The 57,671-nt window shown below is 63.6% G+C and carries 46 protein-coding genes (1 of these 46 running past the window's edge); 32 read left to right on the top strand and 14 right to left on the bottom strand.

Translation table 11 applies throughout. The features are described 5' to 3' along the window. The 3 genes in view from fabG to A0O30_RS00320 are tightly spaced (at most 40 nt apart) and all read left to right on the top strand, a layout consistent with a single transcriptional unit that may run on beyond the window. Window positions 1-240 carry the final stretch of a 3-oxoacyl-ACP reductase FabG gene (gene fabG, locus A0O30_RS00330; protein WP_105945183.1) on the top strand. Its footprint begins 534 nt before the window's first position, so only the last 240 of its 774 coding nucleotides appear in the window; the start codon falls outside the window, past its left edge; its stop codon occupies window positions 238-240. Window positions 241-280: 40 nt separating this feature from the next. Next, window positions 281-1,831 carry an APC family permease gene (locus A0O30_RS00325; protein ID WP_218274912.1) on the top strand — a complete coding sequence of 517 codons (1,551 nt, stop codon included), beginning with the start codon at window positions 281-283 and terminating at the stop codon, window positions 1,829-1,831. A gap of 11 nt (window positions 1,832-1,842) precedes the next feature. After that, entirely contained in the window at window positions 1,843-3,153 is a 1,311-nt protein-coding gene (locus A0O30_RS00320; protein ID WP_105945182.1) for an aspartate aminotransferase family protein, read from the top strand. 70 nt (window positions 3,154-3,223) lie between these two features. Here A0O30_RS00320 and A0O30_RS00315 read toward each other — a convergent pair whose 3' ends face one another. Next, window positions 3,224-5,149, bottom strand: a complete 1,926-nt coding sequence (locus tag A0O30_RS00315) for an AMP-binding protein (RefSeq protein WP_105945181.1) — start codon at window positions 5,147-5,149, stop codon at window positions 3,224-3,226. Between the two features lie 294 nt (window positions 5,150-5,443). On the opposite strand from A0O30_RS00315, the gene sfnG reads away from it, so the two are divergent. Then, the gene (gene sfnG / locus A0O30_RS00310; RefSeq protein ID WP_060500467.1) at window positions 5,444-6,538 is read left to right on the top strand and encodes a dimethylsulfone monooxygenase SfnG; all 1,095 of its coding nucleotides are present in this window, start codon (window positions 5,444-5,446) and stop codon (window positions 6,536-6,538) included. Between the two features lie 94 nt (window positions 6,539-6,632). Further along, the gene (locus A0O30_RS00305; RefSeq protein WP_105945180.1) at window positions 6,633-7,214 is read left to right on the top strand and encodes a hypothetical protein; all 582 of its coding nucleotides are present in this window, start codon (window positions 6,633-6,635) and stop codon (window positions 7,212-7,214) included. 58 nt (window positions 7,215-7,272) lie between these two features. Here A0O30_RS00305 and A0O30_RS00300 read toward each other — a convergent pair whose 3' ends face one another. Both A0O30_RS00300 and A0O30_RS00295 read right to left on the bottom strand, forming a co-directional pair. Further along, window positions 7,273-8,580, bottom strand: coding sequence for an NtaA/DmoA family FMN-dependent monooxygenase (locus A0O30_RS00300; protein WP_105945179.1), 1,308 nt, complete (start codon window positions 8,578-8,580; stop codon window positions 7,273-7,275). Beyond that, on the bottom strand, window positions 8,580-10,664 hold the full coding sequence (locus A0O30_RS00295; RefSeq protein WP_105945178.1) for a TonB-dependent receptor: 2,085 nt from the start codon (window positions 10,662-10,664) through the stop codon (window positions 8,580-8,582). Before A0O30_RS00295 ends, A0O30_RS00300 begins: the two co-directional genes overlap by 1 nt. A 220-nt stretch (window positions 10,665-10,884) precedes the next feature. Here A0O30_RS00295 and A0O30_RS00290 point away from each other — a divergent pair, with 220 nt between their 5' ends. Beyond that, window positions 10,885-11,703 carry an IclR family transcriptional regulator gene (locus A0O30_RS00290; RefSeq protein ID WP_105945177.1) on the top strand — a complete coding sequence of 273 codons (819 nt, stop codon included), beginning with the start codon at window positions 10,885-10,887 and terminating at the stop codon, window positions 11,701-11,703. Window positions 11,704-11,741: 38 nt separating this feature from the next. Here A0O30_RS00290 and A0O30_RS00285 read toward each other — a convergent pair whose 3' ends face one another. After that, the gene (locus A0O30_RS00285) at window positions 11,742-12,533 is read right to left on the bottom strand and encodes an ABC transporter ATP-binding protein (protein ID WP_105945176.1); all 792 of its coding nucleotides are present in this window, start codon (window positions 12,531-12,533) and stop codon (window positions 11,742-11,744) included. Window positions 12,534-12,642: 109 nt separating this feature from the next. Between A0O30_RS00285 and fepB the strand changes: the two genes are divergently transcribed. The 7 genes from fepB to A0O30_RS00250 all read left to right on the top strand — a co-directional run bounded on the left by fepB (window position 12,643) and on the right by A0O30_RS00250 (window position 20,952). Continuing rightward, complete coding sequence (gene fepB, locus A0O30_RS00280; protein ID WP_105945175.1) at window positions 12,643-13,542, top strand: Fe2+-enterobactin ABC transporter substrate-binding protein; 900 nt, start codon at window positions 12,643-12,645, stop codon at window positions 13,540-13,542. Between the two features lie 2 nt (window positions 13,543-13,544). Beyond that, on the top strand, window positions 13,545-14,549 hold the full coding sequence (locus A0O30_RS00275; protein ID WP_105945174.1) for an iron ABC transporter permease: 1,005 nt from the start codon (window positions 13,545-13,547) through the stop codon (window positions 14,547-14,549). After that, window positions 14,546-15,574, top strand: a complete 1,029-nt coding sequence (locus tag A0O30_RS00270; RefSeq protein ID WP_105945345.1) for an iron chelate uptake ABC transporter family permease subunit — start codon at window positions 14,546-14,548, stop codon at window positions 15,572-15,574. The genes A0O30_RS00275 and A0O30_RS00270 overlap by 4 nt, the downstream gene beginning before the upstream one ends. A gap of 263 nt (window positions 15,575-15,837) precedes the next feature. Beyond that, on the top strand, window positions 15,838-16,320 hold the full coding sequence (locus A0O30_RS00265) for a formate dehydrogenase subunit gamma (protein ID WP_105945173.1): 483 nt from the start codon (window positions 15,838-15,840) through the stop codon (window positions 16,318-16,320). Then, window positions 16,314-17,873 (top strand): NADH-quinone oxidoreductase subunit NuoF, encoded by a 1,560-nt coding sequence (locus tag A0O30_RS00260; RefSeq protein WP_105945172.1) that lies wholly within the window; start codon window positions 16,314-16,316, stop codon window positions 17,871-17,873. Before A0O30_RS00265 ends, A0O30_RS00260 begins: the two co-directional genes overlap by 7 nt. Beyond that, complete coding sequence (gene fdhF / locus A0O30_RS00255) at window positions 17,870-20,752, top strand: formate dehydrogenase subunit alpha (protein ID WP_105945171.1); 2,883 nt, start codon at window positions 17,870-17,872, stop codon at window positions 20,750-20,752. The genes A0O30_RS00260 and fdhF overlap by 4 nt, the downstream gene beginning before the upstream one ends. Next, complete coding sequence (locus tag A0O30_RS00250) at window positions 20,749-20,952, top strand: formate dehydrogenase subunit delta (RefSeq protein WP_105945170.1); 204 nt, start codon at window positions 20,749-20,751, stop codon at window positions 20,950-20,952. The genes fdhF and A0O30_RS00250 overlap by 4 nt, the downstream gene beginning before the upstream one ends. Window positions 20,953-21,087: 135 nt before the next feature. Here the strand turns inward: A0O30_RS00250 and A0O30_RS00245 are convergent, their stop codons facing one another. Further along, on the bottom strand, window positions 21,088-21,951 hold the full coding sequence (locus tag A0O30_RS00245; RefSeq protein WP_019098742.1) for a universal stress protein: 864 nt from the start codon (window positions 21,949-21,951) through the stop codon (window positions 21,088-21,090). 157 nt (window positions 21,952-22,108) lie between these two features. Between A0O30_RS00245 and A0O30_RS00240 the strand changes: the two genes are divergently transcribed. Further along, the gene (locus A0O30_RS00240) at window positions 22,109-22,726 is read left to right on the top strand and encodes a tRNA-(ms[2]io[6]A)-hydroxylase (protein ID WP_016714954.1); all 618 of its coding nucleotides are present in this window, start codon (window positions 22,109-22,111) and stop codon (window positions 22,724-22,726) included. Between the two features lie 22 nt (window positions 22,727-22,748). Here A0O30_RS00240 and A0O30_RS00235 read toward each other — a convergent pair whose 3' ends face one another. After that, on the bottom strand, window positions 22,749-23,069 hold the full coding sequence (locus A0O30_RS00235) for a YqjD family protein (RefSeq protein ID WP_060500479.1): 321 nt from the start codon (window positions 23,067-23,069) through the stop codon (window positions 22,749-22,751). Between the two features lie 129 nt (window positions 23,070-23,198). Between A0O30_RS00235 and A0O30_RS00230 the strand changes: the two genes are divergently transcribed. Then, window positions 23,199-23,462, top strand: a complete 264-nt coding sequence (locus tag A0O30_RS00230; protein ID WP_060500481.1) for a hypothetical protein — start codon at window positions 23,199-23,201, stop codon at window positions 23,460-23,462. Between the two features lie 17 nt (window positions 23,463-23,479). Here the strand turns inward: A0O30_RS00230 and A0O30_RS00225 are convergent, their stop codons facing one another. Continuing rightward, a complete protein-coding gene (locus A0O30_RS00225) occupies window positions 23,480-23,962 on the bottom strand; it encodes an LEA type 2 family protein (RefSeq protein ID WP_105945169.1) in 483 nt (160 codons plus the stop codon). A 134-nt stretch (window positions 23,963-24,096) separates the two neighbouring features. Here A0O30_RS00225 and A0O30_RS00220 point away from each other — a divergent pair, with 134 nt between their 5' ends. Next, window positions 24,097-25,221: a sigma-70 family RNA polymerase sigma factor gene (locus A0O30_RS00220; protein ID WP_105945168.1), complete on the top strand. Its 1,125-nt coding sequence runs from the start codon at window positions 24,097-24,099 to the stop codon at window positions 25,219-25,221. 165 nt (window positions 25,222-25,386) lie between these two features. Beyond that, on the top strand, window positions 25,387-27,813 hold the full coding sequence (locus tag A0O30_RS00215; RefSeq protein WP_105945167.1) for a TonB-dependent receptor: 2,427 nt from the start codon (window positions 25,387-25,389) through the stop codon (window positions 27,811-27,813). 40 nt (window positions 27,814-27,853) lie between these two features. Here the strand turns inward: A0O30_RS00215 and A0O30_RS00210 are convergent, their stop codons facing one another. Beyond that, entirely contained in the window at window positions 27,854-28,744 is an 891-nt protein-coding gene (locus A0O30_RS00210; RefSeq protein WP_105945166.1) for a LysR family transcriptional regulator, read from the bottom strand. Between the two features lie 102 nt (window positions 28,745-28,846). On the opposite strand from A0O30_RS00210, the gene A0O30_RS00205 reads away from it, so the two are divergent. The 5 genes from A0O30_RS00205 (at window position 28,847) to zapE (ending at window position 33,886) form a co-directional block, all read left to right on the top strand. Beyond that, complete coding sequence (locus tag A0O30_RS00205; RefSeq protein WP_105945165.1) at window positions 28,847-29,926, top strand: extracellular solute-binding protein; 1,080 nt, start codon at window positions 28,847-28,849, stop codon at window positions 29,924-29,926. Between the two features lie 25 nt (window positions 29,927-29,951). Further along, window positions 29,952-30,917 carry an agmatinase gene (speB, locus tag A0O30_RS00200; RefSeq protein ID WP_105945164.1) on the top strand — a complete coding sequence of 322 codons (966 nt, stop codon included), beginning with the start codon at window positions 29,952-29,954 and terminating at the stop codon, window positions 30,915-30,917. Window positions 30,918-31,140: 223 nt separating this feature from the next. After that, entirely contained in the window at window positions 31,141-31,458 is a 318-nt protein-coding gene (locus tag A0O30_RS00195; RefSeq protein WP_105945163.1) for a hypothetical protein, read from the top strand. Between the two features lie 22 nt (window positions 31,459-31,480). Continuing rightward, a complete protein-coding gene (locus tag A0O30_RS00190) occupies window positions 31,481-32,632 on the top strand; it encodes a PQQ-dependent sugar dehydrogenase (RefSeq protein WP_105945162.1) in 1,152 nt (383 codons plus the stop codon). Between the two features lie 147 nt (window positions 32,633-32,779). Beyond that, window positions 32,780-33,886: a cell division protein ZapE gene (gene zapE, locus A0O30_RS00185; RefSeq protein ID WP_105945161.1), complete on the top strand. Its 1,107-nt coding sequence runs from the start codon at window positions 32,780-32,782 to the stop codon at window positions 33,884-33,886. A gap of 29 nt (window positions 33,887-33,915) precedes the next feature. Here zapE and A0O30_RS00180 read toward each other — a convergent pair whose 3' ends face one another. The 4 genes from A0O30_RS00180 to yegQ all read right to left on the bottom strand — a co-directional run bounded on the left by A0O30_RS00180 (window position 33,916) and on the right by yegQ (window position 37,267). Further along, on the bottom strand, window positions 33,916-34,914 hold the full coding sequence (locus A0O30_RS00180; RefSeq protein ID WP_105945160.1) for an alpha/beta fold hydrolase: 999 nt from the start codon (window positions 34,912-34,914) through the stop codon (window positions 33,916-33,918). A gap of 75 nt (window positions 34,915-34,989) precedes the next feature. Then, a complete protein-coding gene (locus tag A0O30_RS00175) occupies window positions 34,990-35,427 on the bottom strand; it encodes a YqaA family protein (RefSeq protein ID WP_105945159.1) in 438 nt (145 codons plus the stop codon). Further along, on the bottom strand, window positions 35,427-35,855 hold the full coding sequence (locus A0O30_RS00170; RefSeq protein WP_105945158.1) for a DUF411 domain-containing protein: 429 nt from the start codon (window positions 35,853-35,855) through the stop codon (window positions 35,427-35,429). The genes A0O30_RS00175 and A0O30_RS00170 overlap by 1 nt, the downstream gene beginning before the upstream one ends. A 77-nt stretch (window positions 35,856-35,932) precedes the next feature. Next, on the bottom strand, window positions 35,933-37,267 hold the full coding sequence (gene yegQ / locus A0O30_RS00165; RefSeq protein ID WP_060500503.1) for a tRNA 5-hydroxyuridine modification protein YegQ: 1,335 nt from the start codon (window positions 37,265-37,267) through the stop codon (window positions 35,933-35,935). Window positions 37,268-37,400: 133 nt separating this feature from the next. On the opposite strand from yegQ, the gene A0O30_RS00160 reads away from it, so the two are divergent. Beyond that, window positions 37,401-38,465: an AI-2E family transporter gene (locus tag A0O30_RS00160; protein WP_105945157.1), complete on the top strand. Its 1,065-nt coding sequence runs from the start codon at window positions 37,401-37,403 to the stop codon at window positions 38,463-38,465. Window positions 38,466-38,603: 138 nt separating this feature from the next. Here the strand turns inward: A0O30_RS00160 and phnX are convergent, their stop codons facing one another. Both phnX and A0O30_RS00150 read right to left on the bottom strand, forming a co-directional pair. Next, a complete protein-coding gene (gene phnX / locus A0O30_RS00155) occupies window positions 38,604-39,431 on the bottom strand; it encodes a phosphonoacetaldehyde hydrolase (RefSeq protein WP_105945156.1) in 828 nt (275 codons plus the stop codon). A gap of 35 nt (window positions 39,432-39,466) precedes the next feature. After that, window positions 39,467-40,573: a 2-aminoethylphosphonate--pyruvate transaminase gene (locus A0O30_RS00150; RefSeq protein ID WP_105945155.1), complete on the bottom strand. Its 1,107-nt coding sequence runs from the start codon at window positions 40,571-40,573 to the stop codon at window positions 39,467-39,469. A 112-nt stretch (window positions 40,574-40,685) separates the two neighbouring features. Here A0O30_RS00150 and A0O30_RS00145 point away from each other — a divergent pair, with 112 nt between their 5' ends. The 9 genes from A0O30_RS00145 (at window position 40,686) to A0O30_RS00105 (ending at window position 57,556) form a co-directional block, all read left to right on the top strand. Beyond that, the gene (locus A0O30_RS00145; protein WP_105945154.1) at window positions 40,686-41,549 is read left to right on the top strand and encodes a LysR substrate-binding domain-containing protein; all 864 of its coding nucleotides are present in this window, start codon (window positions 40,686-40,688) and stop codon (window positions 41,547-41,549) included. A gap of 57 nt (window positions 41,550-41,606) precedes the next feature. Next, entirely contained in the window at window positions 41,607-42,629 is a 1,023-nt protein-coding gene (locus A0O30_RS00140; RefSeq protein ID WP_105945153.1) for an AraC family transcriptional regulator, read from the top strand. A gap of 77 nt (window positions 42,630-42,706) precedes the next feature. Next, entirely contained in the window at window positions 42,707-47,227 is a 4,521-nt protein-coding gene (locus A0O30_RS00135) for an NEL-type E3 ubiquitin ligase domain-containing protein (protein ID WP_105945152.1), read from the top strand. A gap of 114 nt (window positions 47,228-47,341) precedes the next feature. Continuing rightward, a complete protein-coding gene (locus A0O30_RS00130; RefSeq protein ID WP_105945151.1) occupies window positions 47,342-51,910 on the top strand; it encodes an NEL-type E3 ubiquitin ligase domain-containing protein in 4,569 nt (1,522 codons plus the stop codon). Window positions 51,911-52,000: 90 nt separating this feature from the next. After that, on the top strand, window positions 52,001-53,647 hold the full coding sequence (locus A0O30_RS00125) for an AMP-binding protein (RefSeq protein WP_105945150.1): 1,647 nt from the start codon (window positions 52,001-52,003) through the stop codon (window positions 53,645-53,647). A gap of 13 nt (window positions 53,648-53,660) precedes the next feature. Then, window positions 53,661-54,428: an SDR family NAD(P)-dependent oxidoreductase gene (locus A0O30_RS00120; protein WP_105945149.1), complete on the top strand. Its 768-nt coding sequence runs from the start codon at window positions 53,661-53,663 to the stop codon at window positions 54,426-54,428. An 11-nt stretch (window positions 54,429-54,439) separates the two neighbouring features. Continuing rightward, window positions 54,440-55,633, top strand: coding sequence for an acetyl-CoA C-acyltransferase (locus A0O30_RS00115; RefSeq protein WP_105945148.1), 1,194 nt, complete (start codon window positions 54,440-54,442; stop codon window positions 55,631-55,633). An 8-nt stretch (window positions 55,634-55,641) separates the two neighbouring features. After that, window positions 55,642-56,769: an acyl-CoA dehydrogenase gene (locus A0O30_RS00110; RefSeq protein WP_105945147.1), complete on the top strand. Its 1,128-nt coding sequence runs from the start codon at window positions 55,642-55,644 to the stop codon at window positions 56,767-56,769. Window positions 56,770-56,782: 13 nt separating this feature from the next. Continuing rightward, window positions 56,783-57,556 (top strand): enoyl-CoA hydratase, encoded by a 774-nt coding sequence (locus A0O30_RS00105; RefSeq protein ID WP_105945146.1) that lies wholly within the window; start codon window positions 56,783-56,785, stop codon window positions 57,554-57,556. Window positions 57,557-57,671: the final 115 nt, after the last annotated feature.

Here is a 57,671-nt window from a genome sequence, read left to right as displayed (position 1 = left end):
GGCATCACCATCAATGCCGTGCTGCCGGGCAACATCGTGACGGAAGGCTTGCAGGGCATGGGCGAGGACTACCAGGCCAGCATGGCCGCGTCCATTCCGCTCAAGCGCCTCGGCCAGGTCGAGGACATCGCCAATGCCGCACTGTTCTTCGCCTCCAGGGAAGCCGGCTACATCACCGGGCAGAGCCTGATCATCGATGGCGGGCAGATCCTGCCCGAGTCCCTGCAGGCACTGGCCTGACCCCTTCCACCAAAACCATAAGAGCACGGAGTGGATCCTGATGAGCGAGACCTACAGTGGTGAGCTGGAACTGCGGCGCGACAGCCAGGCACAGCCCCAGGAGGTACAGCGCCTGCGCAAGAACGCGGTGGGCTTGATGGGTGTGCTGTTCATGACGGTGGCCACGGCGGCGCCGATCACCGCCATGCTCGGCAACGTGCCGATTGCCATTGGCAGCGGCAATGGCCAGTACGCACCGGCGGGCTACCTGGTGGCGACCATCATCCTGGCGCTGTTCGCCATCGGATACGCGCAGATGGCCAAATACATCACCGCCACCGGGGCTTTCTATGGCTTCATCTCCCATGGCCTGGGGCGGGTTGTGGGCATGGCCTCGGGGCTTGCCGTGACGCTGACCTACATCGTTTTCGAAGCCGCCTTGGTCGGCATTTTCGCCTTCTTCTGTGAAGACCTGCTGGCCAGTGTCGCCGGCCTGCATGTGCCATGGATCGTGTTCGCCCTGGCCATGCTGGTGGCCAACGGTGTGCTCAGCTATTTCGATATTTCCCTCACCGCCAAGGTGCTCGGGCTGTGCCTGGTGCTGGAAATCCTGATGCTGGCACTGATGGCCTTTGCCGTGCTGTTTCATGGCGGTGGGCCGCAGGGCATGGCGGTGGAGTCTATCAACCCGCTGAACGCCTTTAGGCCGGCCGAAGGGGTGATTGGCGCAAATGCCGGCATCGGCCTGTTCTTCGCCTTCTGGTCCTGGGTCGGTTTCGAGTCGTCGGCCATGTACGGCGAAGAGTCGCGCAACCCGAAAAAGATCATCCCCCTGGCAACGTTGCTGGCGGTAATCGGCATTGGCGTGTTCTATGTGTTCGTTTCGTGGATGGCCATCGCCGGCTCCGGCCCTGCCGAAGCCATTCGCCTGGCACAGGACCCGGCCAGTGCTGCCGAAGTGTTCTACGGGCCCACCCGCCTGTACCTGGGCGAATGGGCCGTGAGCCTGTTCAAGCTGCTGGTGGTGACTGGCTCGTTCGCCTGCGGCATGGCCTTCCACAACTGTGCGGCGCGCTACATCTATGCCTTGGGCCGGGAAAACCTGTTCGTATGCCTGGGCCGCACCGTTGGCCGCACTCATCCACGCCATGGCTCGCCACATGTGGCCTCGACCGTGCAAAGCGTGATCGCCACGCTGATCGTGCTGGCGTTCCTGTTCACGGGCAAAGACCCGTATGCCGACCTGTATGCCTTGCTGGCGATCCTCGGCACCATGGGCATCCTCATCGTCCAGGCGCTGTGCGCCTTTGCCGTGATCTGCTACTTCCATGTCGGCACCCAGCGCCGTGCCCAGGCGCACTGGTTCAAGACCTTCCTGGCGCCTCTGCTGGGCGGCATCGGCATGCTGTACGTGGTTTACCTGCTGTTCGCCAACCTCAGTTTCGCCGCTGGCAGTGCGGCCGAGTCGCTGCTGTTCCGGCTGATCCCGTGGATCGTCGCCGCCAGCTTCGCGCTGGGTGGCTCGATCGCCTTGTACTTCCGTTACTTCGACCGCCGCAAGTACCACATCATCGGCAGCATCGTCATGGACGACGCGCGCCAGGACACCTGAGGAGACCGACCATGTTGAAAGTGAATGCCTTCCAGCCCGAGCAGGCTGCGGCCCTGGACGCTGCCGAGCGCCGTCTGATCGAGCGCCGCCAGCGCCTGCTGGGGCCGGCCTATCAGCTGTTCTATGACAACCCGTTGCACCTGGTGCGCGGTTCCGGTACCTGGCTGTATGACACGGCAGGCCGGGCCTATCTCGACCTGTACAACAACGTCGCCTCGGTCGGCCACAGCCATCCGCGCGTGGTGGAAGCCCTGGCCGGGCAGGCGGCTGCACTCAATACCCATACCCGTTACCTGCACGAGGGCGTGCTCGACTATGCCGAGAAGCTGCTGGCGACCATGCCGGCGCAACTGGGCAATGTCATGTTCACCTGCACCGGCAGCGAGGCCAACGACCTGGCACTGCGCATTGCCCGGGACTATACCGGGGGCACTGGCGTGATCGTGACCCGCTATGCCTATCACGGCATGACGGCGGCCATTGCCGAGCTGTCGCCGTCGGTGGGTGAGTATGTACCGCTGGGCCGTGACATCCGCGTGGTCGATGCACCTGAGCACCTGCCGCAGGCACCGCATCAGGTCGGCCAACGGTTCGCTGCCCAGGTGCGCGCTGCCTTGGCCGACATGCAGCGCCATGGCATTCGCCCGGCGGCGCTGCTGGTCGACACCCTGTTTACCAGTGATGGCGTGTTCGCCGACCCTGCCGGCTTCCTTGCTGAAGCGGTGCAGGCCGTTCGCGCTGCCGGTGGCCTGTTCATTGCCGACGAAGTGCAGCCCGGCTTCGGCCGCACCGGTACGCACATGTGGGGCTTCCAGCGCCATGGTCTGGTGCCCGACCTGGTGACCATGGGCAAGCCGATGGGCAACGGCCACCCGTTGGCAGGCTTGACGGTGCGCCCGGAAATCCTTGAGCGTTTTGGGCGTAACGCCAGTTACTTCAACACCTTTGGCGGTAACCCGGTGTCTGCTGCCGTCGGGCTGGCCGTGCTGCAAGTGATCGAGGAAGAGGGCCTGCAGGAGAACGCCCGGCAGGTGGGCGCCCAGCTCAAGGAGGGCCTGGAGGGCCTGGCACGCGAGCATGCCTGCCTTGGCCAGGTACGTGGCGCGGGATTGTTCATTGGCGTGGACGTGGTAACGCCGTCGGGCGCTGCCGATGGCACTACGGCGCGGCGTATCGTCAACCTGCTGCGCGAAGAAGGCATGCTGATTGGTGTGTCGGGGGCCGCTAACAATGCCCTGAAGATTCGCCCGCAGTTGTGCTTCTCGGCGCAGAATGTCGAGCAGTTCCTGGGTGCCTTGCAGCGCGTATTGCGTCAGCTGTAGCGGCTTGATTCTGGCTGTTCGAACAAACCCCGCCACGGCCTGCCTTGGCGGGGTTTGTTGTTGTACGTGGTCAGTGCCCGGTGGCCGCCTTGCGCCCTTGGGCCACGTCATAGCAGCCGGCCCGCTCGAACACCGCGCGCACTTCATCCAGCACGGCCGGGTCTTCGATGGTCGGTGGTAGTGCGACCTCGGGGCTTGCCGCCAGGCTACGCAGGGTCTTGCGCAGAATCTTGCCAGAGCGGGTCTTGGGCAGGCGCTTGAGGATGAACACCCGCCGTAGTGAAGCGACAGCGCCGACCGCATCGCGCACCCTGGCGACCAGTTCGCCTTCCAGCTGCGCCGGGTCGGGTTGCACGCCGTGCTTGAGCACCACGAACCCCACCGGCACTTCGCCCTTGAGTTCTTCAGCCAGGGCCACTACCGCGCATTCGGCAACCGCCGGGTGGTCGCCCAGGGCTTCTTCCAAGCTGCCGCTGGACAGCCGGTGCCCGGCCACGTTGATCACATCGTCCACCCGGCCCATGACGAACAGGTAACCCGCTTCATCCAGGTAGCCACCGTCGCCGCTGCAGTAGTAACCGGGGAAGCTGCTCAGGTAGCTGTCGGCAAAGCGCTGCGGGTCGCCCCACAGTGTGCTCAAGGTGCCGGGTGGCAATGGCAGGCGCAAGGCGATGTTACCTGGCCGGTTGCACCCAACGGGCTGGCCTTCGTCATCCAGGATTTCCAGCCGGTAGCCCGGCATCGGTACGCTGGCCGAGCCGGTTTTCATCGGCAGGTCATCGAGCCCGCGCGGGTTGCCGGCAATCGCCCAGCCGGTTTCGGTCTGCCACCAATGGTCCACAACCGGGCAGGGCAGAAAGCCCTGCAGCCATTCGCTGGTGGGCGGGTCCAGGCGCTCGCCGGCCACGAACACGGCCTTCAGGCAGGACAGGTCGCGCCCGGCGGCCAGCTGTACCTGCGGGTCTTCACGCTTGATGGCGCGGAAGGCGGTGGGGGCGGTGAAGAACACATTCACCCGGTGTTCGGCGATCACGCGCCAGAAGGCCCCGGCGTCGGGCGTGCGTACCGGCTTGCCCTCGTACAGCAAGGTGGTGCAGCCGCGGATCAGCGGGGCATAGACGATGTACGAGTGGCCCACCACCCAGCCGATGTCCGAGGCGGCCCAGAACACCTCGCCGGGGTGTGCGTCGTACAGGGCCTGCATGCTGAAGTTGAGCGCCACGGCATGCCCGCCGTGGTCACGCACCACCCCCTTGGGTTTACCCGTGGTGCCCGAGGTATAGAGGATGTACAGCGGGTCGGTGGCATTCACCGGCACCACGGGGACGGCCTCGGCCTTGGCGAGCAGGTGTTGCCAGTCGTGTTCGCGTGGGCCATGCAGCGGGGCCTGGGCCTGTTCGCGTTGCTCGATCACGATGTGCGGGCGATGCCCGTCGGCCAGTTGCAGGGCCTGATCGAGCAGCGGTTTGTAGGGCACCACCCGGTCGTACTCGATGCCGCAGCTGGCGCTGAGCAGCACCTTGGGCTGGGCGTCGCGGATACGCACCGCCAGCTCGGCGGCGGAGAACCCGCCAAAAACAACCGAATGCACTGCGCCCAGCCGCGCACAGGCGAGCATGCCGACCAGCGCCTGGGGGATCATCGGCATGTAGATGATCACCCGGTCACCACGCTCCACCCCGAGGGCGCGCAGCATGCCGGCACAGCGGGCCACGCGTGTTTGCAACTGCCGATAGCTGATGCGCTCTTGCACGCCAGTGGCCGGTGAGTCGTAAAGGATGGCACAGCGTTCGCCTGCTCCGTTGGCGACGTGGCGGTCGACGGCCAGCTGGCAGGTGTTGAGCTGGCCATCGGCAAACCACTGGCCGCTGCCATCGGCCCGGGCCGTGAAGATCTGTTGCGGGAAGCGATGCCAGTCCAGTGCGGCGGCCTGTTCGCGCCAGAATCCCTCGGGGTCGTCGGCAGCGCGGGCGTAGGCCTGCAGGTAGCTAGTCATGGGGTTCTCCTGGTTGCTGTTATTGTTTTTGACGGCCTTCTGGCCTGCTGTAATCCTCCCAGTCAGTGCGGATGGTCGCTTGACCATCGGGCACAATTACTTGACCGCCGAACGCTTGGCGGGGCCTCTCAGGCGTGCTGTTGCGGGGGCAACAGTGGATCGACAGTCTGCTGCCTGAAGTGCACCCTGACAGGTTTTTATTTTGGTTAACTTATTGATTTATATGAATTTATAGGTTGGCATGTTTGCTGCTCCCACCTCCTTGAACCCCAAGGATTCTCAAGGAGCCTCCCCATGAGCCACGCCCCAATCAAATTCGCCTACTGGGTCCCCAACGTCAGCGGTGGCCTGGTGGTCAGCACCATCGAGCAGCGCACCAGCTGGGACATCGACTACAACCGCAAGCTGGCGCAAATCGCGGAAAAATCCGGTTTCGATTACGCCCTGTCGCAAATCCGTTTCACAGCGGGCTATGGCGCCGACAACCAGCATGAGTCCGTCACCATCAGCCACGCGCTGCTGGCTGCCACGGAAAAACTCAAGGTCATCGCCGCCATCCTGCCAGGCCCGTGGAACCCGGCGCTGGCGGCCAAGCAGCTGGCGAGCATCGACCAGTTCACCCAGGGCCGTATCGCCATCAACGTGGTTTCGGGCTGGTTCAAGGGCGAGTTCCATGCCATCGGTGAGCCTTGGCTGGATCACGACGAGCGCTATCGCCGTTCTGAAGAATTCATCCGCGCGTTGAAGGGCATCTGGACCCAGGACAACTTCACCTTCAACGGCGACTTTTACCGCTTCCGTAACTACAACCTCAAACCCAAGCCGCTGCAGCAGCCGCACCCGGAAATCTTCCAGGGCGGCAGTTCGCGTGCGGCACGGGACATGGCGGCGCGTGTGTCGGACTGGTACTTCACCAACGGCAACAGCGTGGAAGGGATCAAGGCCCAGGTGGACGACATCCGCAGCAAGGCGGCGGCCAACGGCCACTCGGTAAAGATCGGGGTGAATGCCTTCATCATTGCCCGCGATACCGAGGAAGAAGCGCGTGCGGTGCTGCAAGAGATCATCGACAAGGCCAACCCCGAGGCGGTGCGAGCGTTTGGCCAGGAGGTCAAGCATGCCGGTTCGGCCAGCCCGGAGGGCGAGGGCAACTGGGCGAAGTCCAGCTTCGAGGACCTGGTGCAGTACAACGACGGCTTCAAGACCAACCTGATCGGCACACCGCAGCAAATTGCCGAACGCATCGTCGCGTTGAAGGCGGTGGGGGTGGATTTGATCCTCTCCGGCTTCCTGCATTTCCAGGAGGAAGTGGCGTACTTCGGCGAGCACGTGTTGCCGCTGGTGCGGGCGTTGGAAGCCGAGCGTGGCCTGGACAAAGCAGTAGCCTGAGGCCGGGGGCAGGGAGGGCTTGGCACCCTGCCAGTATTGTCGGATTGTCGTGCAGGGGTTAGGTTGACGGGCTTACTTCAAGGAAGACTACCCCATGAAACGGACCTTACCGCTCCTGTTCGCCTGCGCGATTTTCCCCTTGCAAGCCTGGTCGGCGCTTGAAGTTGGCCAGTTTACCCTCGGCATGCCCAAGGCCCAGGTCCTGGCCATTCTGCAGCAGCAGTTCGGCGAGGTTGAGCATTTCACGGGCTATCATTATCAGGTGCCCACCGAGTTTTATCAGGGCGCCAACCCCAAGAGCGACTACAGCCTGGGCGGTGTTCCCGTGTCTCAGGTGAAAGCGTCGTTCAATGAAGCCGACCAGCTTCGCCAGGTTGAGGTACGGCTGGATACCACTGACGAGGCGCGGGTCCAGCAACTGCTGCCGATGACGAAGCAGGCCAAGCGGGTGCCGAATACCGGTGGCCGGCTGGAAGCGTTTTCTGCAGAGGGTGAGCTGGTGTACTGGGTCTCCAAAGACTGGGACTGGACCGTGGTGACCATTGCCGACAAGGCCAGCTCGGCCGGGAACATCAAGGCCCGGGCCAAGAGTGACGAGAAGTTTGCCCAATTGAACCGCAAGTTCGACAAGCTGATTGAAACCGCCAAGGCGGTGGAGGGGAACGGCGCGCCTTGATCGCAGGGTCGCGTTGCTTTTTCGATGGATGGGGGCGCAAGCCCGCCCCCTTGGCCTTTCAATACCGCTGCAGATGCTCGGCAAACGTAGCCCCGTGATAGCGTTCGCGGAACAACCCTCGCTCCACCAGCCGTGGCACCACTTCATCCAGAAAGCTGTACACCGAGCCGAACGAGCCCCCCGGCGCGGCGATAAAACCATCCATCACCCCCGCCTCAGCCCAGTCGGCAATCTCGGCGACAGCATCGTCGACTGTGCCGATCACTTGCCAGTGCGCCGCCGACAGCACTTCCGGGCGCATCAGCAGTTCTTCTGGCAGCAGTGACTCACGCTCGATCAGGCGCCGTAGCAGGTTCACATGGGTCCGGCTGGCACCGGGCAGCAACTGCAGTGGCGGCAGGTCTGCTGCATGAATGCGCCGGTCACTCGGCCAGTTGGCCAGGTCGATGCCGATCATCTTCTCGATGGCCGCGTACTTGCGTGCCTTGTCCACCCGTGCGTGGGTGTCCATGAACAGTTCGCGTGCCTGCTGGCGAGTGGGCGCCAGGTACAGGCTCAGGCCTGGCAGCAGGCGAATGTCGTCGGCCTGGCGGCCATGCTTTTGCGCGCGGCGTGACAGGTCGCGGCGCAGGTCCGCCGCGGCGGCCTGGTCGGGAGTAGGTGCAAAAACGATGTCGGCGACGCGGGCAGCGAAGTCACGGCCGCTGTCGGATGCGCCGGCCTGGATCAGCGGAATGCGCGCCCCCTGTTCGGGCAGGTTGAGCGGGCCCTGTACCTGCAGGAAGTCCCCTTGGTGGTTGATCGGCTGGACCTGCGCCGGGTCGGCATAAATACCGTTTTCGCGGTCGATGCGCAGGGCCTGTTGCGGAAAGCTGCGCCACAGTTGCTGCACCACCTCGGTGAACTCGGCCGCGCGGGCGTAGCGCTCTTCGGCGCTGGGCATGGCGGCCAGGCCGAAGTTTTCGTGGCCCTGCAGGGCGGTGACGATGTTCCAGCCCACCCGGCCCTGGCTCAGCCAGTTCAGTGACTGCAACTGGCGTGCGACCAGGTACGGCGGGAAGAAGGTGGTCGAGATGGTCGACACCAGGCCGATTCGGCTGGTTTCGCGGGTAAGTGCGGCCAGCAGTACGGTAGGATCGAGGCTGGTGAAGCCCGAGCCGCTTTCCAGGGCATCGGCCACCACGCAACTGACGTCGGGGCGGAACACGAAGTCCAGGTGCGCGGCCTCGGCGCGGCGGGCGATGTCCATGGCGAAGTCGCTGCCGAACAGGGTTTCGACACGGCTGTCGGCGCGCCGCCAGCCCTCACCGCTGAGCCAGGTAGGGGCAAGCGACATGCCGATGTGCAGGCCTTTCTTGAATGTCATCAGAAGGCCCCCTTGATGCCCACGCCCACGGTGCGCGGCTCGGTCATGCTCGCTTCGATCCCGCCGATCCCCCGGTTGGTCTGCATGTAGGTCGGGGTGCGTTCGTCGAACACGTTCTTGACGTAGGTGTACACCTGCACCTGGTCGCTGAAGCGGTAGCTCATGCGGGCATCGGCCACGGTGTAGCCGTCGATGGCATAGCTTTTGGTGTTGGCCACGTCCGAGTAGTAACCGTCGATGTGCCGCACCTGGGCATTGAGGTTGAGGCGGTCGGTAATGTCCCAGCTCGGGCCGAAGCTGACGGTGTAGCCGGGCGAACGGGCGAACTCGTTACCGGCATAGCTGCTGTTGGCGTCGATGTCGTCGATGCGGGTTTGCAGGGCACCAGCACTGGCCTTCAGGGTCAGGCTGTCCAGCACGCGGTAGTCTGCCGACAGCTCGAAGCCATAGGCATGGGCCTTTTCGGCGTTGATGGTGTAGGACTGGGTCAGGCCCGAGGCCAGCACCACCGGGATGTTGTACTGGGCATCCTGCATGTCCATGTAGAACAGGTTGGCGTTCAGGTGCAGGCGGTCGTCCAGCAGGCTGGCACGGGCGAACAGTTCGTAGTTCCACATGCGCTCGTCGTCGAATTCCTCGAAGCGCTTGCTGCTGAGGTTAAGCGACACACCACCTGGGTTGTAGCCACGGCTGACCATGCCGCCCACGGTCCACTGCGGGGTCAGGGCGTAAGCCAGCGACACCTTGGGCAGGAAGGCGGTGAAGGTTTTGTCGTAGTCCAGCCCGTTGGCGGCGAACGGCGAGGTGCCGCTGCGCTGGATTTTGTCCTGTTGCAGGCGCAAGGCGGTGGTGAGCGTCCAGCGGTCGGTGAGGCGGTAGCTGACTTCGCCGAACACGCCCAGGTTGCGCTTGGTGTCATCGAAGTCGGAGATACCACTGTAATACAGGATTTCGTCCGAGTCGGTGCGGGCCAGGTACAGGCCGGCCATGCCGCTCAGGGTGTCCTGCTGCTCGCCGAAGGTGACGCGGGTTTCGTTGGAGAAGTTCTTCTGGCGGATGTCGGCGTCGCCACCGTTCGCCACGCCAATGACCCGGTGCACGTTGGACAGCGAGTACTGGGTCTGGTTGAACAGCTTCATGCCGTTGTCCAGCTCGTAGTCCACGTCGACGATGTGCGTGTTGCTCTGCTGGTGCCAGCTGGGCATGGTGGCGCCGGTATGGTCCAGGTCGTGGAACGGGCGCGAGGCCGCTTCCTGGGTGGGGCGGTTGGAGTCGCCGTGGGCGAAGGTGTACTTCAGGCCCAGGCCAGGTACCGCCTCGGGCAGCCACAGCAGCTTGCCGCGCAGGTTCAGGGCGCGGAAGTCCTGGTCGGTGTTGTGGCTGGCAAACGCGGGGTTGGTGTAGTCGATGAAGGTGTCGCGCGCCGAATAGTCCAGCGCCATGCGCCCGGCGAGGTTGTCGGTCAGCGGCCCGGACACTGCCAGCGATGTACGCCGCGAGTGGTAGCTGCCGATCTCGGCCTGGTAGGCCGCCTCGGGGGTGAAGGTCGGGTCTTTGGTCTTGACCACGATGGCCCCGGCGATGGCGTTGGCGCCCTGGCTGGTGGTTTGCGGGCCGCGGTACACCTCGATGCTGTCCACGTCCCACACAGACGGCGCGCCGAAGTACATCTCGTTGTAGTTCAGGTAGTGCCCGTCGAGGTTGATGGTGGCGCGTGGCACGGTACCGCCCCAGAACACGTTGGCGCCGTTGTTCGGGCCTTGGGTGTCCTGGCCGCGAATGATCGGCGCGCCCACCGAATCGGTGTAGATCACGTTGGGCACGTCGTTGAGCACTTCGTGCACCGAGGCGTTGCCGGTCTTGAGGCTGTCGATTTCGCTGGCGCTTTTCACCGACACCGACGAGGCCGTGTTGCGCAGGTCACGTTCCACCTTTTCACCGCTGACCACAACGGGGGTGAGGACCAGTTGCGAGCTACCGGTGGTAGAGGCTTGTTCGGCCAGGGCGTGGGGAGCAGCAAGCAGGGTAGACAGGGTCAGCACACCGAATCCATGGCTGAACGAACGTTGCGCAGGGTACTTCAAGACAACCTCCAAATGAGAACGATCCTCGTTTGCGGCGCAAGGTATCACGGTGCCATTGCATTCCGCAATAAAGAATCTATTCCTCAAAGTGGTATGGTGTCGCCTGCACCTGTCAGTGCCCGCGCAAGGCCGGGGCTGCTGGCGGTATGATAGGCAGCCGCGCTAACCGGCCACCGTGGTGGCGCCTGGCCGGATAATCAGAAATGAGGAGATAGCCCTGTTGAACACTTTGCAGTCCCCCGCTGACGCGGAGCCGGAGAGCCCGGGCGAGAAGCGTTCCGGCACCATCCAGTCGGTGTCGATCGCTGCGCGGTTCCTGAATGTGCTGGCCAATGCGGAAAACGAACTGAGCCTGGGTGAAGTGGCCCGGCGCACCGGTACTGGCGGCTCTACGGCGCACCGTTACCTGCAAAGCCTGGTGAAGGAAGGGCTGGCCCGGCAAGACCCGGCCAGCGCGCTGTACGACCTGGGCCCGGCCGCGCTCAGCATCGGCATTGGCGCCCTCAAGCGGGTGGACGCCGTGGAAATTGCCGCCCGGCACATGAAGGGCCTGGCCCAGCGGCATGCCGCCAGCGGCGGGGTGGCGATCTGGACCGACCGTGGGCCGACCCTGGTGCGCTGGTACCGCAGCGCCTACTTTTCGATCAACCCCTTGGCCTTGGGCGATATCCTGCCCATCGACAACACGGCCTGTGGGCTGATCTTCCAGGCGTTCCTGCCCAAGGCCACCATCGATGCTGCACGCAAGTTGCAGCCTGCGCATTTTCGCGGCACGCCGCCCAGCGCCAAGGTGCTGGAGCAGATCCGCCAGCATTGCTGGGCCGAGTTGACCAGCCACTTGCTGTCGAGCGTCACCGGGCAGGCGGCGCCGGTGTTCGATGCGCAGCAGGAGATTGTGTGCGTGATGACCACGGTGACCGACCTTGGGCAACTGCGCACGCCGGAGGATCGGCAGGCGCTGTTCCATGAAGCGGGGTTGGTCAACCAGGCAACCGGTGGGCGCATGCTGGGGGCTCCGGCGCCGGTACTGCCGGAGTAAGCGTAACCAAGGCCTGCGCGCCCCAAGGGCGCATGGCCTTAAAACGCTTCACTACGGCCACGCGGCACCAGCATCGGCGTCCCGCTCACCGGGTCGTCAATCACCAGCCCCGACAACCCGAACACCTGCTGCACCAGCGCCTCGGTAAATATCTGCGCCGGTGCGCCCTGGGCGACAATGGCGCCATCGCGCATGGCCACCAGGTGGCTGGCATAGCGGCAGGCCTGATTGAGGTCGTGCAGCACCGCCACGATGGTGCGGCCTTGGCGGTTCAGGTCGCGCAGCAACTCCAGCAATTCGTACTGGTGGGCAATGTCCAGGTAAGTGGTGGGCTCGTCCAGTAACAGTAGCGGCGTGTCCTGGGCCAGCACCATGGCAATCCACACGCGCTGGCGCTGGCCACCAGACAGTGCCTGCAGCGGCCGTTCGGCCAGCTCTTCGATGCCGGTCGCGTGCATCGCCCGCTGCACCGCTTGCTCATCTTCGACTGACCACTGCCGCCATAGGCGCTGGTGCGGGTAGCGCCCGCGCGCGACCAGTTCAGCCACACGGATCCCGTCCGGTGCGTTGGCGCTCTGGGGTAGCAGGGCCAGGCGCCGGGCCACATCCTTGGCGGGGCGCGACTGGATGTCCTGGCCGTCGAGCAGCACTTGGCCGCAACTGGGTGCCAGCAGCCGCGAGAGCGCCGCCAGCAGGGTCGATTTGCCACAGGCATTAGGGCCGACGATCACGGTGAAACCACCATCGGGGATGTCCAGCGACAGGTCGCGCGACAGTGTTCGGGTATCGCGGCGCAGGGTCAGTGCGCGGGCTTGCAGGCGAGGGTTCATGGTCGGTCCTTGGTCGTGCGCATTTTGCGGAACGTATTCTACATGATGGAATTATCTGCATGAGAAGTATTATCATGCGCAGCTGATTCCCTCTGAGCGAAGCCAATCGATGAAGCGTTTTCGAGTTTGTGCAGCACTGGCCGCTGTCGCCCTGGCGTTTGCCGGGGTAATCCCCTGCGCTATGGCCGCGCCTGCGCGCATTGTCTCCACCACCCCGAGCGTGACCGGCATTCTGCTGGCCATGCAGGCGCCGCTGGTGGCCAGCGCCGCCGCCACGCCCAGCCGCCTGACCGATGGCAAAGGCTTCTTTTCGCAATGGGCTGCCGTGGCCGACCAGCGTGATGTGCAGGTGCTGTACCGCAACTTGCAGTTCGACATCGAGGCGGTGGTGGCCAGCGCGCCCGACCTGTTGGTGGTGTCTGCCACCGGGGCCGACAGTGCTGCACCGCACCTGGCTGAACTCAAGGCCCAAGGTGTGCCGACCTTGGTGGTGAATTACTCCAACCAGTCCTGGCAGGAGCTGGCAACCGAGCTGGGCGCAAAAACCGGGTTGCAACAGCAGGCCAAGGCCGTGATTCAAGAGTTCGACGACTACACCCGTGCAACCGCCGCGCGCTTGCACCCTTCACCCAGGCCGGTGGTGCTGATCGGCTACAACATCGGTGGCAGCTATTCCATCGGCCGTACCATCAGCCCGCAGGCGCGGCTGCTGAACGCACTTGGCTTCCAGGTGCGCGAGCTGCCTGAAACGATGGCCGGGCAGGTCATTCGTGCGACCGAGTTCCAGTTCATTTCCCGCGAAAACCTGGCCGCCGCCATCGGCGATGCCGATGTGTTCCTGCTCAGCGCCGATGACAAAGACGCCCAGGCATTTCGCAGCGACCCGGTGCTGGCCAACCTGCCGGCGGTGCAACACCAGCGCGTTTACCCACTGGGGCCCAGTTCGTTCCGCATCGACTACTACTCCGGGCGGCAGATGCTCGACACCGTTGCCGGTTACTTCCGCTGACCATGGCCGGCCAGACCTTGCGTCCTGCACTGCTGGCGGGGCTTTTGTTGCTGTTGGTGGCAGCGTTGGCCAGCCTGTTGATCGGCTCTCATCCGATTGCCTTCGGCGTGGTGTTCGATGCCCTCTACCAACCCGATCTGCATAACGACGAGCACCTGATCGTGCGTGAGTTACGCGTACCACGCACGCTAGTGGCGTTGCTCGCCGGGCTGGCGCTGGGTGCGGCGGGCACCTTGATGCAGGCACTGACCCGTAATCCGTTGGCCGAGCCTGGGCTGCTGGGCGTCAATGCTGGCGCTGCGCTGGCGGTGATTCTCGGCGTTGCGCTGTTTGGCCTGACCCAGGTCAGCCAGTACATCCCGCTGGCCTTCCTCGGCGCGGGCATTGCCGGTATTGCCGTGTTCCTGCTGGGCCAGGCGGGGGCGGTGGACGGCAACCCGGTACGCCTGGTGCTGGCCGGAGCGGGGCTGAGCATGTTGCTGGCTTCGCTCACGGCCATCCTCGTGCTCAACACCCCGCCGCAGGTCTACGACCATTTCCGCAATTGGGCGGCAGGCTCGTTGGCGGGCAGCAGCACAGCTGCGTTGCCATTGCCGACCTTGGCCATCGCCTTGGGCTTGGCCTTGGCGGCAGCCTTGATGCCACGCCTGAATGCCTTGGCGCTAGGCCGTGATCTGGGCCGGGCGTTGGGTGTGAATGTGCGCATGACCTGGGCGCTGGCCTGCGTGGCGCTGATGCTGCTGGCCGGCAGCGCGACGGCAATCGCCGGGCCGATCGGTTTCGTCGGCCTGGTGGCACCCCACCTGGCACGCTTGCTGGTGGGGCCGGACTACCGGCGCATGCTGCCGTACGCCGCGCTGATCGCTGCCCTGTTGCTATTGGGCGCCGACCTGCTTGGCCGCGTGCTCGCCGCGCCGGCAGAACTGGCCGCCGGCACCCTGGCGCTGTTGCTGGGTGGGCCGGCCTTTATCGTACTGATCGGCAGGTTTCGTCTATGTCAGCTGTGAAGGGTTTGCGGGCGTTCAGGCGCGGGCCTGTCAGCCTGCGTTTCAGCCCCCGGGCGGTTTGGGTTGGCGGTGTACTGGTGCTGTTGGTGATGGCGCTGGCGGTGCTGCTGCTCGGTACGGGTAGCCTGCCGATTGGTGCGGACCAGGTATTGGCCAGCCTGCTGGGGCAGGGCGACAGCGAGACGGTGCAGCGCATTGTTACCCGCGTGCGTTTGCCGCGGGTGCTCACGGCAGTGCTGGTGGGGGCCGCGCTGGGCATGGCCGGGGCGATCTTCCAGTCAATCGCGCGTAACCCTCTGGGTTCACCCGATGTCATCGGTTTTACCACCGGCGCCGCGAGTGGAGCCATCGTGCAGATCATCCTGTTCGATGCAGGCCCCTTGGCCACGGCCTTGGCGGCGGTGGCTGCCGGCATGCTCACGGCGCTGCTGGTGCTGCTGTTGGCCCGGCGCGGGCAGGGCGGCCAAGGTTACCGGCTGGTACTGGTGGGCATCGGCATGGGCGCCACGCTGTCGGGCTTGAACCAGTTGCTGCTGGTAACCGGCGACCTCGACCAGGCGCTGTTCGCCCAGCTGTGGCTGGCCGGCTCGCTCAATACGCGTACCTGGGCCCATGTGCTGCCCGCCGCACTGGGGCTGGCGCTGATCGTGCCGGTGGCCGTGCTGCACAGCCGTGAACTGGCGCTGATGGAGATGGGCGATGGCACGGCCAGCCAGTTGGGGGTGGCGGTGGAGCGTTCGCGGTTGCGCTTGGTACTGGCTGCGGTTGGCCTTACGGCAATTGCGACTGCTGCGGCCGGGCCGATTGCCTTTATCGCCCTGGCCGGCCCGCAATTGGCACGGCGGCTGACGCGTACAGCGGGGGTGCCGCTTGTGTGTGCTGCCTTGATGGGCGCGGCGTTGCTGCTGGTGGCCGACTGGCTCAGCCAGCGCCTGGCGGCCACGGCGCAATTGCCGGTGGGGCTGGTGACCGGGGTTTTGGGTGGGTGTTACCTGCTGTGGTTGATCACAGCCCAGCGACGTTAGCACCCACACAAGCAGACTGCGCAGCTGCAGAAAACGCTCGCGTCGGTTTCAGGATGCGCCTGGTCGTTCGCACGCAACCTCCTGGCGCCACAAGTGCCATGCTTGCAGGATGCCTTCGGACCAGTGCACACAGATGCACGGCCGTCGGCAAGGAGGCCGCCAGACCGCGCAACCGTGACGTGGCCGGCGCGCCGCAGCAGAACACGCCGGACACCTGCCCCCACAATAATTCAGGCAGGGTCCGTGATGCCGAGGTCCGCTGTATGCCTGATGAATTGCTCCACCTGCCCGTTATCCAGCGCATTCTGGCCCGTGACAAGGCTACCCCAGGCGCCTTGTTGCCGATCCTGCATGCCATCCAGCACGACATCGGCTATATCCCCGATGCAGCTGTTCCCGAAATCGCCCATGCCCTGAACCTCAGCCTGGCCGAGGTGCGCGGGGTGATCAGCTTCTATCACGACTTCCGCACCACGCCGCCTGCGCGCCACACCTTGCGCCTGTGCCGCGCCGAGTCGTGCCAGAGCCGTGGCGCCGAGGCCCTGGCCGCGCAATTGCGCGAACAGCTGGCACTGGACGACCACGGCATCAGCGCCGACGGCGCCATCAGCCTGCGCCCGGTGTACTGCCTGGGAGCCTGCGCCTGCTCGCCGGCGCTGGAGCTGGACGGCCAGGTGCATGCGCGGCTCACCCCTGAGCGCCTGCGCGCATTGGTCAACGGTTGCCAGGAGGACGCAGCATGCTGAAGCTCTATATCCCCTGCGACTCGGTGGCCCGTGCTGTCGGGGCCGACCAAGTGGCTGATGCCTTGCAACGCGAGGCCGAGCGTCGCCAGCTACCGCTGGATATCCAGCGCACCAGTTCACGCGGGCTTTACTGGCTGGAGCCGCTGGTCGAGTGCGACAGCGCACAAGGGCGCCTGGGTTTTGGCCCGGTCACCCCGCAGGACGTGCCTTCGCTGCTCGATGCCCTGGCCGGTGAGCCCGGTGGCCACTCGCTGGCGCTGGGGCCGGTCGAAGACATTCCTTACCTGAAAACCCAGCAGCGCCTGCTGTTCGCCCGCGCCGGTATCACCCGCCCGTTGTCGCTGGACGACTACCGCGCGCAGGGTGGTTTCGCCGGCCTGGAAGCTGCCGTGGCAATGGGCGGCGCCGATGTGGTCGCTGCCGTGCTCGATTCCGGCCTGCGTGGCCGTGGCGGCGCGGCGTTTCCCGCTGGCATCAAGTGGCGCACCGTACGCGACGCCGGGGCCGGGCAAAAGTATGTGGTGTGCAACGCCGACGAAGGCGACTCCGGTACCTTCGCCGACCGCATGCTGATGGAAGGCGACCCGTTCCTGTTGATCGAAGGCATGAGCATTGCCGGCCTCGCTGTGGGCGCCGACAAAGGCTACATCTACGTGCGTTCGGAATACCCCGATGCCATTCGCGTGCTTGACCAGGCCTTGGCCATCGCCCGCGATGCCGGCTATCTCGGCACTGACGTGGCCGGTAGCGGCCAGTCTTTCGACCTGGAAGTGCGGGTGGGCGCCGGCGCCTATATCTGCGGCGAAGAAACCGCGTTGCTCGAATCCATCGAAGGCAAGCGGGGCATCGTCCGCGCCAAGCCTCCACTGCCCGCGCTGCAAGGGTTGTTCGGCCTGCCGACGCTCGTACACAACGTGCTCACCTTGGCTTCGGTGCCCATCATTCTGGCCAAGGGGGCGGCGTTTTACCGCAACTTCGGCATGGGCCGCTCGCTGGGCACCATGCCGTTCCAGCTGGCCGGTAATATCCGCCAGGGCGGTTTGGTGGAACGCGCATTCGGCCTGACCCTTCGTGAACTGGTCGAAGGCTATGGCGGCGGCACCGCCAGTGGCCGACCGCTGAAAGCTGCGCAGGTCGGTGGCCCGCTCGGCGCCTGGGTACCGCCCAGCCACTTCGACACCCCGCTGGATTACGAAGCCTTCGCCGCCATGGGCGCGATGCTTGGCCATGGCGGTGTAGTGGTGGCCGACGACACATTGAACATGGCCAGCATGGCGCGCTTTGCCCTGCAGTTCTGCGCTGAAGAGTCCTGCGGCAAATGCACCCCGTGCCGCATCGGCTCCACCCGTGGCATGGAAGTGGTCGACCGCCTGATAGCAACGACTGACTTCACCGAACGCCACGACCAGGCCCTGTTGCTGCGCGACCTGTGCGACACGATGCAGTACGGCTCGCTGTGCGCCATGGGCGGCATGACCGCCTACCCGGTGGCCAGCGCCCTCAAGTACTTCCCCGCCGATTTCGGGCTGACCACCACGGAGGCCGCGCAGTGATCAATTTCTTCGACCCCGCTTCTGATAAAAGCAGCGACCTCGGCACCCCGGCCCGTGACAGCGACGTGCAGGTCAGCCTGAGCATCGATGGCCGTGCCATCAGCGTGCCTGCCGGCACTTCCGTCATGCGTGCTGCCGCCATGCTCGGCACCAGCATCCCCAAGCTCTGCGCCACCGACAGCCTCGAAGCCTTCGGCTCGTGCCGCATGTGCATGGTGGAAATCGAAGGCATGCGCGGCTACCCGGCGTCCTGCACCACGCCCGTCAGCGAAGGCATGGTGGTACGCACCGAAACCCCACGCCTGGCTGGCCTGCGCCGCAACGTGATGGAGCTGTACATCTCCGACCACCCGCTGGACTGCCTGACCTGTTCTGCCAACGGCAACTGCGAGCTGCAGACCGTGGCTGGCCAGGTGGGCTTGCGCGAGGTGCGCTACGGCTACGATGGCGCCAACCACCTGGCCGAGAAAAAGGACGTTTCCAACCCGTATTTCGACTACGAGCCCAGCAAGTGCATTGTGTGCAGCCGCTGCGTGCGCGCCTGCGAGGATATCCAGGGTACCTTCGCCCTGACCATTACCGGGCGCGGATTCGAGTCGCGGGTGGCGGCGGCGGGCGGAGACAACTTCCTGGCCTCCGAGTGCGTCTCCTGCGGCGCCTGCGTGCAGGCTTGCCCGACCGCAACCCTGACGGAAAAAAGCCTGGTGCAGCTTGGCCAGCCTGAGCGCTCGGTCATCACCACTTGCGCCTATTGCGGTGTCGGTTGTTCGTTCCGCGCCGAAATGAAAGGCGACCAACTGGTGCGCATGGTCCCGGACAAGAACGGCGGCGCCAACCACGGCCACGCGTGCGTCAAGGGCCGTTTTGCCTGGGGCTACGCCACCCACCCGGACCGCATCACCAAACCGATGATCCGCAAGCGGCTGGAGGACCCGTGGCAGGAAGTGAGCTGGGACGAGGCGGTGACGTATGCCGCCAGCGAGTTCCGCCGTATCCAGCTCAAGTACGGGCGTGACTCGATTGGCGGTATCACCTCCAGCCGCTGCACCAACGAAGAAGCCTATCTGGTGCAAAAGCTGGTGCGCACGGCGTTCGGCAACAACAACGTCGATACCTGCGCGCGGGTGTGCCATTCACCCACCGGCTATGGCCTGAAGCAGACCCTGGGTGAATCGGCCGGCACACAAAGCTTCGATTCGGTGATGCAGGCCGACGTGGTGCTGGTGATAGGTGCCAACCCCACCGATGCCCACCCGGTGTTCGGCTCGCAGCTCAAGCGCCGCCTGCGTCAGGGCGCGCGGCTGATCGTGATCGACCCACGGCGCATCGACCTGGTCGACTCGCCCCATGCCCGCGCCGAGCTGCACCTGCAACTGCGCCCGGGCACCAACGTGGCGATGCTCAACGCCCTGGCTCATGTGATCGTCACCGAGGGCCTGCTGGCCCAGCGCTTCATCGATGCGCGCTGCGAAACAGAAGACTTTGCCCGCTGGCGTGACTTCGTCAGCCTGGCAGACAACGCCCCTGAAGTGCTCGGCCCGGTCTGCGGCGTGCCCGCCGAACAGATCCGTGCCGCTGCCCGGTTGTATGCCACAGGCGGCAACGCGGCAATCTACTACGGCCTGGGCGTGACCGAGCACAGCCAGGGCAGCACCGCAGTGATGGGCATCGCCAACCTGGCCATGGCCACCGGCAACATTGGCCGTGAAGGGGTAGGGGTGAACCCGCTGCGCGGGCAGAACAACGTGCAGGGCTCGTGCGACATGGGCTCTTTCCCCCATGAACTGCCGGGCTACCGGCACATTTCCAACGAAGGCGTGCGTGCCGAATTCGAGCGCGCCTGGGGTGTGACCCTGCAGCCTGACCCAGGCCTGCGCATTCCCAACATGTTCGAAGCCGCGCTGGACGGCAGCTTCAAGGCGTTGTACTGCCAAGGTGAGGACATCGCCCAGAGCGACCCCAACACCCAGCATGTCACGGCGGCCTTGCACGCGATGGAATGTGTGGTGGTGCAGGATATTTTCCTCAACGAAACGGCCAAGTTTGCCCATGTGTTCCTACCGGGTAGCTCGTTCCTGGAAAAGGACGGCACCTTCACCAATGCCGAACGGCGCATTTCGCGGGTGCGCAAGGTGATGGAACCGTTGGCAGGCAAGGCGGACTGGGAGGCGACCGTGGCCTTGGCCAACGCCTTGGGCTACCCGATGAGCTACCGTCACCCGTCCGAGATCATGGACGAGATCGCCCGCCTGACGCCGACCTTCCGCCGCGTCAGCTATGCCGAAATCGACCGCCACGGCAGCTTGCAGTGGCCGTGCAACGACGCCGCACCCGATGGCACGCCGACCATGCACATCGACCAGTTCGTGCGCGGCAAGGGGCGTTTCATGCTCACCGGTTACGTGCCCACCGACGAGAAGGTCAACAACCGTTACCCGCTGTTGCTGACCACCGGGCGCATCCTTAGCCAGTACAACGTCGGCGCCCAGACCCGCCGTACCGGCAACGTGGCCTGGCATGACGCCGACCGCCTGGAAATTCACCCGACCGATGCCGAAAGCCGTGGCATCCAGGACGGTGACTGGGTGGGTATTGGCAGCCGCGCCGGGCAGACCGTACTGCGTGCCAAGGTCAGCGCGCGGGTCGCACCGGGCGTGGTGTACACCACCTTCCATTTCCCCGAGTCGGGGGCCAACGTGATTACCACCGACAACTCCGACTGGGCAACCAACTGTCCGGAATACAAGGTAACGGCGGTGGAAGTGGTGAAAGTGTTCCAGCCGTCGCAGTGGCAGAAGCGTTATCAGGACTTCAGTGACGAACAGCGGCGTTTGCTGAAGGAGCGCCGCACAGAGGAGAAAGCCGAGGTGCGCCGATGAGCAGCGACAACCTGGTCAAGATGGCCAACCAGATTGCCCATTACTTCGACAGCGAGCCGGACCGGGCCTTGGCGGTACAAGGGGTGCGGCAGCATTTGCAGAGTTTCTGGACACCGGCGATGCGCCGGCAGCTGGCGGAGTGGATCGAGGCCAATGCAGGGGAGGGGCTGGACCCCAAGGTGCGGGAGGCGTTGACCTAGCTTCTGGTGCTGATTGGGGCTGCTGCGCAGCCCATCGCCGGCAAGCCAGCTCCCACAGGTATTGCACATGACTTGAGGCCAATCGGGTCGATGTGGGAGCTGGCTTGCCGGCGATAGGGCCGTGACAGGTTAAATTCAGCCTCGGGCTAACTCGGCTTGGTGGGCGATGGCCTCTTCACTCTTTAGCACCAGCACATCGCCTTCCAGAGCATCCAGCACCACCTCCGAAGTATTCCCAATCAACGCCCCGGTAATCCCGGTGCGGCACACCGTACCGATCACCGTCACCACCGCCCCCAGCTTCTGCTCGGTATGCGGGATCAGCACGTCCGCCGGCCCTTCGGCCACATGCAAACGCTCTTCGCTAATGTCGTACTCTGCCTGGAACGCCTTGCACGCCTCGCGGTAGCGCTTTTCGATGGTCTCGCTCAACTGGTAAGCCGGGTCCGACGCCGACAGCATCGGTGACGGATGGGCACTGATGACATGCAGTTCACCCTTGGCCAGTTTGGCAATCTCGAAGCCATGGTCAATGATGCTGGCATGCAGGCGGCGGTGATCCTCGTCCTGATTGCCCACGTCCACCGCCGCCAGGATCACGCCACCCGTCCAGGGCCGCTCACTCTTCACCATCAGTACGGCACACGGGCACTGGCGCAGCAGCTTCCAGTCGCTGGGGGTGAGCAGGGCTTTTTTCAGCGGGTTGTCCGGGCGGTGCTCTTTGATCACCAGCTCGCAGCCCTCGGCCTGTTGCACGTAGATGATGGTGTCGTGCAGGTTGCCGCGCCAGGCCTCTTCATGGGTGACATTGTCGTAGCCGTCATCGTGCAGCTGACTACTTAACAGGCTCAGCAGCGCATGGTGGTCATGCCGTTTGTCGCACATCAGCAGGTGCAGGCGTGCGCCGGTCACGCCGGCAATCAGCTTGGCCCGGGTCAGCGCCCGGCTGTGGGCGTGCTCGGGGTCGAGGACGACAAGGATGCTGCGGACGGCTTGCATGGGCGTTAGCTCCCTTCAACGGTGGCGACCAATGCCTGACTATAGACGGCGCGCCCCCCGCTGGCGCTTGATGTACATCAAGAAGCATAGTCACTGACGCCGCCCGCCGCCGCCGCTATAATCGCCGGCCCTGCCTGTTCTGTGTGGTTGTACGCTTATGTCCCTGATCCCCGAAATCGACGCCTTTCTTGGCTGCCCGACGCCAGATGCCTGGATCGAAGCGGCGCTGGCCGACCAGGAAACCCTGCTGATCGACCACAAGAACTGCGAATTCAAGGCCGCCAGCACGGCCTTGAGCCTGATGGCCAAGTACAACACCCACCTCGACCTGATCAACATGATGTCGCGCCTGGCCCGTGAAGAGCTGGTGCACCATGAACAGGTGTTGCGGCTGATGAAGCGCCGTGGCGTGCCACTGCGCCCGGTATCGGCGGGGCGCTATGCGTCGGGGCTGCGCCGCCTGGTGCGCGCCCACGAGCCGGTCAAGCTGGTGGATACGCTGGTGGTGGGGGCATTTATCGAAGCACGCAGCTGCGAGCGCTTTGCCGCGCTGGTGCCGCACCTGGATGAGGAGCTGGGCCGCTTCTATCACGGCCTGCTGAAAAGCGAAGCACGCCATTACCAAGGCTACCTGAAACTGGCGCACAACTACGGTGATGAGGCAGACATCGCCCGCCGCGTGGAGCTGGTGCGTGCCGCTGAGGTCGAGCTGATCCAGTCACCGGACCAGGAACTGCGCTTCCACAGCGGCATTCCGCAAGCGCTGGCCGCCTGATTCGCACCAGGCGGCCCAGCCGTCAGTTGCGCCGGCCCAGCAGCAGGCCCACCACCAGGCCAAGGCCTGCGGAAATGGCCACGGTCTGCCACGGATGGCCACCAATGTAGTCCTGGGTGGCGTCCACCACCGGTTGCGCCTTGCTGCGCATATTGCTGGCCGCCTGGCGGGCCTGGCGCAGCTTCAGGTTGACCTGCGCGCGTAACGTTTCTGCTTCGTCGCCCACCAGGGCAGCGCTGTCGTTCAGCAGCTTTTCCGATTCTTCGATCAGCGATTGCAGTTCGCTGAATACCTGGTCCTTGATCTGATCGCTGTCTGCCAGTGCGGCGTTTTTCCGGGCCATGAACTCGTCCTCGTCGATGGGGTGGTTTGAACAATGGATGCCGCCGCGTCGGGAAAGTTGCGCCGGCTTACCGATGTTGCGTTGCCTGGGTGTAAGATAGCGGCCATTTTCAAACCTGCAGGTACCTTCATGAGTTTCAATCTGGCCAACATGAGCTTCGAGGAACGGGCGCAGATCGAGGCAGAGAAGGCGCGGTTGTTCGAGCTGTGGCAGAACAACCTGGGCAAGGCCAAGGGCGAAGCGGCCCGGCTGATTGCCGAAAAACCACGTCGCAAGGGCAAGTGGGCCGAATGGGTACGCGCCGAGCTGGACGGCATGACGCCCCCCGAATACGCCAGCATGGTGCGCAGCGAAGTCAACAAGCTGATGGCCGCCGCCAGCGCCAGCCGCTGAACACAATCCCCAGGTGCTTACCAGTAGGCGCCCTTGGGCAGGTCCAGCTTGCCCTCGTCGGTAAAGCGCACAGTCCCCAGCAGCCCACCGGCCAGCTTGCCGCGCAGCTTGTAGGGCAGGCCCTGCAGCGAGTCCACCTTGCCCAGCCCATAGGCCTGGCGCAGGAAGGAAAATGCCGTGATGCTTACCGGCACCACGATCACCGCCTCGTCATAACGGCCAATGTGCCCCTGCTGGTCGCTGACCCCGGCGGCCAGCGGCTGGCCGTTCACTTCCAGGTTGAGGGCAATGCCGTTGTAGTCGATGGGCGATTCGTTGGGGTTTTGCACCCGCATTTTCACGGCCATGCGCAGTTCCAGTTCCTGGCCGGGCAGCGGTTCGATGCCGATCACGCTGATGTTGACCGGGTCACGTGGCTGGAACAGTGCGCAGGCGGTGAGGCCATAAGCCGTCACTAGCACGAGGAGTAGCTGCGTAAGGCGGTACAAGCGGGCAGTCATGAGGGCGACCTTGCCAGAGTGAACGAATGGTCAGTGTGGCAAATGCGTGTCGGCGTTGAAAGTATCCCTTCAGATGAAAGATACTGTTTCTCATTAACGCCCGATAATTCATCCTACTGGCTGTTCCCAAACCCATGCTGACGTCACCCGTGTCGGGGCTGCTGGCGAGTTTCCAGGAGCACTACGACGACCTGCTGCAGTTTCTGACCCGGCGCATGAGCGACCGCCAGCGCGCCGCCGACGTGGCCCAGGAAACCTACCTGAAGCTGGTCAAGATCGATGAGCAAGCGCTGCCGGTGCTGCATGCGCGCAGCTTCATCTTCCGCGTGGCCGGCAACCTGGCAATCGATGCCTTGCGCCGCGAACAGCGCCTGGCGGCCAGCCATGACGACTGTGACGGGGCAGCGGAACTGGCCTGCCCGGCGCCAGCACCCGAGGCGATGTTGCTGGCCCGGGAGCGCTTGCAAATTCTTGACGATGCGCTGCTTAAACTGCCCGACAATGCCCGCCAGGCGTTGTTGCTGAACCGCGTCGAAGGCCTGACCCAGGCGCAGATTGCGCAGCGGCTGGGGGTTTCCGAGAGCATGGTGGCCAAGTACATCGGCCAGGCCCTGCGCCATTGCCGCGACTGGCTCAAACAGGCGGGTGTGGCGGCCTCCGTGGTGTTGCTGGTTGCCGCTATGGCTGCTTGGCAACAGGCGCCGATGCTGCTGGCGGATTACCACACCGCAGTGGGCGAGCGGCAGGTGATCACCCTGGCAGATGGCACACGGGTGACATTGAACAGCGCCAGTGCGCTGAGCGTGGTGTTCAACGAGCACGAACGCCGGGTGGTGCTGGATGCCGGTGAGGCCCTGTTCGAGACCGCTGATGAGGCGCGGCCGTTTGTGGTCGAGACGGCGGGTGAGCGTGTGCAGGGTGGTGCAGCCACGTTCAGCGTGCGCCGCGATGGCCGTGTGGTGCTGGCGCGTGGTGAGGCCAAGGTTGGCGAACGTCCATTGGTGGTAGCGGCCGATGCCGGAACGCAGATGGCCTGGCAGCGGGGCAAGCTGATCTTCAACGGCAAGCCGCTGGGGCAGGTGTTGGCGGAACTTGAACGATACCGGCATGGGCGGATTGTGCTGTCCGATAGCAAGCTGGCGGCAATGGAGGTGAGCGGGGTGTTTGACCTTGACGAGCCTGAGGCGCTGTTGCGCACGCTGGAGCAGCGTTATGGCCTGAAGGTGACCTACCTGCCGTGGTTGGCCGTGGTTCATTGACCAGCCTGTACCGGCCTCTTCGCGGGCTTGCCCGCGAAGAGGCCGGTACAGGAAAAATAATTTCCATTTGCCACTGCAAGTTCCTGCAAGCCAGATCGTCGTAGTGGGACTGATCAGCAACCCATTCTCATTTACGACTTGTCAGGAAGCTCATTCGTGCCTCTGATGCTCAAGCCCCTGCACCGCCGTCGCGGTTCACTTCACCATGCCCTGATGTCCTGCAGCGCCCTGGCCATGCTGGCCGGCCCGTTGTCGGCATGGGCGTCCACCGCTGCCGACCAGGCCCAGGTCCAGGCCCGCCAGGTTCAGCTCGACCTGCCAGCCCAGCCGCTGGACCAGGCCCTGACTGCCTTCGCCGACCAGGCCGGCCTGCACCTGCTGTACACCACGGGCGATGTTGCAGGCCTGGCCAGCCCTGCGTTGCACGGCAGCTACAACGTCGAGCAGGCCCTGCAGCAGTTACTGGCCGGCAGCGGCATGGGCTGGCAGTTCAGCGATGCCCGCACGGTCACCCTGCGCAAGGCCGAGGCTGCGCCGCAGGCGGTCAACCTCAAGCCGATCGAAGTCAGCGTGGCCTCGCGTACCAGCACTGCAATCAGCGAAATCCCCGGCACGGTCTGGGTGGTCGACCAGCAGCAATTGCGCGAACAGATCGACAGCGGCGTCAGCCTGAAGGAAGCCATCGGCAAGCTGGTACCCGGCCTCGACCTGGCGCCGGAAGGGCGCACCAACTACGGCCAGAACATGCGCGGGCGCAACGTGCTGGTGATGATCGACGGGGTCAGCCAGAACAGCTCGCGTGGCCTGTCGCGCCAGTTCGACAGCATCTCGCCGTTCAACGTCGAGCGTGTCGAAGTGTTGTCTGGCGCCAGCGCCATCTACGGCGGCGGAGCCACCGGCGGCATCATCAACATCGTCACCAAGAAGGGCGAGCCCGGCCCGGCGCGCTTCGAAACACAGCTGGGTGCCAGCAGCGGTTTCAACAACAGCGATGACCTGGCCACCCGCTTCGCCCAGTCGATCAGCGGCGGCAACGAACGGGTCAATGCCCGCCTGGGTATCTCCGGTGAGCAGAACGAAGCCTTCTACGACGGTGCCGGCGACCAGATTTTCATCGACAACACCCAGACCGACCTGCAGTACAACCGCACCCTCGATGTGCTCGGTACCTTGGGCCTGCAATTGAACGACCAGCAGAGCCTCGACCTACTGGCCCAGTACTACGACTCGGGCAACCACGGCAGCACGGGTATCTACTTCCCCAACCTCAACTACAACGCACCGTCCGACCTGGAAGATGCCGAACTGCGCAGCGGCTACTCGTCCGACCTGGAGCCGCGTACCCGGCGCCTGCTGCTCAACGCCAACTACCACCACACCGATGTGCTGGGCCAGGACTTCTACCTGCAGGCCTCGTACCGCAAGGAAGACGACAACTTCTATCCGTTCCCGTACTACAACCGCGCCACGCCCACCGGCTCGCGCGGGGTGTACTTCGCCGCCTCGCAGCAGAACTTCGAGGTCACCAGCCTCAAGGGCCTGTTCGCCAAGCAGTGGGACACGCTGAAGCTGACCTACGGCGTCGACCTGGACCGTGAGCGTTTCAACGCCGAGCAGACCACGTTCAATGCCCTGACTTCGTCCGAGTCGGGCGGTCTGGAGATGGAGAAGGACAGCAAGGCCCCGCGCTATCCCAGCTACCGCGTCGATGGTGTATCGGTGTACGCCCAGCTGGACTGGCATGCCACCGACAACCTGACCTTTTCCGGCGGCGCCCGCCGCCAGCAAATGGACGTGGACGTCAGCGACTTCAAGGGCGTGCCGGGTGGCAGCAACGACTACCAGGTCAACCTGTTCAACGTCGGTGCCATTTACGACTTCAAGAACGGCCATCAGGTGTGGACCAACTACGGCGAAGGCTTCGACCTGCCGGACCCGGCCAAGTACTACGGCAAGCCAGGCCTGAGTGTGGCCGACAACCCGCTGGCCGGCATCAAGAGCCGCCAGGTGGAACTGGGCTGGCGCTTTGCCGATTTGGACTGGGATGCCCAGGCGGCGCTGTACTACATCTGGTCGGACAAGATCATCAACGTCGATTCGCAAACGCTGACCATCAACGTGGAAGAGCAGAAGAGCCGCGACTTCGGCTTTGAAAGTGCGCTGACCCGGCATTTCCAGACCGGCTGGGAGGCAGGCGGTACCTTGCACCTGACCCGCTCCGAGGAAGAGGCTGCCGACGGTGGCTGGATCAAGCGTGATGCCCGTTATGCCTCGTTGTCCAAGGCCACTGCATTTGTCGGCTGGAAGGGCGATGGCCGCAGTGCGCGGTTGCAGGCCAACCATGCCTTCAGCCTGAAGGACGATGCCGACCACGAGATCGACGGCTACACCACCTTCGACCTGCTGGGCAGCCAGGACACCGGCTTCGGCACCTTCAGCGCCGGCATCCAGAACCTGCTGGACAAGCAGTACAGCACGGTCTGGGGGCAGCGTGCGACGTTGTTCTATTCGCCGACTTATGGGCCGGCGTACCTGTATGACTATCAAGGGCGTGGGCGTACTTACACCTTGACCTGGAGCATGGCTTACTGATTGATGTTGTCTGTTCTGGCCCGCTGCCACAGAGGCCAGTTCAGGCAAACGCTGCCAGCAAATCCTGCGCAAACGCCTGCTGGGCCTCGCCCACCGCTTGTGCCCGGTGCCGAGCCAGGGTAAACGGCACCACAAAATCCAGCCCCGGGTCCAGCGCCCACAACAACCCTTCGGCTTCCCACCCCAGCGCACAATGGCACGGCAGATAGCCAATGTGCCGCCCCGACAAAATGAACGTCAGTACGCTCTCGATCTGCTCCGCCACGGCCATGCTGCGCCGGCTCTGAAACGGCTCGCCGCCTTTGAGAAACCGGTACGGGTGGCAGACCTGATCCATGTCCAGCAGCCGCTCATGTTCAACGTCCTTTACACCAAACAGCACATGCTTCTTTCCGCAATAAAGCCGCTGTCGCTCCTCGAACAGTGGCTGGTAATCAAAGGCCGCCTGGTTGCCGGAGAAGTAGCTGATGGCATAGTCCAGCCGCTGCTCCAGCAACAGCCGTTCCAGCTCCGCTGGCGGCGCACTGATCAGTTCCAGTTGCACTGCTTCCTCACGCGTGCGGAATGCCGAAATGGCTGCGGCCAGTTTAAGGCTCACCGCCTTGTCCTGGTTCTCCGCCATGCCGATGCGCACGGTCCCCAGCAACCGCCCGGCAACCCCATTGGCCTGCTGGCGAAACTGCTCGATGTTCAGCAGCAGCCCGCGCGTCGCCTCCAATAGCAACGTGCCTTTCTCCGTGAGGTGAAAGCCACCCTTGCCCCGGCTGCACAGGCGATAACCCAGACGTGCTTCCAGCTGTGCCATGCGCTGGCTGATGGTGGGCTGGCTCAGGCCCAGCACGCCTTGTGCGGCGCTGAAGCCGCCGGCCTCGACTACAGTGACGAACAGCCGCAGCAGGTGCAGGTCGGGGTCGTGCACTTGTCCGAGCATTACATTGCTCCTTTTGAATGTCAGCTTTGCAAACTTTTCATTCCTGCAATGTAACCCGGCTGGCATGCTCGCGGCATCCACCCATTTGCCGAGGTGTCCGCCATGCGTCGATCGTTGTGCCTGTTGTCCCTGGTTCTGGCCTTGCCGCTGCAAGCCGAAGAAAAGGTCGTCAACCTCTACAGCTGGGCCGACTACGTTGCCCCGCAAACCCTCAAGCGCTTCGAGCAGGAAACCGGCTACAAGGTGCGCTACGACACCTTCGACACCACCGAAGTACTGGAAACCAAGCTGCTGACCGGTGGCAGTGGCTACGACGTGGTGGTGCCATCGTCGACCGTACTGGCCCGGGCGCTGAAGGCCAACGCCCTGCAACCGCTCGCCCCCCAGGCCATGCCCGGCTACAGCAACCTCGACAAGGACCTGCTGGCCAAGCTTGCCGAGGCCGACCCCGGGAACCGCCACGCTGTGCCGTACACCTGGGGCACCTTGGGCCTGGGTGTGAACGTGGAAGCGGTGCGCCAGCGCCTGGGTGATGTGCCGCTGGACAGCCTCGACCTGCTGTTCAAGCCCGAATACGCCAGCCGCCTGAAGGATTGCGGCATTGCCATGCCCGATTCACCGCAGGAGGTGATTGGCGTGGCCCTCAACTACCTGGGCAAGGACCCGTACAGCCAGAACAAGGATGATCTGGCGGCTGCGCAGCGCCTGCTGAGCCAACTGCAACCCTCGATCAGCTACGTCGCCAATGGCCGGCAGATCAGCGACCTGGCCAATGGCAGTGTGTGCCTGGCGCTGACCTACAACGGCGATGCGGCGATGGCCGCCGACCAGGCGCGCCGTGCCGGCAAGCCGTTCGAGCTGATTTACCGTATCCCCCGCGAAGGCACGCTGGTGTGGCAGGACAACCTGGTCATCCCCAAGGACGCCCCGCACCCCGAGGCAGCGCGTGCGTTCATCGCCTTCATGCTCAAGCCAGAGTCGGTGGCTGCGCTGACCAACACGCTGTTCTTTGCCAACGCCAACCAGGCGGCCACGCCGCTGGTGGACGAAGCGGTGCGCAACGACCCCGACATCTACCCGCCGGCCGAAGTGCGCCAGCGCCTGTTCGCCGACCGCAGCATGGCGCTGTCCGACCTGCGCCAGCGCAACCGCCTGTGGACGGCCTTCCGCACCCGGCAATAACCCATAACAACCCAGGAGCCCGACCGTGGACCAAGCCGTAAGCAATGACCAGGCGATGACCCGCGACAGCCTGTACGGCACTGCCGCAGAAAGTACCTACGCCGGCATTACCAGTTTCTCCCGCCGACGCTACAGCCGCGACCTGCGTGGTGTGGATGTGGTCGTCAGCGGCGTGCCGTTCGATACCGCCACCAGCAACCGCCCTGGCGCACGCTTTGGACCGCGCGCGATCCGCGCCGCCTCGGTGCAGCAGGCCTGGGCCCGGCACTGGCCGTGGGCGTTCGACCCGTTCGACCACCTGGCAGTGATCGACTACGGCGACTGCGCCTTCGACAGTGGCACGCCGCAGTCGGTGCCGGACAGCATCGAGGCCCATGCCGAGCACATCTTGCAGGCGGGTTGCGCCATGCTCACCTTGGGCGGCGACCACTTCATCAGCTACCCGCTGCTCAAGGCTCACGCTCGCCGCCATGGCCCGCTGGCGCTGATTCACTTCGATGCCCACAGCGATACCTGGCCGGACGAGGAGGGCAAGCGAATCGACCATGGCACCATGTTCTGGCATGCCGCCCGTGAAGGCCTGGTAGACCCGGGCAGCTCGGTGCAGATCGGCCTGCGCACCACCAACGACGACAGCCAGGGCTTTGCCATCCTGGATGCCCGGCAGGTACACCGTCAGGGCACCGAGGCGATCATTGCGGCGATTCGTCAGCGGGTGGGCGACCGGCCGGTGTACCTGACGTTCGATATCGACTGCCTCGACCCGGCTTATGCGCCTGGCACGGGTACGCCAGTGTGTGGCGGGCTGAGCACGGTGCAGGCGCTGGAGATTCTGGGCGGGCTGCGCGGCATCAACCTGGTGGGCATGGACCTGGTGGAAGTGGCGCCGGCCTATGACCATGCCGACATCACCGCATTGGCCGGGGCGACGTTGGCGATGGAGATGCTGTGCTTGTATGCGGCGCGGCACAAGGTAGACAAAGGCCAGTAATCGGGGGCCGATTTGCGGCCCTTTCGCGACACAAGGCCGCTCACAAGGGTACGCGTTCCTTTGTGAGCGGCCTTGTGTCGCGAAAGGGCTGCATGGCAGCCCCAAGGTCCATACTGAAACATCAGGAATCAACTCCACCCGCATTCACACTTTTGCCGCGAACCCCTCGCGCCTTAGGCTATCAAAACCCCCAGGCGCGGCATTTTCGTACAGGAGGTGAAGCATGAACCCGTCATTGCCCATCCTGGCGCTTGGCCTGGCCTTGTGCCTGCCCGCGCACGCTGTTGCGCAGCCACCGTTGCAGCTCGCTGCCGGCAACAACAACCCCTACAACAGCCCGATCCAGCGCGCCAACCCCAACAGCCGCCAAGGCAGCATGCCCGCCGCGCCCCCCGTGCGTGGCCCGTCCACCGACCCGTACCAACGCACGCCCAGCCTGGACAACCGCGGCATTGGCAATGGCGACAACCTGCGCCGCCAGCAGCAAACCCCGAACCTGGAACCCACCCGGCCGCCGCGCGACAGCACGCGTGCGCCCTAAGCCCATACGAAAGGAATCCTGCATGCCCAGAGCAACCTGGCTAGCTACCCTGACTGCCGCCGCACTGATGCCCCTGCTGACACAGGCAGCGGCAGAGCAACAGTTTCGCAGTGAAGAGGGCACCTTGACGGTCAGCACCGTGGCCGATGGCCTGCGCAACCCTTGGGCTTTGGCTTTCTTGCCGGGTGGCAAGGACATGCTGGTGTCCGAGCGCGTCGGCAACCTGCGGCTGGTCAACGCCGAGGGCAAGGTCGGCCCGCCGATCAGCGGTGTGCCCAAGGTCTGGGCCGAGGGCCAGGGTGGCCTGCTGGATGTGGTGCTGTCGCCGGAGTTCGACAAAGACCGTACCGTATACCTGTCCTACGCCGAGGAGGGCAGTGACGGCAAGGCCGGCACCGCGGTCGGCCGTGGCCAGCTGTCCGAAGACCGGGCCCGGCTGGAAAACTTCAGCGTGATCTTCCGCCAGCAGCCCAAGCTGTCGGTGGGTAACCACTTCGGCTCGCGGCTGGTGTTCGACCGCAACGGCTACCTGTTCATCGCCCTGGGCGAGAACAACCAGCGCCCCACTGCCCAGGACCTGGACAAGCTGCAAGGCAAGATCGTGCGCATCCTTCCCGATGGTGAAGTACCCAAGGACAACCCCTTTGTAGGCAAGGACAACGTGCGACCGGAAATCTGGTCGTTCGGCCACCGCAACCAGCAAGGCGCCGCGCTCAACCCGTGGACCGGCAAGCTGTGGACCCACGAGCACGGCCCGCGAGGTGGTGACGAAATCAACATCCCCGAGCCCGGCAAGAACTACGGCTGGCCGATTGCGACCCACGGCATCAACTACTCGCTGCTGCCGATCCCCGAGGCCAAGGGCAAGCACGTCGATGGCATGGTCGACCCACACCATGTGTGGGAGAAGTCGCCAGGCATCAGCGGCATGGCGTTCTACGACAGCCCCACGTTCAAGGCCTGGGACCACAACCTGTTCATTGGTGCGCTGGCAACGCAGGAGCTGATTCGCTTGCAGCTGGACGGCGACAAGGTGGTGCATGAAGAGCGCCTGCTGGGGGACCTGAAGGCCCGAATCCGCGATGTGCGGGTAGGGCCGGATGGGTACCTGTATGTGCTGACCGATGACAAGGATGGCGCGTTGCTGAAGGTAGGCCTGGCCGACGGAGTCTGACACGGTCCTCTGTGGGAGCGGCCTTGTGTCGCGAAAGGGCTGCAAAGCAGCCCCGGCAATTCATGCACAGATGCAGAGATCCTGGGGCCGCGTTGCGGCCCTTTCGCGACACAAGGCCGCTCCCACAGAGTACATGTAGAATGGTGCATGGCTATCGAACCCCAATCCCTCTACCAGCAAGCCCTGACCACTCAGGGCTATGTCGCCGACCCTGCCCAGGCCCGCGCCGTCGAGGCGCTGCAAGCGTGCTTCCTGGCCGTCGAACAGGGCCGCTCCACCCAGGGCATCTACCTTTGGGGCCCGGTTGGCCGTGGCAAGACCTGGTTGATGGACCAGTTTCACCGCTGTCTGCGCATCCCCAGCCGACGCCAGCACTTCCACCACTTCATGGCCTGGGTGCATCAGCGCCTGTTCCAGCTCAGCGGCACTGCCGACCCGTTGTTGGCGCTGGCCCGGGAACTGGCCGGGCAGATCCGCGTGCTCTGCTTCGACGAACTGTTCGTCAACGACATCGGCGATGCGATCATCCTCGGCCGCCTGTTTCAGGTGCTGTTCGATCAGGGCGTAGTCATTGTCGCTACATCCAACCAGCCCCCTGAGCAGCTTTACCGCGACGGCTTCAACCGTGAGCGGTTCCTACCCGCCATCGGCGCGATCCAGCGGCACATGCAAGTATTGTCGGTGGCGGGCGAGCAGGACCATCGCCTTCACCCCGGCGCAGCGCGGCAGCGCTATTGGGTGGCAGAAGCGGGACAGGTCAGCCAGCTGGGGGAGGTGTTCCGCCAGGTCAGCCCGGACGCTGCAGGCAGTGACCAGCCGTTGGCCATCGGGTCCAGGCAGGTGCAGGTCGTGCGGCGCAGCGAGCAGGCTATCTGGTGCCGCTTCACCGACCTGTGCGAACAACCCCTGGCGGCCATGGAGTTCATGGCGCTTTGCGACCGTTTTCCGGCCATTCTGGTGTCGGGTATTCCGGCACTGGGCGGTGAGCAGCAAGCCGGGCGCATTGCCCGTGGCACCGAAGACGGCGCAGCGCGCGTGGTGGCGGGCGACCGTGAGTTGCCAGCACTGTCACCCAAGGACGATGCGGTACGCCGCTTCATCGCCTTGGTTGACGAATGCTACGACCGCCGGGTGGCGCTGTACCTGGAGGCAGAGGTGCCGCTTGAAAGGCTCTACACGCAGGGGTATCTGGCGTTCCCGTATCAGCGGACCTTGAGCCGGTTGCGGGAGATGCAACTCCAGCGGTTTGGCTGAAAGGTGCAGGGGCGCTAAGCGCCCCCGTTTCATTTGCCCAACCACTCCACCAGCGTGCGATTGAACCGCACGGGCTCTTCGATCTGTGGCGCATGCCCCATGCCTTCAAAGGTGATCAGTTCACCCTTGGGAATCAGCTTGGCCACCTGCGGCCCCAGCACTTCATACTTGCCCAGCTTCGCCTTCACGTCTGGCGGCGCAATATCACTGCCGATGGCGGTGGTGTCCTTGTCGCCGATCAGCAGCAGCGTCGGCATCTGCAGGTCCTTGAACTCGTGGTACACCGGCTGGGTGAAGATCATGTCGTAGATCAGCGCCGAGTTCCAAGCCACCGCTTCATGCCCCGGCCCCTTGTTCAGGCCCACCAGCATCTGCACCCAGCGTTCGTACTCCGGCTTCCAGCGCCCGGCGTAGTAAGTCTTGCGCTCATATTCGCGCACACCTTCGGCATCCAGCTTGAGCTCGCGGGCATACCACTGGTCCACGGTGCGGTAGGGCACGCCGAGGGCTTTCCAGTCTTCCAGGCCAATCGGGTTGACCATGGCCAGGCGTTCCACCTGCTGCGGGTACATCAGCGCATAACGTGTGGCGAGCATGCCGCCGGTGGAATGGCCGAGCACGATGGCCTGCTTCACGCCCAGTTGTTCAAGCAAGGCATGGGTATTGTTTGCCAGTTGCTGGAACGTGTACTGGTAATACGCCGGTTTGCTGGAGGTACAGAAACCGATCTGGTCGGGCGCGATCACACGGTAGCCGGCCTTGCTCAGGGCGTCGATGGTGGTTTCCCAGGTGGCGGCGCAGAAGTTCTTGCCGTGCATCAGCACTACGCTGTGGCCGTTGGCCTGGCCTTGCGCGGGGACGTCCATATAACCCATCTGCAGGGCCTGGCCCTGGGACTTGAAGTCAAAATGCTTGAGCGGGTGTGGGTAGCTGAAGCCTTCGAGCTGAGGGCCGTAGGTGGGTGACTCGGCGGCGATGGCCGGGCTGCCGACAAGGCAGGCCAGGGCCAGGGCGGTTGCGCGCAGCATGGGGGCACTCCATGTAGGGCCATGTAGGAATGGGCGACTTTAGCAGCCAGGCGCATGTCGGGAACGTGAAAGGTGTTACCAGGCGTGAAACCAGCCCAGGGTAATCATCGCCAGCACCGCATAGCGGCCAGCCTTGGCCAGGGTCACCAGCAGCAGAAAGCGCCAGAACGGCTCGCGCATGATCCCGGCGATCAGCGTCAGCGGGTCCCCGATCACTGGCATCCAGCTGAGCAACAGCGACCACTGGCCCCAGCGCTGGTAGCGCTGCTGCGCACGCGCCAGCTGGGCTGCGCTGAACGGGAACCAGCGCTTGTCGCGCAGGTGCTCGATGGCCCGGCCCAACAGCCAGTTCACCACCGAACCCAGCACGTTGCCCACTGTGGCCACCAGCAGCAGGGTCGCCCAGGCCTCGGGCTGGCGCAGCAACAGGCCGACCAGCACGGCCTCCGATTGCAGCGGCAGCAGGGTGGCGGCGCCAAAGGCGCTGAGGAACAGCGCCCACAGGCTGAGCATCAGTAGGTGGCGACCACGGTGTCCTGGCCATCCTGGGTCACGCCGATAACCTGGTAGGCGTCCTTGTGGTCACCCATTTCCATGCCTGGCGAACCCATGGGCATGCCCGGTACGGCCAGGCCCTTGAGGTCATTGCGTTTGGCCAGCAGGCGTACCTGCTCGGCCGGTACGTGGCCTTCGACGAACTTGCCGTCGATCACCCCCGTGTGGCACGACGCCAGGCGTGGTGCCACGCCCAGGCGTTGCTTCACCGCGCTCATGTTCGGCTCGACGTGGTCATTGACGGTGAACCCGTTGTCACGCAGGTGGCTGATCCAGGCCTTGCAGCAGCCGCAGTTGGGGTCACGGTAGACATCGATGGTCTCGGCGGCCTGGGCCAGCCCGGTGATGGCCAGCAGCCCCAGGGTCAGCAGGTGTTTGCGCAGCATGGTAAAGCACTCCTTCCAGCATTGGTTCAGCAGCATAGCGTAAGCGGCTGGCCGCTGAGTTGCACGTTACAGTACTGTCAGCTTGCTGCCTCGTCGGCACCGAGGTCGCGCATCAGCAGGGCATGCTCGAGCGCGACCTGCTCCGGAATGGGCAGGTACACCACATGGCCATCGCCCGGCGCCACCTCGATGGCCTGCTGCTGGCGGTTGCACAGGCGGTGCAGGTCGAAGTGGTAGTTGCCGCGCGGGGTCATCAGCTCCAGGTGGTCACCCACGGCGAAGCGGTTCTTCACCTTGACCTCGGCCAGGCCATCGACACGCACGCCGGTCAGCTCGCCAACGAACTGCTGGCGCTCCGAGACCGAATTACCGCGCTGGTAGTTCTGGTACTCATCGTGTACGTGACGGCGCAGGAACCCTTCGGTGTAGCCTCGTTGCGCAAGGGACTCCAGGTTGCCCATCAAGGTGCGGTCGAACGGCCGCCCGGCCACCGCGTCGTCGATGGCCTGGCGATACGACTGCACCGCGCGGGCACAGTAGAAGTGCGACTTGGTGCGCCCTTCGATCTTCAGCGAATGCACGCCCATGGTGGCCAGCCGCTCGACGTGCTGGATGGCACGCAGGTCCTTGGCGTTCATGATGTAGGTGCCGTGTTCATCCTCGAAGGCGGGCATTTCAGTGCCGGGGCGGTTGCTTTCCTGCAGCAGGAACACCTGCTCGGTCGGGGCGCCCAGGCCAAGGGTGGGCTGCACTTCGCGCACGATGTCGCCGGTGGCGTTCTCGGTGGCTGGCGTGGCGTCGTACTTCCAGCGGCAGGCGTTGGTGCAGGTACCCTGGTTGGCGTCACGCTTGTTGAGGTAGCCCGACAGCAGGCAACGGCCGGAGTAGGCCATGCACAGGGCGCCGTGGACGAAGACCTCCAGCTCCATGCCCGGCACCTGCTGGCGGATTTCCTCGATTTCTTCGAGCGACAGCTCGCGTGACAGGATGACCCGGCTCAGGCCCAGTTGCTGCCAGAACTGCACGCTGGCCCAGTTGACCGTATTGGCCTGCACCGACAGGTGCACCGGCATCTGCGGGAAGTGCTGGCGCACCAGCATGATCAGGCCGGGGTCGGACATGATCAGCGCATCCGGCGCCATGTCGATCACGGGCGCCAGGTCTTTGAGGAAGGTCTTGAGCTTGGCGTTGTGCGGGGCAATGTTGACCACCACGTAAAAGCGCTTGCCCAACGCATGCGCCTCCTGGATGCCCAGCGCCAGGTTGGCATGGTCGAACTCATTGTTACGCACCCGCAAGCTGTAGCGCGGCTGGCCTGCATAGACCGCGTCGGCACCGTAGGCAAAGGCATAGCGCATGGTCTTGAGGGTGCCGGCGGGGGCCAGCAGTTCGGGCTTGGCGGTCGGGTTCATGTGCGTACCGGGGCAAAAGGCGCGGATGCTAGGGCCGGCGCAAAAAGTGCGTATTGATTTGCATCAAAGGAGTGGTGGCACTTTTACCCAAGCGGCGCGCACTAATATCCCAGAAGCCATTCGAGGACCTGCGATGAACGAAGCTGCGCTACAGAACAAAGCCCTGGCGGTACTTTTGGCGCTGGTGACCATCGCCTTTTTCTGGATACTGCTTCCGTACTACGGTGCGATCTTCTGGGCGGTGATACTGGGCATTCTGTTTGCCCCGCTGCAGCGGCACCTGCTGATCCGCTTTGGGCGCAGGCGCAACCTGGCCGCAGCCACCACGACGCTGGTGTGCCTGCTGGTGGCGATCCTGCCAGTGATCATCACCAGTGCGCTGTTGGTGCAGGAGGGGGCCACGCTGTACCAGCGTATCGAAAGCGGGCAACTGGACATCGCCGGTTACGTCGAGCGCGGCAAGGACATGCTCCCGGCGTTCGCCCAGCATGGCCTGGACAGCATGGGCATGGGCAACCTCGACGGGTTGCGCGAAAAAATCACCAAGTGGGCAACCCAGGGTAGCCAGGTATTGGCCAGCCAGGCGTTCAGCTTCGGTCAGGGTACGTTCGAGTTCGTGATCAGCTTTGGCATCATGATGTACCTGCTGTTCTTCTTCCTGAGAGAAGGGGCCGAGGTGGCCCGCCGTGTGCGCCTGGCCGTGCCACTGCCCGAACACCAGAAGCGCCGTTTGCAGCTGAAATTCAACCGGGTGGTGCGGGCGACGGTGAAAGGCAACGTGCTGGTGGCCATTACCCAAGGGGCGCTGGGCGGCTTCATCTTCTGGGTGCTGGATATCCCCAGTGCGCTGGTGTGGGCGGTGCTGATGGCGTTTCTGTCGCTGCTGCCAGCAGTGGGCGCTGGCATCGTCTGGGCGCCGGTGGCAGCGTATTTCCTGCTGACCGGGGCCATATTGCCGGGGGTGATCCTGACCGCGTTCGGTGTGCTGGTGATCGGCCTGGTGGACAACCTTTTGCGGCCGATCCTGGTGGGCAAGGACACGCGCATGCCAGACTACCTGATCCTGGTGTCGACGCTGGGTGGGCTGGCAGTGTTCGGGCTCAACGGCTTCGTAATCGGGCCATTGATTGCGGCGCTGTTCGTGTCCAGTTGGGCAATCTTTGCCTCGACCAAACCGCAGGTGCAGTTGCCGCAGTAAGGGCGCAAATGGGGCCGCTTTGCGGCCCATCGCCGGCAAGCCAGTTCCCACAGGTAATGCGCCAATCTTGAACGCTGCGCTGTCGCTGTGGGAGCTGGCTTGCCGGCGATGGGCTGCGAAGCAGCCCCACTGGCCATGTCAGGAGGCCTGCGGCATTTCACCCTTGGCCAGGCGCCGGTTGATGTCGGCGATCACTTCGGGCAGCTCGTTGATGGTGTCGATCAGGTAGTGCGGGCGCGAGCCTGCGAACAGCGTGTGAATGCGCGTGCGCTCGCTTTCCAGCTTCTCGGCGCTCAGTGCCCGGTAGCCTTCCCAGGTCAGCCCCAGGGCATTGCCCGAGCACACCAGGGCCACGGTCCACATGCCGGCGCGGCGGCCTTCGAGAATGCCCGGCACGGTGTCGTCCACCTTCACGCAGGCCGCTACGTCATCGATGCCAAGGGCAATCACGTTGGCCAAGGCCTGGGCTGGCCATGGGCGCCCGTTCGGGGTTTCATCGGTGGCTACCACATGGTCGGCCACGTAGCCATTCTGCGCGGCCAGCTCCACCACCTTGTCCATCACCACTTTCGGGTAACCCGAGCAGGAGCCGATCTTCAGGCCGTCCTGGCGCAGGCCGGTCAAGGTTTCCAGGGCGCCAGGGATCAGCGCCGAGTGCACGGCGATCTTCTCGATCTGCAGCGGCATGAAGCGGTTGTAGATGGCGGTGACATCATCGTCGGTGGGGGTGCGGCCGAACACCTTGCGGTAGCGCTCGGCAATTTCCGGTACGTCGCACAGGGTGCGGATGTGGTCCCATTTGCCCATGCCCATCGGGCCTCGGGCTTCCTCGATGGTCACTTGCACGTCGAATTCGGCGAACGCCTCGACGAAGATCTGGGTCGGCGCGAAGGAGCCGAAGTCGACCACGGTGCCGGCCCAGTCGAGGATGGCGGCTTGCAGCTGGGTAGGGTTGCTGTAGTTCATGTGCGCTAATTCCTGAATTCGGGTGGGCAAAGGGGTCAGATGTCCAGCACTTCCATTTCCCGCAGCACTTGTGCCACGGCATTCACGGCGGCTTGCATGCCGTCTGCTCCGACCACGCCGATGCAACCGACGCGGAAGGTTTCGACCTGGGTCAGCTTGCCTGGGTAAAGGATGAAACCCTTGGCCTTGACCCGCTCGTAGAAGTCTTTGAACTGGTAGCGGGCATCGTTGGGTGCATGGAACGTGACAATGATCGGCGCCTGGATCTCGGCCGGCAGGAAGCTGCGCAGGCCGATGGCAGCCATGCCGTCGAGCAGGGTCTTGCAGTTGTCGGCGTAGCGCTGATGGCGCGCCGGCAGGCCGCCTTCCTCGTTGTATTGCTGCAGTGCTTCATGCAGGGCCGCGACCACATGGGTGGGCGGTGTGAAGCGCCACTGGCCGGTCTTGGCCATGTAGGCGTGCTGGTCGTGAAGGTCCATGGCCAGCGAGTGGGCATTGCCTTCGGCGGCGGCCAGGGCTGCTTTTTCGGCGAAGACGAAGCCCATGCCGGGTACGCCTTCCAGGCACTTGCCGGAGGCGGCGATAAGTGCTTCGAAGGGGATTTCGCGGGCGTCGATTGGCAAGGCGCCGAACGAGCTCATGGCATCGATGATCAGGCGTTTGCCGTGGCGTTTGATGACCTGGGCGATCTCGGGCAGCGGGTTGAGGATGCCTGTGCTGGTTTCGCAGTGGATCAATGCCACGTGGGTCACGGCCGGGTCGGCAGCCAGCAGGCGGTCGACATCAGCGGCGGTAGTTGGCTGGTCTTCGGCGGTTTCGAAGGTGCTGTACGTGCGGCCCAGCACTTTGCAGATTTTCGCCAGACGCTGGCCGTAAGCGCCGTTGATCAGCACCAGAACCTTGCCATCGCGTGGCACCAGGGTGCCGATGGCCGCTTCCACGGCGAAGGTGCCGCTGCCTTGCAGGGGCACGCAGTGGTGGCTGGCGCTGCCGTCGATGATCGCCAGCAGCTGCTCGCACACGCTGGCCGTCAGTTGGTTGAAATCGCGGTCCCAGGAGCCCCAGTCCACCAGCATGGCTTGGCGGGTGCGGATTGATGTGGTCAGGGGACCTGGGGTCAGCAGAATCGGGGCGTTGCTCATTCCGTTATTCCTCACAAGCGGTGGGCTGAAACTACGGGGCCTAGGTTGCAATTCACGCTGCTATCAATCAAATTGTTTGTTGTTATTTCAGCTATAAGTCAGGCCGATAGAAATGAACCTGTTCCAGCTCCGCGCCTTCGACGCCGTGGCCCGTGAGGGCAGCTTTACCCGTGCCGCCGAGCGGCTGTTCATCAGCCAGCCGGCCGTGACCGGGCACGTCAAGGCACTGGAAGAGCACTACCAGATCACCTTGCTGCGGCGCACCGCACGGCGGGTGGAGTTGACCGAAGAGGGCACTCGCCTGGCGGCCATCACCCGCGCCATGTTCGGCCTGGCCGAAGAGGCCCAGGCCATGCTTGAAGCCAACCGGCAGTTGCTGACCGGGCGCCTGGAGGTGGCGGCCGATGGCCCGCACCGGGTCATGCCCATGCTGGCGCAGCTGCGTGAGCGCTACCCCGGCATCACCGTCAACTTGCGGCTGGGCAATGCCCAGGAAACGCTGGCTGCGCTGTTGTCCGAACACGCCGACGTGGCGGTGCTGACCGAGATCGAGCCGCGCAAAGGCCTGTACCTGCAGAACCTCTGCGAATCACGCCTGTGTGCCTTGTTGCCTGCGGGGCATGGCTGGGCCCACGGCGACGGCGATTTGCCCCTGGCCGAACTGCACCAGCAGATCATGGTGCTGCGCGAGCCCAGCTCCACCACGCGGCGCACCTTCGACAAAGCCTGCATCAGGGCGGGCGTGCAGCCGCGTGTACTGCTGGAACTGGACAGCCGTGAGGCGGTGACCGAGGCGGTGGCTTCGGAGCTGGGTATTGGTGTTGTTTCTTCTACAGAAGTGGCCAATGATCCGCGGGTGGTGGCACGGCCATTGTCTGGCGAGGGCCTGGTCAACCAACACCTGATCGGTTGCCTGGAGCGCCGTCGCGAATTGCGCCTGATCCAGGCGTTCCTGGGCCTGGCGGTGGGGCTGTGATGGCTGTTTTCAGCAAGGCGGCCTAAGATGGCCGGCAACCCGCCGACAGGACCGTCGATGAGCGACAAAGACACTATTTCCATGCAGCTGGTGCGTGAAGCGCTGTTGCAGACCTGCCCCGCCGGTGAGCCCGATAGCGGCTTGCTGGCCCGGGCGGGCATTGCCGTTGAACACTTGCAGTTGCCTGAGGCGCGTGTCAGTGCAGAGTCCTATGCCCGGTTGTGGCGCCTGCTGGCACGTCGCTGCAACGACGAGTTCTTCGCCATGGACCCGCGCGGCCTGCGCAGTGGCAGCCTGGCGTTCATGTGCCGTGCCAGCATGGGCCAGCCGACCTTGGGCGCGGGCCTGGAAACCTCGTTGGCATTCCTTTCGCTGATGCTCCAGGACATGCAGCCCAGCCTGGTGCGCCAGGAAGGTCTGGCCGAGATTGTCATCAATGAGCCGCGTGACGAACCGCGCCGCGCGTTCACCTATTTCACGTTCTGGATGATCGTGCATGGGGTGGCGTGCTGGCTGGCCGGGCGGCGTATCCCGATTCTAGCCATCGACCTGCGTTGTGCCGAGCCGCCATTTTGTGATGACTACCGTGTCATGTTTTCGCAAAACCTGCATTTTGAACGCCCGCGCACCCGCATGATCATTGCGGCGGACTGCCTCGACTTGCCGCTGCGGCGCAGTGAGGAGGAGCTGCAGCGTTTTCTTGCCGAAGTGCCGGGCAACATCCTGGTCAAGTACCGTGACCCGGCCAGCCTGGCGCGGCGTATCCGCACCGACCTGCTGCACCTGGACCCCAACCGCTGGCTCGACAGCGACGCCTTGGCGCGGCAACTGTGCCTGTCGCCCTCTACGTTCCGCCGGCGCTTGGCAGAGGAGGGGCAGACCTACCAGGGGCTCAAGGACAGCGTACGTCGTGAGCTTGCCATTGCCTGGTTGAGCCAGGCGGAACCTGCCATGGGCGAGGTTGCCGCACGATTGGGCTTTGCCGACAGCAGTTCGTTCTACAAGGCGTTTCGCAAATGGTTTGGTTGCAACCCGGGCCACTATCGCGCATTGGTCCTGACGCGTGACGCAGCACACTGAGGGTTGAAGGCTTCCTGCTGCCGGGCACAGAGCAGGTTGAGCAGTGTAGCGGGGCGATCAACCTTCAGGAGGCCGACATGGCTGTGCCCCAGGAAAACCTCAAGCTCAAATACCCCGTCAATGACTTCATCGCCGAGCAACTGCCTGGCTGGCTGAAACAGGCTAAACCCGCTCAGATCCCGGTGTTGCAGCAGCATGTGGCCTTGCACCTCGCGAGCCAGGCAACGGTCGCCCAGGTTGCGCAGCGGCTGCTGCCCTTGGACGGGTTCGCCAGAGGGGTGCTCGAACACAGCCTGGAAAGCAGGTTTGGCGTTGTTGTGGACCTTGGTAGCGCCGTGTGGCGTGAAGTGCGAACCCGGGTCAACCGGCCAGGCTTTGAAGTGTTGCCGGGCAGCACGGTGCCAGATATCCAGCCTGTCACACACGATGAGCCTGCATTGCAGCGGTTGATGCGCAATTTCAAGGCTGGGCAATCATTCCAGGCCCCTACCGCGTTGCTGGCGTGCCAGCCGATAGAAGGTGGTGCCGCACAGGTTGTTACCGAACGCATCGATGAGCTCGTCAGCCTGTGCCGTGAAGTTGATGTGGGTGCTGCTTATCAGCAGCACCTGGAGGCGCTATTGACTGCTTCATTCGAGGCGGTTCTGGCCACCGACAAACGCCTGGAACTGGCCTTGGCCACGGAAATTTCAGCGCTCAAAGGGTCGCTTACCCCCGCCGACGTGAAGACGCTGCGCGAAATTGGCCAGGGCGCAACCGCCGTGCATGTGGGTACGCTTGCCGTGCAGGCCGCAGGTTTCGAGGTGCTCGGCATGCCCGTGGATGGCGTGCTGGTGTTCGAGCTGATCCAGCCACCACGCAACCAGAGCGAGGCCCAGTTCGGTGTTGTTGATCGCCTGAAAGGTATCATTGCGTACCTGCCAGATGACCATGAATGCCCGCTGCGACGTTTTGACGATTGGCATGCCATGAACCTCCACCTGGTCGGAGCGCTACGCAGCGCAGATTACCTTCGAGCGTTCGAACGTCGTCTGGCACTCAAGGATCGGGCGAACTTTCTGGTTTTGCTCAAGACACGTCTTGCGGACGACAAGCCAGACCTGGCTCCCTCCAGCGTGGTGATTTCACAGGATGTATTCAAGGCGTTTGCCGCCAGGCGTGTGCAACGCATCAAAGCGGATGCGCGGTTTCTCGCCGTGCCCACGGCCGAGGTGGATGCCAGAACAGCGGCTGAACGCCTGCGCGCCCTTGAAAACGCGGGGTTGACCGTGCTGGGGCTGGCCGGCATGTTCGTGCCGGTGATTGGCGGGTTGATGTTGGCGAACCTGGCGGTGCAGATGCTCGATCATGTTTACGAAGGTGCGCGTGACTGGAGCCAGGGCCATCAGCACGAGGCCCTGCAGCACATGCTGGAGGTGGCGGCATCGGCCTCTGTCACCGCGCTTGCCGGGGCTGCTGTCTGGGGCCTGCATGCAGCACACGGCGCGTTCGTGGAAACGCTCGAACCGATCATGACCGAAGGTGGCGCCCCGCGTTTATGGCGCAATGACCTGGCGCCTTACCGGGAGGCATCGCCGACACTGCCGTTGACTGAGCGTGATGATGGACTGTTCAGCAATGACCAGGGTGCAGGGTGGTACCGCGACGGAGCGTATTACAAGGTCAAGGCAAATAGCGATGGGGCCTGGCGACTGGAACATCCTGACGACCCGAATGCATACGGCCCTCTGCTGCGTGGCAATGGCGAGCGCGGCTGGCTGCTAGCCTTCGACAGGCCACTGGAATGGAGCGGTGAGCCCCTGTTGCTGACCCGTCTGTGGCCCTCGGCCCGTGATCTGGCACCTGAGCGTGTGTCGCAGCTTTTGCAGGTTGCAGGTGTGGATGCCGACTTTCTGCGTGGCGTACTGGTGGAGCGGCGGCGCTTGCCCGTGGTACTGCGCGATACCCTGGAGCGTTTCGCGGTGGATGCCCGAAACGAGGCTTTTTTCCAGGGTGTACACCAAGGCCGGGCGGAGGATGCCGAGCGTTTGAACTGGTGTGTCGACAGGCTTGCGCTGCGGTCACGGCCATTGGCCGAGCAGATCACCACCCTTCGCGCGGCCACCCACAGCCTGCGCGAGGCCATGCTCGATCACTTTGCCGAACTGTATCTGCCGCAGGCCCCGGCCCTGGCAGTGCTGCAGCGAGATTTCCCTGGCTTGCCCAAGGCGTATGCGCTGGAGGTGCTCAAGCATGCCGATGACGACATGCGCGCGCTCATGATCAACCGGGCACGGCTACCACTGGCCCTGGCGCAACGAGCCAGGGCGTCGTTGCAGGAAGCGCGCCTGGCACGCACCCGTGAGGCGTTGTTCCTGCACGGCAGTTATCGGCCTGATGCGGTGGCCTTGGTGTTTGCCTTGTTGCGCAAGCACGGGCTGCGAGCTGAACAGATGAACCTGGTACTGCTCGAAGGCTCGGTGAGTGAGCAGGCGCGGGTGCGACTGTTCCCTGAAGGGCAAGGTGTGGCGCCGGCAATGCAGTTGGTCAGAAGCAGCGGCCGATTTACGGTGCGTGACGCGCAAGGTAATGATCGGATTGTGCGGCAACCCCAAGGCTTGTTCGAGGCACTGGAAGCAAGCCTTGGGCAAGCGTTTCTCAACGATCAGGGCTGGGTTGGCGACGATGTGCCTGGGCAAGTGCGCAAACAGCTGCAGGCCTGGCTGCCACGGCAGCGTACGGATGTGTTGGCGCTGTTGGGGTGGGGGGAGGCCAAAGCTGTTGCCTCCACCATGAAGCGCATGGCCGATGGTCGATTGGGTTACCCTTTGGGGGGCAGCCTGTCGGCATTCGAGCGGCCGGGGCAGGCCTTGCGCCGCCGTATCCGCGCTTTGTACCCAAGCTTTGACGAGGATGAAGTCGAGCGTTTCGTTCAGATCGTATCGAATCGCGGTCGTTCGGCAATGAGCAATCTTCTGCTGCAGGAACAGCAATACCAGCAGCTGGAGATGCATCTTCAGGATTGGGTGCAGGCCGCAGAAGAGCAGCAACAGCACCACAGGCGTGAAATCACCGCGGCGCTGCTGCGTGCCTGGCGGTTTGACGGGGAGCGCGTCGCCAATGCGCAGGGCCCAGGTTGGGGGACGCGCCTGTCGATCATGTCGGTGCCTGGGGGCGGATTGCCGACCTTGCCAGTCAACATCGACTTTTCCAATGTGCTCGACTTGTCACTCGTGGACATCCGCATGCCTGAACTGCCGCCAGGCTTTCTGGCCAGGTTCGCCCGTTTGCAGCGCCTGAACCTGAGCTACAACTTTCTGACAGCACTGCCTGATGGGTTGAGTGCTTTGACCCATTTACGGAGTTTAATCCTGCGGGGCAACCAGATCCGTATCCGGAGCAGCCAGGCAGGCCTGCCTTTGACGGTGACGCAACTGCGTATTCTGGACCTTAGTGGCAATAGCATTCGTGCCGCCTCATTGCCTGTGGGGCATTTGTTGCAATTACGCGAGTTGGGCTTGCAGCGCACAGGGCTGACAGCCTTACCTGCTGGCCTGGAACGTTGTGAACAGCTGGTTTATGCCGACCTGCGTCATAACCGGATTCGCCAATTGCCTGCCTCATGGGGGAGCAGGCCGTTGGCCTGGCGTAACGCTGTGGACCTCAGGGGCAACGCACTGGCGCTGTTGCCAGGAAACGTAACGCCGCCGGCAGCGGCCGGTGCCGAAAGTATCGGTGGGGATGCGTTGAGGGCACTGTGGTTGGCTACCGTGGCGCCAGCCGAACAAACCGCCAGGCAACTGCAGTGGAACCGATTGCGTGGGCTGGAGCGGGCAACGAGCTTTTTCGCGTTGCTGCAGGAAATGGCCGAAACCTCTGATTTTCGTGCGTTCCCGGCATACACCGGTGAGCGCGTATGGTCACTGGTAGAAGCGGCCAGCAGCGATGAGGCGGTGCGTGACGAGCTGTTCGAGCGGGCAGCAGACCCGCGCACCTGCCGGGACAACGCGTCCGAGGTTTTCAGCCAGCTGGTGGTGAGGATGCATGTGGCGCGGCTACGGCAGCGTGGCGCACCGCTTGCCACCCGTACGGATCGGCTTGACCTGGCTCAGCGTCTGTATCGGCTCGATCGGGTGGCTGCGATCGTTCGGGCCGATATGGAGGGCCGCTATGAAAGCGGTGAGTGGCAACGTGAAGACACCAACGAAGAGGTAGAGGTCGACATGGCCTACCTGTCTGGCCTCGCTGTGCGCCTGGACCTGCTGGGGCAACCTCGAAGCATGCTGTTCCAATCGTTGGCCGGGGTGACCCAGGCGCAGATCGATGCTGCATACACCCAAGTGCTGAATGCCGAGGCTACACCGGCCAGGGAGGCCTATATCAGCCAGCGTGACTTCTGGCTGGAATACCTGCGGCAGCGGTATGAAGAGCCGTTTGGCAAAATCGAGGATGCGTTCATCGACAAACTGCAGACGCTGGAAAGCGAAAAACCGACCTTGAACAGTGCCGAGTATGTGGCGCGGTCCGGGGAGTTGGCGGTGGCGCGTGAACAGGCCTTGCAGGCATTGGCCCTGCGCCTTACCCGGGAAGAGATGGGCCTGGCGGGGCAAGCCGATTGAAGGTCGGGCGTCAACGTTGGCACATGGGAGTACAACGGTAGTTCAGTTCCCTCTTATTGGGGCGGCCAAACAATGAAAGATTGGTCGGCCCATTTCAATAGGGCGGAGTGACCCATGCGTGAACGTAACCTGATACAGATCAAGACTGATGGCGATGAAAACGACCTTCCCTCCGTAGGTGAAGCCGAGGCGCGCCAGGCTGGCGATACCTTCATCCACAGACGAACGCCGCACTGGATCAAGGAGGCCTCGGTGGCGGACATCCGTACGTTGCGGGCCTTGGTTACCAGCCATAAAGCCAGCGAAGAAAGCGTGGCGGCGGCGACGGCCAGCGCCTTACCGCTGCACCAATTTGCGCTAAACACATTCTCTGCAGCACTGGCAGGTATTCTGCCTCGTGGGCAAACGCTGAGTACGCTGATGTGGCAGCGCAAGGTTCGCACGCTGGAAGGCTCGACGGTGCCTTGGCTGGAAACCGAGTATCAGATGGAGCCTGGGTTGTTGCGCTTGATGCAGAACTTCGCCCATGGCGTTACCCCACTGGAGGGCAGTGGGCTGGTGGCCCCAGGTACTACGACAGTGTTGTCCGGCGACCTGGAAACGTTGATCGACATTTGTCGCACGCTGGATGCAGGGGCCCAGTACCAGGCCTTGCTGGATAGCACCTTCACCACACATTCGGCGCTGCTGGTGAAGGACAAGCTGGAAGGATTCAAGCTGGCCGTGCACCTTGCGTTCCTGAAAAAGACGATTGATGGCGATGTGCGGCGGGCGCTGGAGGCTTACATCAGCAGCGTCGCTGCGGGCATACCTGGCCAGGCCTTGCCCGCTCAAGCAAGTGATGACCAGGCGTTGACGGCTTATCCAGGCTTGATGTCGATGCTGAAAGTGACTATGCATGGGGCTTTGTTCATCCAGTTGCGTGGGGCCGAAGATGAAGACAAGGGCGTCGTCATTTACTTGTCGGGTGAGCAGGAAGACCCATTGCGCTGGTACCCCTCCACGCAGGATTGGGTCAAGGCCATGGCTATCTCGCTTCAGGATGAAACGAGGCAGGCGGCCCTCCTTCAATCAATAGCACTGGCAGACCGTGCCGCGTTCATCAAGACACTGCAGTTGCGGCTTGCGGATGAAGTACCGGACCTGGAAGTGGAGGGTGAGACCTATCACGACTCAGTGTTCCAACACTGGGTTGACGCGCAACTCACGCGCATGAAGGCAGACGCCGAACTGCTGTTGGTACCCACGTCAGCCGCCGATGCCAAGGCCAGTCGTGAACGGCTTGAAGAATGGACTTCGCTGGGCTGGGGACTGACCAACCTGGCAGGGCTTACCGTGCCGGTCGTTGGTGCCTTGTTGTTGTCGCAGTTGGTGGTTCAGGTGTGTTCGCAGGTGTTCGAAGGTGCTGTGGACTGGGCCAAAGGGCATGATCACGAGGCACTGCAGCACGTCCTGGGTGTTGCCGAAACCGTCGCTGCAGCCGCTGCCATCGGCGGAGGGGTCGCCGCTACCCAAGCCGTTGCCAGTACTATCGCGCGTAGTGCTTTTGTCGATGGCCTGGCGCCAGTGACCACCGGCATCGACACTCAGCGGCTTTGGAACCCAGACCTCAGCCTCTACCGCACCCCGGCAGAAGGAGCCACGCTGGCCGACAACGGCCTTTACCGCGACGGTGAGCGGCATTTCGTGCGGCTCGATGGCCACTGTTATCAGGTGCATCGTACTGAGGTAAATGGCCCATGGCGTCTGCAGCATCCGCTTCGGCCCACGGCGTATGGGCCGATTGTGGTCGGTAATGGCGAGCGATCGTGGCATTTGCGCGAAGAGGTACCGCAGGCGTGGAGCGATGAAGCGAAGATGCTCGACCGGTTGTGGCCCCAAGCGCAACCTGTTGACCCATTGCGCGCCCGGCAGGTGCTGCAGGCCGCATGCAGCGACGCGGACGAGCTACGTGGCATTCTGGTTGAAAACCGTGCCTTGCCAGCCAACCTGCGCGATACGTTACGCAGGTTTGAGGCCGACGGGCGGGTTACCCGTTTCTTCGCCGAGCCAGCAGCTACTGCGTCGAAGTTCGAAGACCAGGACCTTCGTGCCTGGTGCACGCAACATCTGGCGCTTACCACTGTGGACTCAGACCAACTGAATGCCGCGTTCGAAGAGAACGCGACCCAGTTACGTCAAGCGCTGTTCACGCATTTGACCCAGGTTGACCCGCCTGCTGATACGGTTGCCCAGGTAATTCAGCGTGACTTTGCCGGTTTGCCGCCGGATTACCTCTCCGAGTTGGCCATAGCCTTGACCGCCCCCGAGCGGGAGGAAATCGAACTGCGGCGGCGGTTACCGCTGTCGGTGTCGAAAAAGGCCCGCTCACTGTTGCAGCTTGCCCGGCTCAGCCGTGCCCAGCAAGGGCTGATGCTGCGTCATGCCTATTGCGATGTAGCGGGTGAGCTGGCATTCCACCTGCTGCCTCGTGTTGATAACTGGGCGTATAGCGGGCGCCTGGAGCTGCGGGAAAACACACCATCAGGCCGTTTGCTGGCGGTGCTCAATTCACAGGCAGCAGAAGCTGAACAGAAGATCCTGGTGCACAGCGAAGGGCAATTTGACCTCTATGACTACCGCGGCGTGCGGCTTGAAGATCAGGCTAGCGAACCTGATGATTTCTTCCGGGCCATCTGCGCCTTGCTCTCAACGCCACAGCAAACCAGCCTTGGGCTGAGTGGTTGTCAATCTGCGGATAGCTTGCGACAAAGGCTGCTGAACACGTTGCCCGACAAGCGCCAGAAGCTGCTGAACGTGTTGGGTTGGATTGAAGACGAGGGTTGGGTCAATCCGGGGCAACGCCTGCCTGACGGCCGAGTGGGCTATCCATTGGGGGGGCGGGCTTCGACGGAATCAGGCATGTACCAGCGGTTACGTCGGCGGTTGTCTGCGCTCTACCGAGGTGACTCGCCAAGGCAACTGGATGAGCATGTGTACCGGATCATGCAAAGCAATGACCCGTTGGAAGCGCTGTTGTTCGAAGAGCGGAACTATGAGTTGCTCAATGCCAGGCTCGGTGAGTGGATTGCCGGGGCGCCAGAGCCTGAGCGACCGGCGCGTCAGCAACTGACGCAGCGGCTGCGTTCGGCCTGGCGCCGGCAGCTGGATATTGATACGGAGCATCATCCTGGCCGAGGCCACATCCTGGATATGAGTGGTTGCCGAGTGACCACGCTACCCGAAATGAGCGCCGAGCTCGACTTCCACTTTGTGACGTCCATCGTCATGGTCAATTCGTCAGTGCAAGCCGTGCCTGACGCGTTCTTCGTTTGCTTCAGGAGTTTGCGTCGGCTCAACCTGTCGAGAAACAACCTGCAGACACTGCCGGAGGGTATCAGGCACCTCACGCAGTTGGAGAGGTTGCAACTGTCCTACAACCGTATCCGCCTGGATGAGCAGGCAACCAATACCTTGGGTGAGCTCCCCCAGATAATTTCACTGGACTTGAGCTTCAACCCTTTGCGTGCACTGACGCTGCGCTTCGCCCAGGTGCCGGCATTGAGGCGGCTGCATCTGATTCATTGTGGCTTGCACGAATGGCCAGTCGGGCTGGAGCATTGCGGATCGTTACGTGTCGTGAACCTGAGCTCGAATGTACTCACCAGCGTTCCCGACGCAATCGTGAGCATGCCCTATACATTCCGTGCCGCCATCAACCTGGATCGTAATGCTATCCCAAGGCTCCAGCTGGAGCGTTTGTACGCACGTGCACCGCATCGTACACATGACCCATTCGTCATGCCCGGCGAACTGCTGTCCACCCGCAGGGCGTGGATGACGGATGAGCGTGCAGAAGAGCGCGGTGCACTATGGAGCCGACTGTTTCCTGCATCGAGCGGCGACCAGCAGGAAGACAGCCTTTTACAAATCCTGAACAAGCTGCAAGAGAGCGCCGATTTTCGCAACAAGGCGCAACGCGAAGTCCTTACCGCACAAGTGTGGAACATGTTGGACGCCATGGATGCCGACCCCGAGCTGGCGCTACAGATACGTGGGATTGCCAGCCAGCCGGTCACCTGCGCGGACAGTGTGGCCGAGCGCTTTGCAGGGCTGCAGGTACAGGTGCTGGTAGCTCAGGCTGAAAAGTCGGCGCCAGGCAACGGGGATGAGCTTCTGAAGCTGGGGGCGGGGTTGTTTCGCCTGGACAAGCTCGAGGCGTTTATTCGTGAAGACCTGGAAGCCCGTGCCAAGTCGGAACCTGATCTGGACCTGATCGAAGCTCGGCTCTACTACATCGTCAACCTGGCCAAGGAAATGCAGTTGCCAGGGCAACCCGGTTCGATGAGGTTTGCCACCTACAGCAGAGGCACTGAAAGCATGTTGGTCAAGGCACGGGCCTCTATCAAGGCGGCTGAAACGAACGAGGCAAAGGCGGGTTTCCTCAGCGAGCAGACATTCTGGAGCAAGTGGCTGCAAGCGCAGTACCCGGCTGACTTCAAGGCAATCCATGATGAATATGACGACCTGGGCAGTGAGCTGGACGATCTGCGTGACACGCTGAGCGACCAGCTGTATCGCGAGCGGTGGGAGGCATTGAGTAACGCCAAAGCCGCGCAGCTGTGCTGGCTGAAGCAAGTGCTGACAAAGCCCTTGCTGGGCCGGGCCGAACCTGCGGACGGCCAAACCGGTCATCCAGTTTGACAATTTAGGCCATTGCCGCCGCGCTTGAGCGGCGCGAACATCGTTGGACCGATGGTTTAACTCCAAAAACAAGAAACCAGGAGTCTGACGATGCGCGATTACGCCGAGGCCGCCCGTGCGTTCGACCATGCCAAGGCCGCTACGGCGGCATTGCATGGCCACCTCGAAGCCCTCAATGCCTGTGTCGAATGTTGTGATCGGCATGCCGGAAACGGCAAGCTGGCGCTGATTTACGAAGACCGCGATGGCAACAGCGCGCGCTACAGCTTCGATCAGCTCAAGGCGCAGGCAGCCCGGTTTGCCAATGTGCTCAAGGTGCAGGGGGTGGGGGCCGGAGACCGGGTGGCCGGGTTGATGCCGCGCACGCCCGAACTGCTGGTCACCATCCTCGCCACCTGGCGCCTGGGGGCGGTTTACCAGCCGTTGTTCACGGCGTTCGGCCCCAAGGCCATCGAGCACCGGCTTGAGCAATCCCAAGCCCGAGTGGTCATCACCGACAGCCAGAACCGCGCCAAGCTGGACGATGTGCAGGCCTGTCCGACCATCATCACCGTCAGGGCCCGTAGCGGTGAGCTGGACTTCCAGCAATGCCTGGAGCGCGCAGCGGATGCCTGCGAGCCGGTGATGCGCTCGGGCAACGATCCGTTCCTGCTGATGTTCACCTCCGGAACCACCGGCCCGGCGAAACCACTGGAAGTACCGCTGCGGGCCATTGTCGCGTTCCAGGGCTACATGCGCGATGCCATCGAACTGCTTCCGGAGGACAACTTCTGGAACCTGGCCGACCCGGGTTGGGCGTACGGCCTGTATTACGCTGTTACCGGCCCGTTGTCGCTGGGGCACGCCACCACCTTCTACGATGGCCCGTTCAGTGTTGAAAGCTGCGCCCGGGTGATCGACAAGCTGGGCATCACCAACCTGGCCGGCTCGCCTACCGCGTACCGTTTGCTGATTGCTGCGGGCAATGAGTTCTCGGCGCCGGTCAAGGGCCGCCTGCGGGTGGTCAGCAGTGCTGGCGAACCGCTTAATCCGGAAGTGATCCGTTGGTTCTCCGACGAACTGGGCGTGACCATTCACGATCACTACGGCCAGACCGAGCTGGGCATGGTGCTGTGCAACCACCATGGTTTGAAGCACCCGGTGCACCTGGGCTCGGCCGGCTTTGCCATCCCTGGCCACCGCATCGTGGTGGTGGACGAGCAGGGTAACGAACTGCCGGCCGGCCAACCGGGCATCCTTGCTGTCGACCGTGAGCAATCACCGTTGTGCTGGTTCGGTGGCTACCACGGCCTGCCGACCAAGTCCTTCATTGACAAATACTACCTCAGCGGCGACACCGTCGAGCTGAACCAGGACGGCAGCATCAGCTTCGTTGGCCGCAGCGATGATGTGATCACCACCTCCGGTTACCGGGTTGGCCCGTTCGATGTGGAGAGCGCGCTGATCGAGCACCCGGCGGTGATCGAGGCGGCGGTGATCGGCAAGCCCGACCCGGAGCGCACCGAGCTGATCAAAGCGTTCGTGGTATTGGCCAGTGGCTGCAACGGTAGTGTCGAGCTGGAAGAAACCTTGCGTCAGCACGTACGCCAGCGGCTGTACGCGCATGCCTACCCCAGAGAAATCGAATTCGTCAGCGAGCTGCCCAAAACCCCGAGCGGCAAGCTGCAACGCTTCATCCTGCGTAACCAGGAAGTCGCCAAACAAAACGCGCAACAGGCCACCCCTGCCAGCGCCTGAAAGGAAACCGATCATGCAGATAGCCAACAAACACTTCATCGTCAGCGGCGCCGCCTCCGGGCTGGGTGCCGCGACCGCGCAGATGCTGGTCGAGGCCGGCGCCAAGGTCATGCTGGTCGACCTCAATGCCCAGGCTGTCGAGGCCAAGGCCCGGGAGCTGGGTGACAACGCCCGTTTCGCCGTGGCTGACATCAGTGACGAGCAGGCGGCCCAAGCGGCTGTCGATGCGGCTGTCAGCAGCTTTGGCAGCCTGCATGGGCTGGTCAACTGCGCTGGCATCGTCGGTGCGGAGAAGGTGCTGGGCAAGCAGGGGCCTCATGGCCTGGCCAGCTTCGCCAAGGTCATCAACGTCAACCTGGTCGGCAGTTTCAACCTGCTGCGACTGGCTGCGGCGGCCATGGCCGAAGGGGCTGCCGATGAGGGTGGGGAGCGTGGCGTGATCATCAACACGGCGTCGATTGCCGCCTATGACGGGCAGATTGGCCAGGCCGCCTATGCCGCATCCAAGGGCGCCATCGCCAGCCTGACCTTGCCGACCGCCCGTGAGCTGGCGCGCTTTGGCATCCGCGTGATGACCATTGCCCCGGGCATCTTCGAAACACCGATGATGGCCGGCATGACCGAAGAGGTGCGTGCTTCGCTGGCGGCCGGTGTGCCATTCCCGCCACGCCTGGGCCGCCCACAGGAATTCGCTGCACTGGCCCGTCACATCATCGAGAACAGCATGCTCAACGGCGAGGTGATCCGCCTCGACGGCGCACTGCGCATGGCAGCCAAGTAAGGAGAGCGAACATGACCCTCGCCAATGACCCGATCGTAATCGTCAGCGCCGTGCGCACGCCCATGGGCGGCCTGCAGGGCGACCTTAAAAGCCTGACCGCGCCACAACTGGGCAGCGCGGCCATTCGCGGCGCCGTGGAGCGCGCCGGCATCGACGCTGCCAGCGTCGAGCAGGTGCTGTTCGGCTGCGTGCTGCCTGCCGGCCAGGGCCAGGCACCGGCGCGTCAGGCGGCGCTGGGCGCCGGGCTGGACAAGCACACCACCTGCACCACCCTGAACAAGATGTGTGGCTCGGGCATGCAAGCCGCGATCATGGCTCATGACCTGCTGCTGGCCGGTACCGCAGACGTGGTGGTAGCGGGTGGCATGGAGAGCATGACCAACGCCCCCTACCTGCTGGACAAGGCCCGTGGCGGATACCGCATGGGCCACGGCAAGATCATCGACCACATGTTCATGGACGGCCTTGAAGACGCCTACGACAAAGGCCGCCTGATGGGCACTTTCGCCGAGGACTGCGCCCAGGCCAATGCCTTCAGCCGCGAAGCCCAGGACCAGTTCGCCATCGCCTCGCTGACCCGTGCCCAGGACGCGATCAAGAGCGGCCGCTTTGCCGCCGAGATCGTGCCGGTGGAAGTTACCGAGGGTAAGGAAAAACGCGTCATCAAGGATGACGAGCAGCCGCCCAAGGCGCGCCTGGACAAGATCCCGCAGCTCAAGCCTGCCTTCCGCGAAGGCGGCACGGTGACGGCAGCCAACGCCAGCTCGATTTCCGATGGCGCTGCCGCGCTGGTGCTGATGCGCCGCTCCGAAGCCGAGAAACGTGGCCTCAAGCCGCTGGCGGTGATCCATGGCCACGCCGCATTCGCCGACACCCCGGCGCTGTTCCCGACCGCGCCGATCGGGGCCATCGACAAACTGATGAAACGCACCGGCTGGAACCTGGCCGAGGTCGACCTGTTCGAAATCAACGAGGCCTTCGCGGTGGTCACCCTGGCGGCCATGAAGCACCTCGACCTGCCCCACGACAAGGTCAACATTCACGGCGGCGCCTGCGCCCTGGGTCACCCGATCGGTGCTTCTGGCGCGCGCATTCTGGTCACCCTGCTGTCAGCCCTGCGCCAGAACAACCTGCGTCGGGGTGTAGCGGCCATCTGCATTGGCGGCGGCGAAGCGACGGCCATGGCTGTCGAATGCCTGTACTGAGGTGAACCATGCTGGTAACTGACGAGCAACAACAGATCGCCGACGCCGTGCGCGCTTTCGCCCAGGAGCGCCTGAAACCGTTTGCCGAACAGTGGGACAAGGAACACCGTTTTCCGAAAGAGGCCATCGACGAGATGGCCGAGCTTGGCCTGTTCGGCATGCTGGTGCCGGAACAGTGGGGTGGCAGCGATACCGGTTATGTGGCCTATGCCATGGCCCTGGAAGAGATCGCTGCCGGTGATGGCGCCTGCTCGACCATCATGAGCGTGCACAATTCGGTAGGTTGCGTGCCGATTCTGCGTTTTGGCAGCGAGCAGCAAAAAGAGCAGTTTCTCACCCCCTTGGCCACGGGGGCGATGCTCGGTGCCTTCGCCCTGACCGAACCGCAGGCAGGCTCTGATGCCAGCAGCCTGAAAGCCCGTGCAAAGCTTGATGGCGACCACTACGTGCTCAACGGCAGCAAGCAGTTCATCACCTCTGGGCAAAACGCCGGGGTAGTGATCGTGTTTGCCGTGACCGACCCGGACGCCGGCAAGCGTGGCATCAGCGCCTTCATCGTGCCGACCGATTCGCCGGGCTACCAGGTGGCACGGGTCGAGGACAAACTTGGCCAGCATGCCTCCGACACTTGCCAGATCGTTTTCGACAATGTGCATGTGCCCGTGGCCAACCGCCTGGGCGCGGAGGGCGAAGGCTACAAGATCGCCCTGGCCAACCTTGAGGGTGGTCGCATCGGTATTGCTTCGCAGGCTGTGGGTATGGCCCGCGCCGCATTCGAAGTGGCCCGCGACTATGCCAACGAACGGCAAAGCTTCGGCAAGGCGCTGATCGAGCATCAGGCCGTGGCGTTCCGCCTGGCCGACATGGCCACGAAAATTGCCGTAGCCAGGCAGATGGTGCTGCACGCCGCCGCGCTGCGTGATGCCGGGCGCCCAGCGCTGGTGGAAGCGTCGATGGCCAAGCTGTTTGCCTCGGAAATGGCCGAAAAGGTCTGTTCGGATGCCTTGCAGACCCTGGGCGGTTATGGCTATCTGAGTGACTTCCCGCTGGAGCGGATTTACCGAGACGTTCGGGTTTGCCAGATCTACGAAGGCACCAGCGACATTCAGCGCATGGTCATTGCGCGCAATCTTTGAAGGAGCAGACTGCATGGTATTCGAAACCATCCTGTTGGACATCCACGGCAAGGTCGGCCTGATCACCCTCAACCGCCCGCAGGCGCTCAATGCGCTGAACGCGCAGATTGTCGGTGAAATCAACCAGGCCCTGGACCAGCTAGAGCGTGACCCGAACATCGGCTGCGTGGTGCTGACAGGTTCGGCCAAGGCCTTTGCCGCTGGCGCCGACATCAAGGAAATGGCCGAGCTGCAATACCCGCAGATCTACGTTGACGACCTGTTCAGCGATGCCGACCGTATTGCCAACCGCCGCAAGCCGATCATTGCTGCGGTGTCTGGTTTTGCTCTGGGCGGTGGCTGCGAGCTGGCGATGATGTGTGATTTTATCCTGGCCGCCGACAACGCCAGGTTCGGCCAGCCGGAAATCAACCTCGGCGTGTTGCCGGGCATGGGCGGTACCCAGCGCCTGACCCGTGCGGTGGGCAAGGCCAAGGCCATGGAACTGTGCCTGACTGGCCGCCTGATGGGCGCCGAAGAGGCCGAGCGTGCTGGCCTGGTGGCGCGGATTGTGCCGCAGGCGGAGTTGGTGGAAGAGGCGCTGAAGGTGGCGGCGACCATTGCCAGCAAATCGATCCCGGTGAGCATGATGGTCAAGGAAAGCGTCAACCGGGCGTTTGAAGTTACCCTTAGTGAGGGTGTGCGCTTTGAACGTCGAGTGTTCCATGCGGCCTTCTCCACTGAAGACCAGAAAGAAGGCATGGCTGCGTTCATCGCCAAGCGCGAGGCGCAGTTCAAGGATCGTTGATCAGACTCGGCGTTGCCGTTGCCGTTGCCGTTGCCGTTGCCGTTGCTTTTGCTTTTGCTTCTAAGCGCGCGATAGTTCAGGCAACGCCGATTGCGACTTCAGGAGGCCGAGCGAA

The sequence above is a fragment of the Pseudomonas sp. LLC-1 genome (genome assembly GCF_002992185.1).
GTDB classification, from domain to species: domain Bacteria; phylum Pseudomonadota; class Gammaproteobacteria; order Pseudomonadales; family Pseudomonadaceae; genus Aquipseudomonas; species Aquipseudomonas monteilii.
Note: the sequence above shows the minus strand (reverse complement) of the source record. Positions and strands in the feature narration are given on the sequence as shown.

What these genes read in the sequence shown, in the direction of transcription:
- A0O30_RS00150 (WP_105945155.1), bottom strand. Translation starts at nt 40,573, where the DNA reads ATGAGCAACGCCCCGATTCTGCTGACCCCAGGTCCCCTGACCACATCA.
- fepB (WP_105945175.1), top strand. Translation starts at nt 12,643, where the DNA reads ATGAAGCGTTTTCGAGTTTGTGCAGCACTGGCCGCTGTCGCCCTGGCG.
- A0O30_RS00275 (WP_105945174.1), top strand. Translation starts at nt 13,545, where the DNA reads ATGGCCGGCCAGACCTTGCGTCCTGCACTGCTGGCGGGGCTTTTGTTG.
- A0O30_RS00195 (WP_105945163.1), top strand. Translation starts at nt 31,141, where the DNA reads ATGAACCCGTCATTGCCCATCCTGGCGCTTGGCCTGGCCTTGTGCCTG.
- A0O30_RS00285 (WP_105945176.1), bottom strand. Translation starts at nt 12,533, where the DNA reads ATGAACCCTCGCCTGCAAGCCCGCGCACTGACCCTGCGCCGCGATACC.
- sfnG (WP_060500467.1), top strand. Translation starts at nt 5,444, where the DNA reads ATGAGCCACGCCCCAATCAAATTCGCCTACTGGGTCCCCAACGTCAGC.
- A0O30_RS00170 (WP_105945158.1), bottom strand. Translation starts at nt 35,855, where the DNA reads ATGCTGCGCAAACACCTGCTGACCCTGGGGCTGCTGGCCATCACCGGG.
- A0O30_RS00250 (WP_105945170.1), top strand. Translation starts at nt 20,749, where the DNA reads ATGAGCAGCGACAACCTGGTCAAGATGGCCAACCAGATTGCCCATTAC.
- A0O30_RS00315 (WP_105945181.1), bottom strand. Translation starts at nt 5,149, where the DNA reads ATGACTAGCTACCTGCAGGCCTACGCCCGCGCTGCCGACGACCCCGAG.
- A0O30_RS00130 (WP_105945151.1), top strand. Translation starts at nt 47,342, where the DNA reads ATGCGTGAACGTAACCTGATACAGATCAAGACTGATGGCGATGAAAAC.
- A0O30_RS00115 (WP_105945148.1), top strand. Translation starts at nt 54,440, where the DNA reads ATGACCCTCGCCAATGACCCGATCGTAATCGTCAGCGCCGTGCGCACG.
- A0O30_RS00120 (WP_105945149.1), top strand. Translation starts at nt 53,661, where the DNA reads ATGCAGATAGCCAACAAACACTTCATCGTCAGCGGCGCCGCCTCCGGG.
- A0O30_RS00260 (WP_105945172.1), top strand. Translation starts at nt 16,314, where the DNA reads ATGCTGAAGCTCTATATCCCCTGCGACTCGGTGGCCCGTGCTGTCGGG.
- A0O30_RS00180 (WP_105945160.1), bottom strand. Translation starts at nt 34,914, where the DNA reads ATGCTGCGCGCAACCGCCCTGGCCCTGGCCTGCCTTGTCGGCAGCCCG.
- A0O30_RS00240 (WP_016714954.1), top strand. Translation starts at nt 22,109, where the DNA reads ATGTCCCTGATCCCCGAAATCGACGCCTTTCTTGGCTGCCCGACGCCA.
- A0O30_RS00305 (WP_105945180.1), top strand. Translation starts at nt 6,633, where the DNA reads ATGAAACGGACCTTACCGCTCCTGTTCGCCTGCGCGATTTTCCCCTTG.
- yegQ (WP_060500503.1), bottom strand. Translation starts at nt 37,267, where the DNA reads ATGAACCCGACCGCCAAGCCCGAACTGCTGGCCCCCGCCGGCACCCTC.
- A0O30_RS00300 (WP_105945179.1), bottom strand. Translation starts at nt 8,580, where the DNA reads ATGACATTCAAGAAAGGCCTGCACATCGGCATGTCGCTTGCCCCTACC.
- A0O30_RS00190 (WP_105945162.1), top strand. Translation starts at nt 31,481, where the DNA reads ATGCCCAGAGCAACCTGGCTAGCTACCCTGACTGCCGCCGCACTGATG.
- A0O30_RS00140 (WP_105945153.1), top strand. Translation starts at nt 41,607, where the DNA reads ATGAGCGACAAAGACACTATTTCCATGCAGCTGGTGCGTGAAGCGCTG.
- A0O30_RS00265 (WP_105945173.1), top strand. Translation starts at nt 15,838, where the DNA reads ATGCCTGATGAATTGCTCCACCTGCCCGTTATCCAGCGCATTCTGGCC.
- A0O30_RS00205 (WP_105945165.1), top strand. Translation starts at nt 28,847, where the DNA reads ATGCGTCGATCGTTGTGCCTGTTGTCCCTGGTTCTGGCCTTGCCGCTG.
- phnX (WP_105945156.1), bottom strand. Translation starts at nt 39,431, where the DNA reads ATGAACTACAGCAACCCTACCCAGCTGCAAGCCGCCATCCTCGACTGG.
- A0O30_RS00175 (WP_105945159.1), bottom strand. Translation starts at nt 35,427, where the DNA reads ATGCTCAGCCTGTGGGCGCTGTTCCTCAGCGCCTTTGGCGCCGCCACC.
- zapE (WP_105945161.1), top strand. Translation starts at nt 32,780, where the DNA reads ATGGCTATCGAACCCCAATCCCTCTACCAGCAAGCCCTGACCACTCAG.
- A0O30_RS00220 (WP_105945168.1), top strand. Translation starts at nt 24,097, where the DNA reads ATGCTGACGTCACCCGTGTCGGGGCTGCTGGCGAGTTTCCAGGAGCAC.
- A0O30_RS00235 (WP_060500479.1), bottom strand. Translation starts at nt 23,069, where the DNA reads ATGGCCCGGAAAAACGCCGCACTGGCAGACAGCGATCAGATCAAGGAC.
- A0O30_RS00110 (WP_105945147.1), top strand. Translation starts at nt 55,642, where the DNA reads ATGCTGGTAACTGACGAGCAACAACAGATCGCCGACGCCGTGCGCGCT.
- A0O30_RS00125 (WP_105945150.1), top strand. Translation starts at nt 52,001, where the DNA reads ATGCGCGATTACGCCGAGGCCGCCCGTGCGTTCGACCATGCCAAGGCC.
- A0O30_RS00210 (WP_105945166.1), bottom strand. Translation starts at nt 28,744, where the DNA reads ATGCTCGGACAAGTGCACGACCCCGACCTGCACCTGCTGCGGCTGTTC.
- A0O30_RS00145 (WP_105945154.1), top strand. Translation starts at nt 40,686, where the DNA reads ATGAACCTGTTCCAGCTCCGCGCCTTCGACGCCGTGGCCCGTGAGGGC.
- A0O30_RS00160 (WP_105945157.1), top strand. Translation starts at nt 37,401, where the DNA reads ATGAACGAAGCTGCGCTACAGAACAAAGCCCTGGCGGTACTTTTGGCG.
- A0O30_RS00225 (WP_105945169.1), bottom strand. Translation starts at nt 23,962, where the DNA reads ATGACTGCCCGCTTGTACCGCCTTACGCAGCTACTCCTCGTGCTAGTG.
- A0O30_RS00105 (WP_105945146.1), top strand. Translation starts at nt 56,783, where the DNA reads ATGGTATTCGAAACCATCCTGTTGGACATCCACGGCAAGGTCGGCCTG.
- A0O30_RS00320 (WP_105945182.1), top strand. Translation starts at nt 1,843, where the DNA reads ATGTTGAAAGTGAATGCCTTCCAGCCCGAGCAGGCTGCGGCCCTGGAC.
- A0O30_RS00215 (WP_105945167.1), top strand. Translation starts at nt 25,387, where the DNA reads ATGCTCAAGCCCCTGCACCGCCGTCGCGGTTCACTTCACCATGCCCTG.
- A0O30_RS00245 (WP_019098742.1), bottom strand. Translation starts at nt 21,951, where the DNA reads ATGCAAGCCGTCCGCAGCATCCTTGTCGTCCTCGACCCCGAGCACGCC.
- A0O30_RS00135 (WP_105945152.1), top strand. Translation starts at nt 42,707, where the DNA reads ATGGCTGTGCCCCAGGAAAACCTCAAGCTCAAATACCCCGTCAATGAC.
- A0O30_RS00230 (WP_060500481.1), top strand. Translation starts at nt 23,199, where the DNA reads ATGAGTTTCAATCTGGCCAACATGAGCTTCGAGGAACGGGCGCAGATC.
- A0O30_RS00325 (WP_218274912.1), top strand. Translation starts at nt 281, where the DNA reads ATGAGCGAGACCTACAGTGGTGAGCTGGAACTGCGGCGCGACAGCCAG.